50 protein-coding genes and 1 tRNA gene (1 of these 51 running past the window's edge) are annotated in these 57671 nt (G+C 69.1%); 20 read left to right on the forward strand and 31 right to left on the reverse strand.

Annotated features, from left to right (window positions below):
- Positions 1-373 precede the first annotated feature (373 nt).
- The 3 genes from ABZV44_RS37465 (at position 374) to ABZV44_RS37475 (ending at position 3672) form a co-directional block, all read left to right on the forward strand.
- Positions 374-1399, forward strand: coding sequence for an adenylate/guanylate cyclase domain-containing protein (locus tag ABZV44_RS37465; protein WP_354847376.1), 1026 nt, complete (start codon positions 374-376; stop codon positions 1397-1399).
- Positions 1400-1837: 438 nt separating this feature from the next.
- Entirely contained in the window at positions 1838-2833 is a 996-nt protein-coding gene (locus ABZV44_RS37470) for an ATP-binding cassette domain-containing protein (RefSeq protein WP_354847379.1), read from the forward strand.
- A 50-nt stretch (positions 2834-2883) separates the two neighbouring features.
- Complete coding sequence (locus ABZV44_RS37475) at positions 2884-3672, forward strand: ABC transporter permease (protein ID WP_354847615.1); 789 nt, start codon at positions 2884-2886, stop codon at positions 3670-3672.
- A 25-nt stretch (positions 3673-3697) separates the two neighbouring features.
- Here the strand turns inward: ABZV44_RS37475 and ABZV44_RS37480 are convergent, their stop codons facing one another.
- The 3 genes from ABZV44_RS37480 to ABZV44_RS37490 are packed head-to-tail and all read right to left on the reverse strand — an operon-like array spanning position 3698 to position 6059.
- Positions 3698-3880, reverse strand: a complete 183-nt coding sequence (locus ABZV44_RS37480; RefSeq protein WP_354847382.1) for a hypothetical protein — start codon at positions 3878-3880, stop codon at positions 3698-3700.
- A gap of 55 nt (positions 3881-3935) precedes the next feature.
- Positions 3936-5774 carry a glutamine--fructose-6-phosphate transaminase (isomerizing) gene (gene glmS, locus ABZV44_RS37485; RefSeq protein ID WP_354847385.1) on the reverse strand — a complete coding sequence of 613 codons (1839 nt, stop codon included), beginning with the start codon at positions 5772-5774 and terminating at the stop codon, positions 3936-3938.
- A gap of 15 nt (positions 5775-5789) precedes the next feature.
- On the reverse strand, positions 5790-6059 hold the full coding sequence (locus ABZV44_RS37490) for a hypothetical protein (RefSeq protein WP_354847388.1): 270 nt from the start codon (positions 6057-6059) through the stop codon (positions 5790-5792).
- 133 nt (positions 6060-6192) lie between these two features.
- Here ABZV44_RS37490 and ABZV44_RS37495 point away from each other — a divergent pair, with 133 nt between their 5' ends.
- Both ABZV44_RS37495 and ABZV44_RS37500 read left to right on the forward strand, forming a co-directional pair.
- Positions 6193-6732 carry a peptidylprolyl isomerase gene (locus tag ABZV44_RS37495; protein ID WP_354847618.1) on the forward strand — a complete coding sequence of 180 codons (540 nt, stop codon included), beginning with the start codon at positions 6193-6195 and terminating at the stop codon, positions 6730-6732.
- A 36-nt stretch (positions 6733-6768) separates the two neighbouring features.
- Positions 6769-7635 carry a rhomboid family intramembrane serine protease gene (locus ABZV44_RS37500; protein WP_354847391.1) on the forward strand — a complete coding sequence of 289 codons (867 nt, stop codon included), beginning with the start codon at positions 6769-6771 and terminating at the stop codon, positions 7633-7635.
- Here ABZV44_RS37500 and ABZV44_RS37505 read toward each other — a convergent pair.
- Positions 7632-8075 (reverse strand): PH domain-containing protein, encoded by a 444-nt coding sequence (locus ABZV44_RS37505; protein WP_354847394.1) that lies wholly within the window; start codon positions 8073-8075, stop codon positions 7632-7634. The genes ABZV44_RS37500 and ABZV44_RS37505 overlap by 4 nt on opposite strands.
- A gap of 86 nt (positions 8076-8161) precedes the next feature.
- The gene (gene crgA / locus ABZV44_RS37510; protein ID WP_040862582.1) at positions 8162-8428 is read right to left on the reverse strand and encodes a cell division protein CrgA; all 267 of its coding nucleotides are present in this window, start codon (positions 8426-8428) and stop codon (positions 8162-8164) included.
- Positions 8429-8577: 149 nt separating this feature from the next.
- On the opposite strand from crgA, the gene ABZV44_RS37515 reads away from it, so the two are divergent.
- The 3 genes from ABZV44_RS37515 to ABZV44_RS37525 are packed head-to-tail and all read left to right on the forward strand — an operon-like array spanning position 8578 to position 10350.
- Complete coding sequence (locus tag ABZV44_RS37515; RefSeq protein ID WP_354847397.1) at positions 8578-9219, forward strand: aminodeoxychorismate/anthranilate synthase component II; 642 nt, start codon at positions 8578-8580, stop codon at positions 9217-9219.
- Entirely contained in the window at positions 9216-9899 is a 684-nt protein-coding gene (locus tag ABZV44_RS37520; RefSeq protein ID WP_354847400.1) for a dihydrofolate reductase family protein, read from the forward strand. Before ABZV44_RS37515 ends, ABZV44_RS37520 begins: the two co-directional genes overlap by 4 nt.
- Positions 9889-10350 (forward strand): dCMP deaminase, encoded by a 462-nt coding sequence (locus ABZV44_RS37525; protein ID WP_354847403.1) that lies wholly within the window; start codon positions 9889-9891, stop codon positions 10348-10350. Before ABZV44_RS37520 ends, ABZV44_RS37525 begins: the two co-directional genes overlap by 11 nt.
- 84 nt (positions 10351-10434) lie before the next feature.
- On the opposite strand, the gene pknB is transcribed toward ABZV44_RS37525, so the two are convergent.
- The 7 genes from pknB to ABZV44_RS37560 form a co-directional block, all read right to left on the reverse strand.
- The gene (gene pknB / locus ABZV44_RS37530; protein WP_354847406.1) at positions 10435-12333 is read right to left on the reverse strand and encodes a Stk1 family PASTA domain-containing Ser/Thr kinase; all 1899 of its coding nucleotides are present in this window, start codon (positions 12331-12333) and stop codon (positions 10435-10437) included.
- Positions 12330-13934, reverse strand: a complete 1605-nt coding sequence (locus tag ABZV44_RS37535) for a protein kinase (protein WP_354847409.1) — start codon at positions 13932-13934, stop codon at positions 12330-12332. The genes pknB and ABZV44_RS37535 overlap by 4 nt, the downstream gene beginning before the upstream one ends.
- Before the next feature lie 34 nt (positions 13935-13968).
- Positions 13969-15444 (reverse strand): penicillin-binding protein 2, encoded by a 1476-nt coding sequence (locus tag ABZV44_RS37540; RefSeq protein ID WP_354847412.1) that lies wholly within the window; start codon positions 15442-15444, stop codon positions 13969-13971.
- Positions 15441-16907, reverse strand: a complete 1467-nt coding sequence (locus ABZV44_RS37545; protein WP_354847415.1) for an FtsW/RodA/SpoVE family cell cycle protein — start codon at positions 16905-16907, stop codon at positions 15441-15443. The genes ABZV44_RS37540 and ABZV44_RS37545 overlap by 4 nt, the downstream gene beginning before the upstream one ends.
- Complete coding sequence (locus ABZV44_RS37550; protein WP_354847418.1) at positions 16907-18412, reverse strand: PP2C family serine/threonine-protein phosphatase; 1506 nt, start codon at positions 18410-18412, stop codon at positions 16907-16909. The genes ABZV44_RS37545 and ABZV44_RS37550 overlap by 1 nt, the downstream gene beginning before the upstream one ends.
- Positions 18409-18876 (reverse strand): FHA domain-containing protein, encoded by a 468-nt coding sequence (locus ABZV44_RS37555; protein ID WP_040862589.1) that lies wholly within the window; start codon positions 18874-18876, stop codon positions 18409-18411. The genes ABZV44_RS37550 and ABZV44_RS37555 overlap by 4 nt, the downstream gene beginning before the upstream one ends.
- Before the next feature lie 208 nt (positions 18877-19084).
- Positions 19085-20494 (reverse strand): DUF3662 and FHA domain-containing protein, encoded by a 1410-nt coding sequence (locus tag ABZV44_RS37560; RefSeq protein WP_354847421.1) that lies wholly within the window; start codon positions 20492-20494, stop codon positions 19085-19087.
- A gap of 292 nt (positions 20495-20786) precedes the next feature.
- Between ABZV44_RS37560 and ABZV44_RS37565 the strand changes: the two genes are divergently transcribed.
- Positions 20787-20872 (forward strand) — tRNA-Leu (locus ABZV44_RS37565).
- 820 nt (positions 20873-21692) lie between these two features.
- On the opposite strand, the gene ABZV44_RS37570 is transcribed toward ABZV44_RS37565, so the two are convergent.
- Entirely contained in the window at positions 21693-22745 is a 1053-nt protein-coding gene (locus ABZV44_RS37570; RefSeq protein WP_354847424.1) for a stage II sporulation protein M, read from the reverse strand.
- 74 nt (positions 22746-22819) lie between these two features.
- Between ABZV44_RS37570 and ABZV44_RS37575 the strand changes: the two genes are divergently transcribed.
- Positions 22820-23620, forward strand: coding sequence for an RDD family protein (locus ABZV44_RS37575; protein WP_354847427.1), 801 nt, complete (start codon positions 22820-22822; stop codon positions 23618-23620).
- Here ABZV44_RS37575 and ABZV44_RS37580 read toward each other — a convergent pair.
- The 5 genes from ABZV44_RS37580 to ABZV44_RS37600 all read right to left on the reverse strand — a co-directional run bounded on the left by ABZV44_RS37580 (position 23598) and on the right by ABZV44_RS37600 (position 28496).
- Positions 23598-24893 carry a DUF58 domain-containing protein gene (locus tag ABZV44_RS37580; protein WP_354847430.1) on the reverse strand — a complete coding sequence of 432 codons (1296 nt, stop codon included), beginning with the start codon at positions 24891-24893 and terminating at the stop codon, positions 23598-23600. The two genes, ABZV44_RS37575 and ABZV44_RS37580, sit on opposite strands and share 23 nt — an antisense overlap.
- A 3-nt stretch (positions 24894-24896) precedes the next feature.
- Complete coding sequence (locus ABZV44_RS37585) at positions 24897-25895, reverse strand: MoxR family ATPase (protein WP_354847433.1); 999 nt, start codon at positions 25893-25895, stop codon at positions 24897-24899.
- The gene (locus tag ABZV44_RS37590) at positions 25892-26977 is read right to left on the reverse strand and encodes a DUF4129 domain-containing protein (protein WP_354847436.1); all 1086 of its coding nucleotides are present in this window, start codon (positions 26975-26977) and stop codon (positions 25892-25894) included. The genes ABZV44_RS37585 and ABZV44_RS37590 overlap by 4 nt, the downstream gene beginning before the upstream one ends.
- A complete protein-coding gene (locus ABZV44_RS37595; protein ID WP_354847439.1) occupies positions 26974-27849 on the reverse strand; it encodes a hypothetical protein in 876 nt (291 codons plus the stop codon). Before ABZV44_RS37595 ends, ABZV44_RS37590 begins: the two co-directional genes overlap by 4 nt.
- Before the next feature lie 74 nt (positions 27850-27923).
- Positions 27924-28496 (reverse strand): TetR/AcrR family transcriptional regulator, encoded by a 573-nt coding sequence (locus ABZV44_RS37600; RefSeq protein ID WP_354847442.1) that lies wholly within the window; start codon positions 28494-28496, stop codon positions 27924-27926.
- Positions 28497-28574: 78 nt separating this feature from the next.
- Between ABZV44_RS37600 and ABZV44_RS37605 the strand changes: the two genes are divergently transcribed.
- Positions 28575-30143, forward strand: coding sequence for an MFS transporter (locus ABZV44_RS37605; protein WP_354847445.1), 1569 nt, complete (start codon positions 28575-28577; stop codon positions 30141-30143).
- A gap of 88 nt (positions 30144-30231) precedes the next feature.
- On the opposite strand, the gene ABZV44_RS37610 is transcribed toward ABZV44_RS37605, so the two are convergent.
- Positions 30232-32082, reverse strand: coding sequence for a DUF4407 domain-containing protein (locus ABZV44_RS37610; protein ID WP_354847447.1), 1851 nt, complete (start codon positions 32080-32082; stop codon positions 30232-30234).
- An 881-nt stretch (positions 32083-32963) separates the two neighbouring features.
- Here ABZV44_RS37610 and gltB point away from each other — a divergent pair.
- The 5 genes from gltB to ABZV44_RS37635 all read left to right on the forward strand — a co-directional run bounded on the left by gltB (position 32964) and on the right by ABZV44_RS37635 (position 42380).
- Positions 32964-37613: a glutamate synthase large subunit gene (gene gltB / locus ABZV44_RS37615; RefSeq protein ID WP_354847450.1), complete on the forward strand. Its 4650-nt coding sequence runs from the start codon at positions 32964-32966 to the stop codon at positions 37611-37613.
- A gap of 128 nt (positions 37614-37741) precedes the next feature.
- The gene (locus tag ABZV44_RS37620; RefSeq protein ID WP_354847453.1) at positions 37742-39211 is read left to right on the forward strand and encodes a glutamate synthase subunit beta; all 1470 of its coding nucleotides are present in this window, start codon (positions 37742-37744) and stop codon (positions 39209-39211) included.
- Positions 39212-39458: 247 nt separating this feature from the next.
- The gene (locus ABZV44_RS37625) at positions 39459-40163 is read left to right on the forward strand and encodes a hypothetical protein (protein WP_354847456.1); all 705 of its coding nucleotides are present in this window, start codon (positions 39459-39461) and stop codon (positions 40161-40163) included.
- 42 nt (positions 40164-40205) lie between these two features.
- On the forward strand, positions 40206-41219 hold the full coding sequence (locus ABZV44_RS37630) for an alpha/beta hydrolase family protein (protein WP_354847459.1): 1014 nt from the start codon (positions 40206-40208) through the stop codon (positions 41217-41219).
- Between the two features lie 258 nt (positions 41220-41477).
- The gene (locus tag ABZV44_RS37635) at positions 41478-42380 is read left to right on the forward strand and encodes a cutinase family protein (RefSeq protein WP_354847462.1); all 903 of its coding nucleotides are present in this window, start codon (positions 41478-41480) and stop codon (positions 42378-42380) included.
- Positions 42381-42485: 105 nt separating this feature from the next.
- On the opposite strand, the gene ABZV44_RS37640 is transcribed toward ABZV44_RS37635, so the two are convergent.
- The 4 genes from ABZV44_RS37640 to lysX form a co-directional block, all read right to left on the reverse strand.
- Positions 42486-42821 carry a hypothetical protein gene (locus tag ABZV44_RS37640; protein WP_354847465.1) on the reverse strand — a complete coding sequence of 112 codons (336 nt, stop codon included), beginning with the start codon at positions 42819-42821 and terminating at the stop codon, positions 42486-42488.
- A gap of 113 nt (positions 42822-42934) precedes the next feature.
- A complete protein-coding gene (locus ABZV44_RS37645; RefSeq protein WP_354847468.1) occupies positions 42935-43552 on the reverse strand; it encodes a histidine phosphatase family protein in 618 nt (205 codons plus the stop codon).
- Between the two features lie 43 nt (positions 43553-43595).
- Complete coding sequence (locus tag ABZV44_RS37650) at positions 43596-43796, reverse strand: hypothetical protein (RefSeq protein ID WP_354847471.1); 201 nt, start codon at positions 43794-43796, stop codon at positions 43596-43598.
- A 179-nt stretch (positions 43797-43975) separates the two neighbouring features.
- A complete protein-coding gene (lysX, locus tag ABZV44_RS37655) occupies positions 43976-47299 on the reverse strand; it encodes a bifunctional lysylphosphatidylglycerol synthetase/lysine--tRNA ligase LysX (protein ID WP_354847621.1) in 3324 nt (1107 codons plus the stop codon).
- Positions 47300-47450: 151 nt separating this feature from the next.
- On the opposite strand from lysX, the gene ABZV44_RS37660 reads away from it, so the two are divergent.
- A complete protein-coding gene (locus ABZV44_RS37660) occupies positions 47451-47672 on the forward strand; it encodes an RNA-binding S4 domain-containing protein (protein WP_354847474.1) in 222 nt (73 codons plus the stop codon).
- 189 nt (positions 47673-47861) lie between these two features.
- Here the strand turns inward: ABZV44_RS37660 and rraA are convergent, their stop codons facing one another.
- Both rraA and ABZV44_RS37670 read right to left on the reverse strand, forming a co-directional pair.
- Positions 47862-48353, reverse strand: coding sequence for a ribonuclease E activity regulator RraA (gene rraA, locus ABZV44_RS37665; RefSeq protein ID WP_354847477.1), 492 nt, complete (start codon positions 48351-48353; stop codon positions 47862-47864).
- Between the two features lie 5 nt (positions 48354-48358).
- Positions 48359-48865 (reverse strand): nitroreductase/quinone reductase family protein, encoded by a 507-nt coding sequence (locus tag ABZV44_RS37670; protein ID WP_354847480.1) that lies wholly within the window; start codon positions 48863-48865, stop codon positions 48359-48361.
- 153 nt (positions 48866-49018) lie between these two features.
- On the opposite strand from ABZV44_RS37670, the gene ABZV44_RS37675 reads away from it, so the two are divergent.
- Positions 49019-51283: a serine/threonine-protein kinase gene (locus ABZV44_RS37675; RefSeq protein WP_354847483.1), complete on the forward strand. Its 2265-nt coding sequence runs from the start codon at positions 49019-49021 to the stop codon at positions 51281-51283.
- On the opposite strand, the gene ABZV44_RS37680 is transcribed toward ABZV44_RS37675, so the two are convergent.
- The 6 genes from ABZV44_RS37680 to ABZV44_RS37705 form a co-directional block, all read right to left on the reverse strand.
- Positions 51284-51745: an SRPBCC family protein gene (locus tag ABZV44_RS37680; RefSeq protein ID WP_354847486.1), complete on the reverse strand. Its 462-nt coding sequence runs from the start codon at positions 51743-51745 to the stop codon at positions 51284-51286. It lies immediately after the preceding gene.
- Positions 51746-51841: 96 nt separating this feature from the next.
- Positions 51842-52810, reverse strand: coding sequence for a CopD family protein (locus ABZV44_RS37685; RefSeq protein ID WP_354847489.1), 969 nt, complete (start codon positions 52808-52810; stop codon positions 51842-51844).
- Complete coding sequence (locus ABZV44_RS37690) at positions 52807-53343, reverse strand: copper resistance CopC family protein (protein ID WP_354847492.1); 537 nt, start codon at positions 53341-53343, stop codon at positions 52807-52809. Before ABZV44_RS37690 ends, ABZV44_RS37685 begins: the two co-directional genes overlap by 4 nt.
- Complete coding sequence (locus ABZV44_RS37695; protein WP_354847495.1) at positions 53340-53993, reverse strand: YcnI family protein; 654 nt, start codon at positions 53991-53993, stop codon at positions 53340-53342. The genes ABZV44_RS37690 and ABZV44_RS37695 overlap by 4 nt, the downstream gene beginning before the upstream one ends.
- Positions 53994-54042: 49 nt before the next feature.
- Positions 54043-54543: a hypothetical protein gene (locus tag ABZV44_RS37700; protein ID WP_354847498.1), complete on the reverse strand. Its 501-nt coding sequence runs from the start codon at positions 54541-54543 to the stop codon at positions 54043-54045.
- Positions 54544-54550: 7 nt separating this feature from the next.
- Positions 54551-55189 (reverse strand): DUF6474 family protein, encoded by a 639-nt coding sequence (locus ABZV44_RS37705; protein ID WP_354847501.1) that lies wholly within the window; start codon positions 55187-55189, stop codon positions 54551-54553.
- 147 nt (positions 55190-55336) lie between these two features.
- On the opposite strand from ABZV44_RS37705, the gene ABZV44_RS37710 reads away from it, so the two are divergent.
- Together ABZV44_RS37710 and htpG are read left to right on the forward strand one after the other, a co-directional pair.
- Positions 55337-57016 (forward strand): TM0106 family RecB-like putative nuclease, encoded by a 1680-nt coding sequence (locus ABZV44_RS37710; protein WP_354847504.1) that lies wholly within the window; start codon positions 55337-55339, stop codon positions 57014-57016.
- Positions 57013-57671, forward strand: partial view of a molecular chaperone HtpG gene (htpG, locus tag ABZV44_RS37715; RefSeq protein ID WP_354847507.1) — the beginning only. 1297 nt of this gene lie beyond the right edge of the window; the window shows 659 of its 1956 coding nt (coding positions 1-659); the start codon lies at positions 57013-57015; the stop codon falls past the right edge of the window. Before ABZV44_RS37710 ends, htpG begins: the two co-directional genes overlap by 4 nt.

Raw genomic sequence — 57671 nt, forward strand, 5'->3', positions numbered from 1 at the left:
TTTCTTCTTAAACACAACGCGCCGACCCCAAAATCCCGCGCACCTCTCCCCCTCCCACACCCCCCCATAAAACCCCGGCTGGTTGTCCTTTTTACTAAACCCTTATAACAAAACCGCCACACCCTTGGCTGCTTTCGCCACGTCGGCCGCCGAAAGACACACCCGCGCAGGCGATCTGGCGGGGGCTGCCCGCGTATCGCACGCCGGTCACCGTCGGACAGGATCCGCACAGGGGTCGTCCCGCCCGCGCCGTTCGGTCCGAGCAGCCGCGGTTTCACGCGGTGGCGGGGCGGTGAAACCGCCCGGGAAGTTCGGGGCTGTGACACGAAACAAGCCGGGGTTTTCCGCTCGATTCACGCCGTAAGGTCGAAGTATGGCGCCCACTGAGATGTCCGAACTGGTGCAGTCCGTGGTGGAGCCCTATCTGCTCAGCGGGCCGCGCAAGTACAACCGGCACCAGGTGTCGGACCTGACCGGGCTGCCCAACAGCGTCACCCGGCGGCTGTGGGTGGCGCTCGGATTCCCGGCCGACCCGGACGACGAGGCCGTGGAGTACGGCGACTCCGATGTCGAGGCCGCCCGGACCTTCGCCAAACTGCACGTGCTGGCCTCCGCGGACGTGCACCGGCAGACCACCGCGGCGCGCACGCTGGGCCGGTCCATGGCCCGGCTGGCCGAGTGGCAGGTCGATCTGGTGACCGAGGAGATCCTGGATCGCCTCGCCACCATCACCCGCGAGCGGCCGGACATCGATCCGACGGAGGCCGCGCGCATCGCCACCGACGAGGTGGTCACCGAGTTCGAGACATTGCAGCGCTATGCCTTCCGCCGGCACCTGGACGCCGCGCTGGCGCGGTCGCTGGACGGGGGAGCGGTGGCCGGGGACACGCTGCGCGAATTGGCCGTCGGATTCGCCGACATGGTCGGTTACACCCGCCTGACCCGTCACCTGGAGGCCGATGAGCTGTCGGCGCTGCTGGAGGCCTTCGAGACGGCCACCAGCACTGCGATCGTGGCCAATGGGGGCTGGGTGATCAAGAACGTCGGTGACGAAGTCATGTTCGCGGCGAACACCGCCGCCCAGGGCGCGCGTATCGCGCTGGCCGTGCAGGAGGCCGCCATCGCCTCGCACGGCGTCACCCAGGAACTGCGGGTGGGGCTGGCCTACGGCGAGGTCCTGCAACGCTTCGGCGACCTCTACGGCTCCGTGGTGAATACCGCCGCCCGGCTCACCGGTGTGGCCCGGCCGGGCACGGTGCTGGTCGACGACGGCGCGGCGGCGGCGATCGAGACCGACCCGGAATTCATGCTGCGGCATCTGGCCACCGTGCGGGTGAAGGGCATCAACCGGTTGTACGGGCATGTGCTGCGCCGCAATGAGATTCGGCCGTTGGTCTGAGCGGTTCCACTGCCGGGCGGTGATTCCGCCGCCGGGCGAACCGACTGCGGGAATGGGGGCGGGCCTCGGCGAAGGGGGGGAGTTAGCCGAGGCCCGCGTAAGGTCGGCCCGGGGGGGAGGGGCCGACGGGAACGATCCTACGCGACGAATTCGGATTGTGTGGCTATCGGGGGCCCGCGTTCGAAGTTTTTTTCGCGGAAAAAGTGTCGTACCCGGGTGAGACCATGACGGCGTGACCGAATTGCGCCCTTCGCCGAAATCGATTCGAGTAGTGCACTACTCGCGATCGTGGCCGGTGTGTCGGCGGATCATCGAATCGGTCGCATCCCGTACCGGCAACCCCGAGCACCGCCGGACCCCCAACGGGATGCGGCCTCTTTGGTGTAATGGCAGTTGAGAGTCGTTGCGGCAGTCCCACCACGAGACACCAGGAGAATCATGCCCGACGCGATAGTCGCCGAGGGTCTGGTCAAGAGGTACGGCCATCTGGTCGCCCTCGACGGCCTGGACCTGTCCGTTCCCGAAGGCACCGTGACCGCCTTGCTCGGTCCCAACGGCGCTGGCAAGACCACCACCGTGCGCGTGCTCACCACCCTGCTGATCCCGGACGCGGGCCAGGCCACCGTCGCCGGGGTGGACGTGCTGAAGGATCCACAGCTGCTGCGCTCCCGTATCGGCACCTCCGGGCAATACGCGGCCGTCGACGAATACCTCACCGGCTTCGAGAATCTGGAGATGGTCGGGCGGCTGTACCACATGGGCGTGCAGCGCAGTAAGGAGCGCGCCCGCGAGCTGCTGGACCGCTTCCGGCTCGCCGACGCGGCCGACCGGCCGGTGAAGGGCTACTCCGGCGGCATGCGGCGCCGGCTCGACCTGGCCGGCGCGCTGGTGGCGAATCCGCCGGTGCTGTTCCTGGACGAACCCACCACGGGGCTGGATCCCCGTGCGCGCCTGGATCTCTGGGATGTCATCGAGGAGCTGGTGGCGGGCGGCACCACGTTGCTGCTGACCACCCAGCACCTGGAGGAGGCCGACCGGCTGGCCGATTCCATCGCCGTCATCGACCACGGCCGGGTCATCGCCAAGGGCACCTCCGACGAACTCAAGGCCATGGTGGGCGGCGACCGCATCGAGCTCGTCGTCGACCATGCCGACAATCTGGCCATCGCACAGCAGGCGCTGGAAGGCTTGGCGCACGGGGAGATTCGCCTCGAACCCGGCCTGCGACGCATCATCGTGCCGGTCGAGGACGGCTCGCAGGCCCTGGTGGACGCCATCGGGCAACTCACGAAACATGAAGTGCGCATTCATGATGTGGGTCTACGCCGCCCCTCACTCGATGACGTGTTCCTCTCGCTGACCGGGCACGAGGCCGAGGAGCTGGTCAACGGAAATCGTTCCGCCGACGAGAACCTGGGGGGTGGTGCCCGATGAGCGCCATCCTCGCCGTCGCCGAGAAGCCCTCGCTCGCACAGCGATTCGCCATGGTCGTCAGCGACAGCCTGACCATCACCAAGCGCAATGTCATCAAGATCCGGCGCGTGCCGGACGTGCTGGTGTTCTCGACCTTGGCGCCGATCATGTTCGTGCTGTTGTTCGCCTACATCTTCGGCTCGGCGATCACCGTGCAGGGCACGTCCTACCGGGAATTCCTCATCGCCGGCATCTTCGCCCAGACCGTGGTGTTCGGGGCCACCTATACCGGTCTGAGCCTGGCCGAGGATATGCAGAAGGGCATCATCGACCGCTTCCGCTCGCTGCCCATGGCGCCGTCCGCGGTGCTGATCGGCCGCACCGTGGCGGACATGGTGATGAATGTGCTCAGCCTGATCGTCATGTCGCTGACCGGCCTGGTGGTGGGATGGCGGATCCGCGGCTCCCTCCTCGACGCCGTGCTCGCGTATGTCCTGCTGCTGCTGTTCGCCTACGCGATGTCGTGGATCCTGGCCACCATCGGCCTGATCGTGCGGGCGCCGGAGGTGTACAACAATGCCAACTTCATGGTGATCTTCCCGCTCACCTTCATCGCCAACACCTTCGTGCCCACCGCCAACCTGCCCACGGTGCTTCGTGTGGTGGCGGAGTGGAATCCGGTGTCGGCGGTGACGCAGGCGACCCGCGACCTGTTCGGCAACACCAGCCCGATGGGGCTGAGCGCGGATGTCTGGCCCATGCGGCACCCGGTCGCGACCACCCTGATGTGGGTCGTGGTGATTCTCGCGATCTTCGTGCCGCTGGCGCTGAATCAGTACAAACGGTCGGTGAGCCGCTGACCTGTCGGCCGATGCCGCCGGCCTGTCAGTGGGTCGGCGTCAGGTCCGGAGTCGGCGCCGAGCCGTTGCGCGAGTAGCCCAGGCGCGGCGGCTCCGCGGCCGGCGCCTGCGGCTGCGGGCGCTTGCTCACGAAGAACGCGATGACGCCGCCCGCAATCGCGACGAGGGCGGCCACAATGACCTTGTTACGAACGCTCCCCAGCTCCATCCGACCATGCTGGCACAGCAATGGAATTCGTGCACGAACGGGGGAGCGAACGCGGTTACTCGACGGTAACGCTCTTGGCCAGATTGCGAGGCTTGTCCACGTCCCGGCCCAGCGCCATGGCCGTGTGATAGGCCAGCAGCTGCAGCGGGATGGTCAGGATGATCGCGTCCAGCTCCGGGCACACCGCCGGGACCCGGATCACCGCGTCCGCCAGGCCATCCGGCAGATCGGTATTGGTGACCGCGATGACCGGCCCGCCGCGCGCCTTGATCTGCTCGATGGTGGTGATGTTCTTGGCCAGCAGCTCGTCGCCGGGGACCAGCACGATGCTCGGCATCTCCGGGTCGATCAGCGCCAGCGGGCCGTGCTTGAGCTCGGAGCCCTGGTACGCCTCGGCGTGAATGTAGGAGATCTCCTTGAGCTTCTGCGCGCCCTCGCGCGCCACCGGCCAGGCGCGCACCCGGCCGATGAAGAACATGCTGCGCGCCTTGGCGAATCGGGACGCGATATCGGCGATCTCCTCGTCGGCGGCCAGCACCGCGTCGATCGCGTCGGGCAGCGCGCGCAGTCCGCTGACGATGCGCTCACCGCCGGCCGCGGACAGATCCCGCACCCGGCCCAGCAGCAGCGCCAGCATGGCGAACGACACCGTCATATTGGTGAGCGCCTTGGTGGAGGCCACCGACACCTCCGGGCCCGCGTGCAGGAACACGCCCGCACCGCACTCCCGGGCGATGGCGCTGCCCACCACGTTCACCGCGCCGATCACCCGGCCGCCCTTGCGCTGCAATTCCTGAACGGCCGCAAGGGTATCCAGGGTCTCGCCGGACTGGCTGATGGCCACGTACAGGGCGTCCGGGTCCACCACCGGATTGCGGTAGCGGAACTCCGAGGCGGGCTCGGCGGTGGCCGGAATCCGGGCCAGCTCCTCGACCAGCTGCGCGCCCAGCTGGCCCGCGTAGTAGGCCGAGCCGCAGCCCAGGAACACCACCTTGCTGATGCCGCGCAGCTCGCGCGCGTCCATATTGAGGCCACCCAGGTGGGCGGTGGCGAATCGTTCGTCCAGGCGGCCGCGGAGCGCCCGGCGCACCGCGTCGGGCTGTTCGGCCATTTCCTTGCGCATGAAGTCCGGGTACCCGCCCAGCGCGTAGTCCTCGGCCGCCATGTCGATGGTGGTGGGGATCTTGTCGGTGCGGCGCGCCTCGAGACCGAGTGTGCTGGTGCGGAATTCGCCCGCGCGCACGGTGGCCAGCTCGCCGTCGTCGAGGAACACCACGCGCTGCGTGTGGTGCACCAGCGCGGCCACATCGGAGGCCACGAACATCTCGCCGTCGCCGACTCCGAGCACGATGGGGGAGCCGTTGCGGGCCACCACCAGCTCGTCGGGCCGGCGGGCGTCGAGCACCAGCAGGCCGTAGGTGCCCTCGACCCGGTGCAGCGCGGTGCGGACCGCGTCCTCGAGCGTTTCGGCCCCGTCCAGGGCGGCGGCCACCAGGTGCGCGATGGCCTCGGTATCGGTGTCGGAGACGAATTCCACCCCGTCGGCGGTCAGCGCGGCGCGCAGTTCCTCGGCGTTCTCCACGATGCCGTTGTGCACGACCGCGATTCGGCCGGAGCCGTCGGTGTGCGGGTGCGCGTTCGCGTCGGAGGGCTCGCCGTGGGTGGCCCAGCGGGTGTGCGCGATGCCCACATTGCCGCGCAGCCGGGCGCCCTCGGCGTCGGCCCGGTCACGCAGGTCCTGGACCCGGCCCTGGGTCTTGGTGACCCGCAGCCGGCCGCGGTGCGGCACGGCCAGTCCCGCGGAGTCGTAGCCCCGGTACTCGAGCCGGTGCAGGCCCTCCAGCAGGACCGGGACGGCCTCACGGTGCCCGATGTAACCGACGATTCCACACATTGCGCGACGGACTCCTCACCCGTAGACGATGCGACGCAGTTGTCGTTCGGTGAAGTCGGGGGCGGCCACCGGGCGCTGCGCGAGCTCCGCCGCCAGGCGCTGCCAGATCTCGGCATTGCGGACCTGACGACCCTGCAGTTCGGCATGTCTGCGGCGCACGAACTGCTCGGCGGTCTCGTCGAAGTATCCGACGACGTCGGCGACCACGCGGGCCGCGACGGCGGGCGGCAGGCCGGTGGAGGCCGCTACATGGCGCACCAGATCGACCGGAACCCCGTCATTCACCCGACAGAACTTGCCATGCCGCGGCCCTTTCCGCCACTTTTGTGCCCGGATTCGGGCAGGGAATCACATGACTAGGTCATTTTCCGAGTGCACAGTGTGCCGATTCGGAATGGGTTCCGGGCCTGCGCCTAGGCTGGCGGGCGTGACCTCACCGAATCAGACCGCTGTGGCGACGCTGCACACCAGCCACGGTGACATCAAGATCTCGCTCTTCGGTAACCACGCCCCCGCCACGGTCCGCAACTTCCTCGGCCTGGCCGACGGTTCCGCGCGGTACACCACGAAGAACGCCTCCGGCACCGACTCCGGACCGTTCTACGACGGCGCCATCTTCCACCGCGTGATCGACGGATTCGTGATTCAGGGCGGCGACCCCACCGGCACCGGCCGCGGGGGTCCCGGCTACGAGTTCAAGGACGAATTCCACCCGGAACTGCGCTTCACCCGCGGCTATCTGCTGGCCATGGCCAATGCCGGGCCGGGCACCAACGGCTCCCAGTTCTTCATCACCCTGGGCCCGCAGCCGGGCCTGAACCGCAAGCACACCATCTTCGGTGAGGTCCTCGACCCCGCATCCCGCAAGGTGGTCGACGCCATCGCCGGCCTGCCGACCGATGACGACGACCGTCCCAGGGACGGCGACGTCGTGATCAACAGCATCACCATCTCCTGACACGGCCGAATCAGGCCAGAGCCGAAGAGAATTCACATGCAACCCCAGCCGCCCGCGCCGACCTGCTACCGCCACCCCGACCGGCCCACCGGTCTGGCCTGCACCCGGTGCGGGCGCTCGGCCTGTCCCGAATGCCTCACCCCGGCCGCGGTCGGACAGCACTGCGTGGAGTGTGTCCAGCAGGGCCGCAACGACGTCCGGCCGGTCCGCAACGCCGCCGGGACCGCGGTGTCGCGGATACCCAACCCGTACGTCACCTACTCGCTGATCGCGATCAATGTGGTCGTCTACGCGGTCACCGCGCTGCAGGCACACAGCCTGATGGACAACCAGCGGTCGCGGTTGTTCTACGACTGGGTGCTGGTGCCCGCTTTCGTCGGCGACGGCGGCTGGGCTCGGGTGCTGGGTTCGGGCTTCTTGCATTACGGGCCGATTCACCTGCTGGCCAATATGTTCGCGCTCTACGTGCTCGGCCCGTACTGCGAAGTGGCGCTGGGCCGTGGGCGATTCGTGGCCGTCTACCTGGCCTCGCTGCTCGGCGGTTCGGCGGCGGTGACCGCGCTGTCGGATCCGCTCACCGCCTCGGCGGGCGCGTCGGGCGCGATCTTCGGCATCTTCGGCGCGGTCGCCGTGATCATGCTGCGCACCCGGCAGAACCTCACCCAGATCGCGGTGCTGCTGGCGATCAACCTGATCATCACCTTCTCGGTGCCCGGCATCTCGATCTGGGCGCACCTGGGCGGACTGCTGGCGGGCACGGTCGCCACCACCGGCATCCTCTATGTGCCGCGCTGGCTGGGGATTCGGGAGACCCGCACGGCGCTGAACATCGGCTGGGCGGCGGTGGCGGTGGTGTCTCTGCTCGCGGTACTCGCGACGGTGCTGGCCGCGCCGAGCCTCTAGCGCGCCAGGTGAATACGCAGCACCTCGAGGACGTCCTCGGGGTGCGCGCCCAGATCCCAGCGGCCCAGGATCAGCAGCTTCTCCTCGCCGTGGTGATCCACATCCATCTCGAGCATGGGCATCCGCCGGCCGAGTCGCCGGTAGTACACCACGCGGACGCGCAGGATCTGCTGGGGCGTGTAGCGCTGCTGCCCGGTCAGGCCGCGCACCACGATATGCACAGGGTCACCGGGCTCGATCGCCAGGCGCGGCCGCTGCCGCAACCCCATGCCGGTGAGGAAGAGCAGTCCCACCGCGGCCGCTCCGATGAGCAGGCGGCCGGGCGCATCGTTCGTCACGAAGGCGGCCACGACCAGCGCGATGCCGCCGACGCCGCAGGCCGCGAGCGCGGCCGGGGGTGTGGACCAGGCGAGATGGGAGGAGGGATCGGGGGCTGTCACTGTCCCCACTCCCTCCTCGAGTTGTCCACAGGCTCATCCACAGGTGTGTATGAATAACAATGGTGTAAGCCACACATGTGCTGGACTCAGCGCCAGCGCATGGTCATGATCAGGCCGACGACCATCAGGCCGAACCCGATCAGGAAGTTCCACGCGCCCAGGTCGCTCATCCAGCCGATGTGCTCGTTCGCCAGGTAGTAGACGAGCAGCCAGGCCAGCCCGGCCAGCATGAAGCCCAGCATGATGGCGACATACCAGACCGGCGACGGACCTGCCGATTTCACGCGTACGGGCGTGCGGCTGGCCGGGTTGATCGTGTAGTCGGTCTTCTTCCGGACCTTTGACTTAGGCATGACGTCCTCGTATTCGGCGTTCTGTCTGCATAGACATTATCCCGGCAACCCTGTGGAAAGTGTCGTTGGGGAGTGCCCGGTCGATTGTGGCGACACGGTTCGGCGGTATTGCGTGCGACGGCGCGCACCGCGCCCACTACTCTCGAATCATGCGTGTACTGGTCGTCGACAACTACGACAGCTTCGTGTTCAACCTGGTTCAGTATCTCGGACAGCTGGGTGTGGATGCCGAGGTCTGGCGCAACGACGATGATCGGCTCGCGGATGTGGACAAGGTTGTGCAGGACTACGACGGGGTGCTGATCAGCCCCGGGCCCGGCACCCCCGATCGCGCCGGCGCCAGCATCGCCCTGGTGCACGCCGCCGCCCGGCACGCCACGCCGCTGCTCGGCGTCTGCCTGGGTCATCAGGCCATCGGAGAAGCGTTCGGCGCCACCGTGACCCGTGCCCCCGAACTGCTGCACGGCAAGACCAGCGAGGTCTTCCACATCGGCGCGGGCGTGCTGGCCGGTCTGCCGGATCCGTTCATCGCCACCCGCTACCACTCGCTGACCGTCCTCGAGGAGACCATGCCGCCGGAGCTGGAGGTGCTGGGCCGCACCGAATCCGGCATCGTCATGGCTCTGCGGCATCGCGATCTGCCCATCCACGGTGTGCAGTTCCATCCCGAATCCGTGCTCACCCAGGGCGGGCACCGCATGCTCGCCAACTGGCTGGGCGTGTGCGGCGAGCGGCCGGCGGAGGGACTGGTGCAGACCCTGGAGGCGGAGGTCGCGGCACTCGCGTCATGAGGCCGCACGTCATGCTGTCGGTGGCCGTCAGCATCGACGGCTACATCGACGACACCGGCCCCGACCGGCTGCTACTGTCCAATGCAGCCGATTTCGATCGGGTGGACGCGCTGCGCGCGGACTCGGACGCCATCCTGATCGGCGCGGAAACCCTGCGGCGCGACAATCCCCGGCTGCTGGTCAACAGTGCGGATCGGCGCCTGCATCGGGTCGCCGCGGGCAAGCCGGAGTATCCGGTACGCGTGATCGTCACCGCCGGTGGCGATCTCGACCCGGAACTGCGGTTCTGGCACTGCGGCGGCGAAAGACTGGTCTACACCACCGATTCCGGCGCCACCCGCATCGGTGACCGTTTGGCCGGGCTGGCCGAGGTCGTCTCCCTCGGCGCGTTGATCGAATTCGATGCCCTGCTCGATGACCTGGGCAAACGCGGCCTGGAGCGGCTCATGGTCGAGGGCGGCGGTGCCATTCACACCGGCTTCCTGTCCGCCGGTCTGGCCGACGAGATCTGGATGGCCGTGGCGCCGGTCGTGGTCGGGGATCCGGCCGCCCCGCGCTTTCTCGGGCCCGCCGCCTTCCCGGGCGGCCCCAATCACCGCATGCAGCTGGCCGATGTGGGCCGGATCGGCGATATCGCGCTGCTGCGCTATCTGCCGAAGGAGGATTCCGATGTCGGATGAGGCACGGCTGGATCGCGGGTGGATGCGGCACGCCATCGGCCTGGCGCGGTTGTGCCCGCACAGCGACACCGCCTTCGCGGTGGGCGCGGTGATCGTGGGTGTGGACGGGGTGGAGATCGCGCACGGCTGGTCGCGGGAGACCGACGACAAGGTGCACGCCGAGGAGTCGGCGCTGAACAAGCTGGAGCCGGACGATCCGCGGCTGCCGTCGTCCACGCTGTACAGCACGCTGGAACCGTGCTCGCAGCGGGCGAGTCAGGATCGGCTGCCCTGCACGGACCGCATTCTCCGGGCCGGCATCCGGCGCGTGGTCATCGCCTGGCGGGAGCCCGGCACCTTCGTGGACCACTGCGTCGGGGTGGAGAAGCTGCGCGAGCACGGCGTCGAGGTGATCGAGCTGCCGGATCTGGCCGAAGAGGCCATGTCGATGAACCGTCATCTGCGACTGTAGGTTTCGCGCGCCGAAGGTTTCACATGAAACACAGGGGGCTCGCGGACAGTCCGCGAACCCCCTGTTCTCACAGTGGAATCGGCATCACGGCGGGCCGAGCGAGAGCACGCCGGTCGTGATGGTCACCGTCTGGCTCTTGCCCAGCGGCGAGCCCGCGGTCGGCTGCTGGGCCAGGATGCGCCCCACCTCACCCGCGTTCAGGGTGCTCATGTTGTTCTGGCTGACCTGCCCGTTCCAGCCCTTCTGCCGCAGCATGTCCACGGCCTGGGCCGGGGTCATGCCACGCAGGTCGGGCATGGTCAGCTGGTCGCCGCTGGAGACCTGCACGGTGATGCTGGAACCCTTGTCGGCCTGGGTGCCCGCGGGCGGATTGGTGGCGATCACCGTGCCCTTGGGCTGGTTGTTCGGCACCTCCTGCACGGTCACCTTGAAACCGGCGGTGTCCGACAGCGTCGACTGCGCGACGTCGATGGACTGGCCGACCACGTCGGGCACCCGCACCTTGTCCGGGCCGGAGCCCAGCGTGATGGTGACCTGCCCGTCGGAATCGATCTTCTGCCCCGCGTCGGGGGTCTGCCCGACGATCTTGTCCTTGTCCTCGGTGCTGGACGCTTCCCGCTTCACATCCGGATTCAGCCGCAGCCCCTGGGAATTCAGCTGCTGTTCGGCCTGCTGCTGGGTGAGCCCGGCCAGTTTCGGCACCGGCACCTGCTGCGGGCCGGCCGACACCTGCAGGGTGACGGTGCTGCCCTTGTCGACCCGCGAACCGCCCAGCGGCTGGGTGGCGATCACATTGCCCTGTGCCACCTTGGGATCGTTCTTCTGCTGGATGGCGACCGTGAAACCGGCTCGCTCCAGATCCCGTTGCGCCAGTTGGTAGTTCTGATTGGCCACATCCGGCACCGCGACCTGGTCCGGATGCGAGCCGGGTCCGATCAGCATCCACAGCAGACCGCCGACCGCGGCGATCGCCGCCACCGCGAGCACCGCGATCAGCGCCGTGCGCCGGCGCGGGCTCGCCTCGACGATCTCCTGCTCGGTGGTGTCGTCGCGGCGTTCGACGGTGCGGTAGCTGCGCGGCGGCGGCAGTTCGTCGTCGAAGCTGCGGTCCTCGTCGGTCATCACCATGGGCGCGGTGGGTTTCTGCCCGCCCAGCACCCGGATCAGGTCGGCGCGCATCTCGGCGGCGGTCTGGTACCGGTTGGCCGGGTTCTTGCTCATGGCCTTGAGCACGACCGAGTCGAGTTCGCGCGGCACGCCCGGATGCACCTGCGACGGCAGCCGCGGATCCTCCCGGACGTGCTGGTAGGCCACCGCGACCGGCGAGTCGCCGGTGAAAGGCGGTTCGCCGGTGAGGATCTCGTAGAGCACACAGCCCACCGAGTACACGTCCGAGCGGGCGTCCACCTGTTCGCCGCGGGCCTGCTCGGGCGAGAGGTACTGGGCGGTGCCGATGACGGCGGCCGTCTGGGTCATGGGGTTGGAGCTGTCGGCGAGGGCCCGGGCGATGCCGAAGTCCATCACCTTCACCGCGCCGGCACGGTTGATCATGATGTTGGCGGGCTTCATGTCCCGGTGCACGATGCCGTTGCGGTGCGAGAAGTCCAGCGCCGCACACACATCCGCGATGACCTCCATGGCGCGCCGGGGCGGCAGCGGGCCCTTGCCGCGCACCAGGTCGCGCAGCGTGTCGCCGTCGACGTACTCCATGACGATGTAGGGCAGCGGGCCGCCGTCCACCTCGGCCTCGCCGGTGTCGTACACCGCCACGATGGCCGGATGGTTGAGCGCGGCCGCGTTCTGCGCCTCCCGCTTGAAGCGCAGGTAGAACGTGGGGTCGCGAGCGAGGTCGGCGCGCAGCACCTTGATGGCCACATCCCGGCCCAGCCGCAGATCCCGGGCCTTGTGGACCTCGGACATGCCACCGAACCCGATGATCTCGCCCAGCTCGTAGCGGGAGGAGAGGTTCTTCGGGGTCGTCATGGCAATCCTTGCTGCGGGACTGTGGATGAATAGGGGTCGGACTCGTAGACAGGACCGCGGTTACTGCCGGGACTTACTACGCCGGGAGTCACCCCGCCGGGATTCCCGCCGCCGGGACTCACTCCGCCCGGATTCGCTGGCAATGATGGTATGTCGTTGTTCGGCCAGGGCCAGCGGCCGGTGGTGGTCGGCCGTGCCGAGGTGGTGGTCTTCGGCACCGTGGTGGTCGGCGGCGCGGTCGTGGTGGGCGGTGGCGTGGTCGTCGGCTCGGGTGTGGTGGTCGGCGGCGGCTCGTAGGTGGTCACCGCGGGCGGCGGCACCGGCCGTTCCCGGGTGGTCGTGGTCGGCGGTGGCGTGGTGGTGGTCGGCGTGATCACCGGGGGTGCCACCACCGCGCTGGTGCGGGCGGGCGGCGTGGAGTCGTGCGAGGAGCTGCTCATCAGCACGATGGCGGCGGCCGCGCCCAGAATGAGCGCGCCCACGCCGAGCCCGGCGATGGCCTTCTGGCCGGCGGTGAATCGCCCGGTTCCGAGGTCTTCGGCGCCGGTGAAGGTCATCGGGCCCGCCGGGGTGCGCGGTCCGGGCATCACGGTGGTCGCGGAGGCGGGCGGCTCGGCGATGCCGCGCATGGGCTGCGGCGGCGGCGCGTACCGGGTGGTGGCCTGGTCGGCCCGGGCGCCCGGAATGATCATGGTCGGTCCGGGCGGCAGCACCCGGGTGGCGCCGGTCATCGGCGGCACGGCAGGTATGCCGCCGGGCGGCGTGGGCCGGCGACCCGAGCGCACCGCGGCCACCGCGTCGGCGAACTCGCCGCCATTGGTGTAGCGCTGGCCCGGATCCTTGGCCATGGTGATCTCGATGAGCTCCCGCACATTCGGCGGCAGATCGGCGGGCAGCGGCGGGGGGGCCTCCCGCACATGCTTCATGGCCACGGTCAGCGCGCCGTCGCCGGTGAACGGCCGGGCGCCCGAGAGCGCCTCGTAACCGACCACGCCCAGGGAGTACACGTCGGAGGCGGCGGTGGCGTCCTCGCCGGTGGCCTGCTCCGGCGCGATGTACTGAGCGGTGCCCATCACCATGCCGGTCTTGGTGACCGGGGAGGCGTCCACCGCCTTGGCGATGCCGAAGTCGGTGATCTTCACCTGACCGGTCGGGGTCACGAGGATATTGCCCGGCTTCACATCCCGGTGCACCACGCCCGCCAGGTGCGCGACCTGGAGCGCGCGCCCGGTCTGCTCGAGCATGTCCAGACCCTGCGCCACCGAGAGCCGGTTCAACCGCGACAGCACCGCGTTGAGCGGTTCACCCTGCACGTACTCCATGACCAGGTAGGCGATCTCACCGCCCGACCCGTCCTGCGTCTCGCCGTAGTCGTAGATGCTCGCGATGCCCGGGTGGTTCAGCTGCGCGGTGGTCCGCGCCTCGGTACGGAAGCGCTGCCGGAAGGTCGGATCGGCGGAGAACTCCGCCTTGAGCACCTTCACGGCGACCCGGCGGTCCAGCCGGGTGTCCAGCGCTTCCCAGACCTGACCCATGCCGCCGGTCGCGATCAGCCGCTGCAGCCGGTACCGGTCCGCGATCATCGCACCGTTGTTCAGCATTCGTGACCCTGTCTACCTTGCACTTTCATGTCGTTCAGCCCCCCAGTCCGGCATCCAGCACCGCTCGCGCGATCGGTGCGGCCACGGAGCCGCCGGTGGCCGCCAGTGCCCGGTCGCCGCCGTTCTCGACGATCACCGCGATCGCGATCTTCGGGTTCTGCGCCGGCGCGAAGGCGATATACCAGGCGTGCGGCGGCGTGTTGCGCGGATCGTTGCCGTGCTCGGCCGTGCCGGTCTTCGACGCGATCTGATACGAGCGCGGCTGCGTCCCTCCCTGCGTGTTCTTCTCCGACTCCAGCATCAGATTGGTGATCTGGGTGGCCACCTGCGGTGTCACCGCCTGGCCCACCGAGGTCGGCTTGGTGGTCTCCAGCGTGCTCAGATCGGGCGCCTGCAGCTGGTCCACCAGATACGGCTTCATCCGCACGCCGCCATTGGCGATGGTGGCCGCGATGACCGCATTGTCCAGCGGGGTGAGCGCGACGTCGCGCTGGCCGATGCTGGACTGGGCCATGGCCGCATTGTCGGGAATCGTTCCGACCGTGCTGTCCGCCCAGGGGATCGGAATATTGGGGTGCTGGGTTCCGATTCCGAACGCGCTGGCCTCGTCCTTGAGTTTCGCGGCTCCGACCTTCATACCGAGCTCGGCGAAGGCGGTGTTACAGGAGTACTTGAAAGCGTCGGTGAGAGAAGCGGTTTGGGCGTCGCCGGGACCGCAGTGGCTGCCGTTGTAGTTCTCCAGCGTGGTGGTGGTGTCGGGCAGCGTGATCCGCGGCGCCGCGGTGAACTGATCCTCGGGCTTGGCGATGCCGTTGGACAGCGCGGCCGCGGTCACGATCACCTTGAAGGTGGAGCCCGGCGGATAGGTCTGCGAGACAGCGCGATTCAGCATCGGCTGGCGCGGATCCTGCTGCAGCTGCTCCCAGGTCTTCTGGGTGGCGGCGCCGTCGTGCCCGGCCAGCAGGTTCGGGTCGTAGGACGGCGTGGAGACCATGGTCAGGATGCGGCCGGTGCTGGGCTCGACGGCCACCACCGAACCGGTCAGGTTCTTGGCGGTGAGCTGGTCGTAGGCCACCTTCTGCATGACCGGGTTGAGCGTGGTCACCACATTGCCGCCGCGCGGATCCCGGCCGGAGATCATGTCGATGAGCCGGCGCCCGAACAGGCTGTTGTCGGAGCCGTTGAGCACCGAGTCCTCGGCGTGCTCGAGTTGGTTGCTGCCGTACTGCATCGAGTAGTAGCCGGTGGCGGGCGCGTAGGCCAGCGGATCGGTCGGGTAGGTGCGCAGGTACTTGTAGCGGTCGTCGGTGGCGACCGACGAGGCCAGCACCGTGCCCGCCGCGGAGATCTGGCCGCGCTGACGCGCGTACTCGTCCAGCAGAACTCGCACATTGCGCGGATCGTTGCGCAGGCTGTCGGCCTTGAACACCTGCACATAGGTCGCATTGGCGAGCAGCGCGACGATCATCACCATGACCGCCAGCGCCACCCGGCGCAGAGGCGTGTTCACGCGCCACCCCCCTCGACCTTGCGCAACAGTTGAGTCGACGCGTCCGCGATCGGCTCCGCCCGCTTCCGGGCGGGGGCCGGCCGGCGGGCGGCATCGGACACCTTGATCAGCAGGCCCAGCAGCACATAGTTGGCCAGCAGGGACGAACCGCCGTAGGACATGTACGGCGTGGTGAGACCGGTCAGCGGAATCAGCTTGGTGACCCCGCCGACCACCACGAACACCTGGATGGCGATCGTGAAGGACAGGCCCGCGGCCAGCAGCTTGCCGAAGCTGTCGCGAATGGCCAGCGCGGTGCGGATCCCGCGAACGGTGAACACGCAGAACAGCATCAGGATGGCGGTCAGCCCGATCAGGCCGAGCTCCTCGCCGATGGCGGAGATGATGAAGTCGGTCTTGGCGAACGGCACCTGCGAGGGCCGCCCGCTGCCCAGCCCGGTCCCGGCCAGGCCGCCGGTGGCCAGGCCGAACAGCGACTGCGAGATCTGGTAGCCGGTATTGGAGTAGTCGGCGAACGGATGCAGCCAGGTCGAGAACCGCACCCGCACATGCCCGAAGGCGAAGTAGGCGAACACGACCCCGATGGTGAGCAGCACCAGCCCGACCGCCACCCAGCCCACCCGCTCGGTCGCGATGTAGAGCATGGTCAGCACGGTGGCGAAGATGAGCAGCGAGGTGCCCAGATCCTTCTCCACCACCAGCACACCCACCGACAGCACCCAGACCAGCAGGATCGGGCCCATGTCGCGCATGCGCGGCAGCTCCATGCCGAACACGTGCTTGCCCGCGCCGGTGAACAGGTCACGCTTGGACACCAGCACACCGGCGAAGAACACGATGAGGGCGATCTTGGCGAACTCACCGGGCTGAACACTGAAGCCCGGCAGGCGAATCCAGATCTTCGCACCGTTCACCTGCGAGTACCGGTCCGGCAGCACCGCGGGCAGGGCGAGGGCGATGACCCCGATCAGGCCGAGGGTGTAGGCGTAGCGGGCCAGGCTGCGGTAGTCACGCAGCGCGATCAACAACCCCGTGAAAACCACCATCCCCAGCCCCGTCCACAGCACCTGCTGGTTGGCGTCGGGGGAGGGGATGGGCAGGGAGGCGAATGCGGCGTCCTGTGCCTGCGCCAGGTCGATGCGGTGGATCACCACCAGGCCCAACCCGTTCAGCAGGGCCACGATCGGTAGTAGGACCGGATCCGCGAAGGCCGCGAACCGCCGCACCGCCAGATGCGCGACGCCGAACAATGCCATGTACGCGGCACCGAGTTTGGCGATCTCCCAGGTGATCGCCTGCTCCTGACTGGCCTCCACCAGCACCAGCGACACCGTCGTGATGACGGCCGCCAGCCCCAGGAGCAGCAGCTCGACATTGCGCCGGGTGGCGGGCGGCGGCGCAGGAGCGAATCCGCCCGGTGGACTGGGAAAAGCCCCAGTGGACGGCGGTGCCGGTGCGGACATCAGTCCGCCGTCCTGCAGTTCTGCCCCGGAGTCTGCGGTGCCGTGGTGGTGGTGACAGGAGTGGTCGGCTGGTCGGTCTTGCGGGGTTCCAGCGGGTGGTTCTCGCCGGTGCGCTCACCGCCGGTGAGGTTGCCGGGCGCCGGAGCGGCCGGGGTGGTGGTGACGGGTGTGCCCGGCTGGTTGGGGTCGGCGGGCGGCGGAACCGGCGTGGTCGACGGAGTGACCGGCGCCTGCTGCTGCTTTTCGCACGGGGGCAGCAGTTCGCCCTGCACCAGGTTCCGGATCTGCTTGACGGCGTCGTCGCGGGAACCGGGCGGCAGGCCCTTGTCGACCGAATCGCGGCCGCTGGGGCGGAGATCGTTGCGGGTCAGCTGGGCACAGCCGGAGGGAAACTTGTCGCCGGGCGCGGTGAGCGTCAATTCGCCGCCGCGCGTGACGCAGCCGACCTGGTCGACATCGCGGATCGAGTAGCCCAGCACCGAACCGGGCAGGCCGCGCAGCACGACCACCTTCTCGCCGTCCACGCCGACGTAGTAGTTGCTGCGAATCATGTTGTAGCCCACGGTGAGTCCCGCGCCCACCGCCACCAGCAGGGCCAGCGACAGCGCCAGCCAGCGCAGCTTGTGGCTCTTCTTGGGTGGTTCGGGTTCGGGCTGCGGCACCGCGCGGCGCGGCGTGGCGCGCGGCGGGCGCATGGCGGCGGCGCGGCCGGCGGCGGTGTTCGGCGGGGGAGTGTCCTCGTCCTCGCCGGAGGCCGCGCCCGCCACGATCGGGTGGCTCTGGCCGTAGTCCAGGTCGATGACGTCGGCGACCACCACGGTCACGTTGTCGGGACCGCCACTGCGCAACGCCAATTCGATGAGCCGGTCCGCCGACTCGTCGGTGGTGCCCTCGCGCAGCGTGTTGGCGATGGTCTCGTCGCTCACCACGTCCGAGAGGCCGTCCGAGCAGAGCAGATAGCGGTCCCCGGCGCGCGCCTCCCGCACCACCAGGGTGGGGTCGATCTCGTTGCCGGTGAGCGCCCGCATGATCAGTGAGCGCTGGGGATGAGTGTGGGCCTGCTCCGGGGTGATCCGTCCCTCGTCCACCAGCGACTGCACGAAGGTGTCGTCGCGGGTGATCTGGGCCAGCTCACCGCCCCTGAGCATGTAGGCGCGGGAGTCGCCGATGTGGGCGAGGCCGAGTTTGCGCCCGGCGAACAGGATGGCGGTGAGCGTGGTGCCCATGCCGTCGAGTTCCGGCTCCTCCTCGACCTGGTCGGCGATGGCCGCATTGCCCTCGTGCACAGCACGATTCAGCTTGCCGAGCAGATCGTCGCCGGGCTCGTCGTCGTCCAGGTGCGCCAGGGCGGCGATCATCAGCTGCGAGGCGACCTCACCGGCGGCGTGGCCGCCCATGCCGTCCGCCAGCGCGAGCAGTCGCGCACCTGCGTAGACGGAATCCTCGTTGTTGGCTCTGACGAGACCACGGTCGCTGCGCGCTGCGTAGCGGAGAACAAGTGTCACGATCGCAGCTCGATCACTGTCTTGCCGACACGGACAGGGGTGCCGAGTGGAACTCGGACCGGAGTGGTGACCTTCGACCGGTCGAGGTAGGTCCCGTTGGTGGAACCGAGATCCTCGACGTACCAGTCCTCACCGCGCGGAGACAGTCGCGCGTGGCGGGTGGAGGCGTAGTCGTCGGTGAGAACCAGTGTGGAGTCGTCGGCCCGCCCGATCAGCACCGGCTGAGTGCCGAGCGAGATGCGGGTGCCGGCGAGAGAACCCTGAGTCACCACGAGATATTTGGCGCCCTTCTGGCCCCGGCGAAATGATGGGAGCACCGCGGAACCGCCTGCGGCCCGAGGCGCGACCCGGAGGCCGGAAGCCGCGTAGATATCGCTGCGCAAGGTCCGGAGCACCGCCCACACGAACAGCCACAACAACAGCAGGAACCCCGCACGGGTCAATTGCAGGATCAATCCCTGCACGGTGCTCCACCTCCTGTTCGACCGTGTCGTAAGTACGGGGCAGTTACGGAGGTGTGGCTCCGTGACCCCCAACCGGTGTGTTGCTGGTCAGCGCGGCCAGAGTCCGCCGCGAGCATTGGCAGCATCATAGGGCCGTCGACCGGTTGCGATCACGATACGACCGAGGAATTCCCCGCCATATCGTGACCTGCACCGCGAGCTTACGGGATCAGACGATCCGGATCAGGATCTCGGAATGTCCGGCGCGGATGACATCCCCGTCGGCGAGCTGCCAATCCTGGACGGGAGACCCGTTGACCAGCGTGCCATTGGTCGAACCGAGGTCCGAGAGCATCGCGGTCTGGCCGTCCCAGCGAACCTCGATGTGGCGCCGGGAAACTCCCGTATCCGGCAACCGGAAGTGCGCGTCCTGCCCGCGGCCGATGATGTTGCTGCCCTCGCGCAACTGGTAGGTGCGGCCGGAGCCGTCGTCCAGCTGCAGCGTGGCCGAGTAGCCCGAGCCGCCACGCGCCGGCGCCGCGCCGTAGCCGGCCTGCTGCTGGCCGTAGCCCGGCTGCTGGCCGTACCCCTGCTCGTCGCCGTAGCCGGCCTGCTCCTGGTACTGGTCGTAGCCTTGCTGGCCGTAGCCTTGCTGCTGCCCGTACCCCTGGTCGGCGTAGCCCTGCTGACCGTAGCCGCCCTGGTCGTAGCCCTGCTGGCCGTAGCCTTGCTGCTGGCCGTAGCCCTGCTCGGCGTAGCCGCCCTGCTGGCCGTAACCGCCGCCCTGCTCGCTGTAGGCCTGGTCGTAGCCGTGCTGCTGCTGGCCGTAGCCCTGGTCGGCGTAGCCCTGCTGGCCGTAGGCCTGCTCGGACTGGCCGTAGCCCTGCTGCTGGCCGTAGCCCTGCTCGGCGTAGCCGCCCTGCTGGCCGTAACCGCCGCCCTGCTGCTGGTTGTAGTCGTAGCCGTTCTGGTAGTCGCCGTAGGCCTGCTCGGACTGGCCGTAGCCGCCCTGCTCATAGCCCTGCTGACCACCGCGGCCGTATTCGCCGTAACCCTGCTGACCTTGACGGCCCGCAGGCGGGGGCGCGTACCCGCGGTTCCGCGGATCGGACTCCGCGGGCTCACGGCTTGGGTCGTAGCCTGAGTTCTGCGTCATGGGGCCAGCTCCTGGTTGCGGGTTGGGTCGTTGTGGGCGTCCAGGTCCCGGTGACGGGCCTGCCCGCCCACCCGCGTCCGGATCGACCCGGCCGCGTGTCCTGAACTGTCCGGTGTGCAGCGTAGGGGATGCCTCGAACTCCACGTGTACTTCACCGTAGGTCTGCCACCCTTGCTCGCGGATGTAGTCCTGCAGATGCTTGGCGAAAGCACGCTTGGTGAGCTCGTAATCCTGCGTGGCGAGATCGCGATCCGGCTGTCCCTCGCCCTGGACGAGCTGCCGTAGATCCGACTCGTTGACGGTGATGGCATAGCTGTTCGGAGCCAGCAGATGTCCACCACCGAGATCCTGGATGTGGTCGGCGGCCTCGCGCTGCAGTGCGGCCTCGACCTCCTGGGGCACGACGCTCCCGCCGAAGGCGCGGGCGAAGACATCGCCGACAGCCCCCTGGAGACGGCGCTCGAATCGGGAAACAATTCCCATGCCCCCTCCCTTCTCGGGTCCTGCCGCTCCGGTGCGGGAGCGTGCGTCGTGTCATCTGTCCGATCGGCCGTGACGTGCGCGATGTGTCCTTGAATAGCAACACGCGGACATGGCGTGTCGCCGCAAGGACACGGTGATTGCATGATATCCACGATCGTCCACACCTGTAACTCTTGGCGGCGAGCCGAGGTTCCCGGGTCGAACGTGGATCGTGATCACCCCTCCGCACCCCCGATAACCAGGCGATTTCGTTTTGGTGCAGACCCCGTGATACGTTTCTTCCCGTCGCTCAGGGCGAGTGGCGGAATGGCAGACGCGCTGGCTTCAGGTGCCAGTGTCCGTAAGGACGTGGGGGTTCAAGTCCCCCCTCGCCCACCACGAGGAAGGCCCTCGATCCGAATCGGATCGGGGGCCTTCTTCCATGTCCGGGGTTCTTCTATGTCCGGGTTCGGCGTACTGCTGCCCGGGTGCGGTGTCCGGGCCGGAATGTGATGTCGGATCGGCATGAGCGTGGCGCCCGGCGCCGGCTCGCGCGGGCGGGGTCGCGGCGCGAATCCGCATGGTGTGGGTTCCGCTCAGCGAGACTCGAAAAGCCGCTGGTCACAACGGATGTGACGAAGATCGCACACCCTGTTCGGGGTTACCCGCCGGAGGCGTTGCCAGAGGGCGTTCCGGGGCCTTCGCGGGGGCGAAAATCGTTTGCCAGAAGATGTCAACTTGGGTATGCGCCCGATTACAGTCCAGTTATGCCTGATGATCATTTAGCGAAAGCCATTCGAAACAAACTTGAGGTTTGTTTGATCCTGGGCGATCGGTGGGCAATCGGCCTGAGCTGGGTTGAAACGCCAGCTTAACGCGGGTTGAACCGATGGTGAGCGGAAAATTTGCGAGTTTTTGGCAAACCAACTGACGGGGTGCGAAAGGCATGGCGCGCCAGGGTTCGAAAGGGGTCTCGAAACGCGACCGCGGGGATAGTTTCGGACCCCTCCGCAGACCGCCCGCAAAGCGTATGCCGGGAATTAGCGATCTTGTCGGGTTCCCTACTGGGAAAGGGTGTTTCGCCTGGTCGCCTTATACGTCCGGTGGGCAAGTCGGAGGTTGCGTAGCCATAACGATTGTGTAGAGTCGTCGGCAACGCTGGCCGCAGCTGAGCCGGACTCGCTGCGGCCAGTGGAAATCAATCCGAACGGTACCGCGACTACGAAGTCGCCACTCCTGCAACCGGTTCCGGACCCTTCTCGATCGAATAGCCCGTGATGTGCTCCGGGTGATTGCTCGCTGCCCGCCCCGACCGCGGGCGCTCCCGCTCCCGCACCACACCGCGGCCACGCCCGAATACATAAGCCAGGAAACCGAGTTCGGCCAAAGCGCCGATGCCGACCCGGGCCGCCGTGGGCAGTCCGCTGGGTGTGACGAAGCCCTCGAGGAAACCCGACACCAGCAGCACGCCCACCAGCCCGAGCGCGATCACCGCGGTCGCCCGGCCCTGCCGCGCCAGCGCCTGCGGGCGGCTCTCCCGGCCCGGATCGATCAGCGTCCAGCCCAGCTGCAGACCCGCCCCGCCGGCCACGAAAATGGCTGTGAGCTCCAGCATTCCGTGCGGCAGGATCCAGCCGAAGAACGGGCCCAGCCGCCCCGCCCCCGCCATCAGCCCGGCACTGATGCCGAGGTTCAAGGCGTTCATGGACAACAGGTAGACGGCGGGCAGGATGAGCACCCCGAGAAAGAGCGCCATGGCCGACACCCACGCGTTGTTGGTCCACACCTTGGCGGCGAAGGCGTCGTGCGAGTGCTCGTAGTAGTAGGTCTCGAATTCGCCACCGGGGCGCGTCAAGGCATCTGTATCCGTGTCCAGGCCGAGATGCCGGCGCGCGGCCTCCGACCTGGCCACCCACGCGGCCAGCCCGGCCGACCCGAGCAGGAACACCGTCGCGACCGACAGCCACCAGGGCCAAGCCCGGTACACGGCGGCCGGGAACCGGTGCGTGAAGAAGTGGGCGATCTCCCGCGGCGTGTCGAAGCGGGCGCTCAGTATCCGGCCCCGCGCCCGGGTCAGCACCGCCGACAGCCCGGCAATGAGGTCCGGATCCGCCTCGCGGGTCTGCAGGCGGGCCAGTTGCTGCGACGCCAGGCGATACAGCCGCACCAGCTCGTCGGCCTCCGCGCCGGTGAGCCGCCTGCTCCGGGAGGCCAGTTGATCCAGCCGATCCCAGGAGGGCCTGTGCACAAAGGTGTAGGCGTCCAGATCCATGAGTACCCCTCCTGCGCCGACGCTGACAGAATGCTATCCATCGCGATCCCACGGGGCGGAGGAAGACGACCCTCATGGCACTGTTCACCACCGGCGAAGCCGTGGCCGTCGAGCTGCCGATCGCGCGGATCCCCACGCGGGCCGCGGCCTTCCTGCTCGACCTGCTGCTGCAGGCCGTGATCGGAACGATGCTGGCGCTGCTGTTCGAGGCGCTGCTGTTGTGGGTCGGCGCCGATTCCGCGTGGCGCGACGCCGCCGTGCTGGTGGCCATGGTGAGCGCGCTGATCGGGTATCCGGTGCTGTTCGAGACGTTTTCGCGCGGGCGCTCGGTGGGGAAGATGGCGGTCGGGCTGCGTGTGGTGCGCGCCGACGGCGGGCCCATCGACTTCCGGCACGCGGTCACCCGCGGACTGGCGGGGATCGTCGACTTCTGGATCATGGGCACCGGGCTGATCGCCGTCGTGGTGTCGCTGTGCTCACCCCAGGCCCGGCGGGTCGGGGACGTGCTGGCGGGCACCGTCGTGGTGCACGACCGCAGCCGGCTGCCCTTCGCCGCGCTGGCCGCGCCGCCGCCCTGGCTGGCGGGCTGGGCGCGGCAGCTCGATTTGTCCGGTCTCTCCGATGAATTGGCGCTGTCGACCCGTCAGTACCTGCTGCGGTTCCGCACCCTGACCCCGGAGGTCCAGGACCGGTTGGGCCGCACCCTGGTCATCGCGGTGTGCACGAGCCTGCGCACGCCGCCGCCGAACGGCTATCCGCCGCTGCAGATTCTGGGCGCGGTGCTGGCCGAGCGGCAGCGGCGGGCCATTCCGCCGCCGCCCTTCGTGCGGCAGTACCCGCCGGCCGTGCCGGTTACAGCGCTCCGGTCCGCTTGAGTTCCAGGTATTCGTCGGCCAGCGCCTCCGGCAGCCGGTCGGGTGCATCGGCGATGACACGAACGCCCATGCGGCGCAGCGTCTCCCGGGCCACCGCGTGCTCGGCGATGACATTCTCGGCGGCGGCAGCGGCATAGAGGTCGTCCAGGCCGGAGCGGCGGGTGGCGGCGGAAGCCACCTCCGGATCGGTCACCGCGACCACCAGCACCCGATGCCGCTCGGTCAGCACCGGCAGCACCGGTAGCAGGCCCTCCTGCACGGTGGCGGCGTCGAGATGGGTGAACCACACCACCAGGCTGCGGCGGCGGGCGCGCTGCAGCGTCGCGCGCAGCACGCCCTGATAGTCGGTATCGACCAGTTCGGGCCCGAGCCCGGCGAGCGCGTGCATCAGCTTGATCTGCAAGCGCTTTCCGCCGATGCCGCGCACCTCGGTGCGCAGCCGGCGGTCGTAGGCCAGCAGATCCACCGAGTCGCCGCCCGAGGCGGCCAGCCCGCCCAGCAGCAGGGCCGCCTCGATGGTGGCGTCCAGGCGGGTGCCGTCGCCGACCCGGCCGGCGCTCATCCGCCCGGTGTCCAGCAGCATGACCACATGCCGGTTGCGTTCCGGACGCCAGGTGCGCACCAGCACGTCATGGGCGCGGGCGGTGGCGCGCCAGTCGATGGTGCGCACGTCGTCGCCCGCGACATACTCACGGAACGAATCGAATTCGGTGCCCTGCCCGCGAATCGTGGTGGTGTTGCGGCCCTCCAGATGCTGCAGCTGCCGGACCTTGGAGGCCAGCAGCCGCTCACTGCGGAACGGCGGCAGCGCGCGCAGCCGGGCCGGGACCTCGCGCCGCACCTGGCGGCCGGCCATGCCCAGCGGGCCCAGCAGACGCAGCGTCACCGGGCCGGCCATCCGGTCGCCGTGATAGTCCGGCGTCAGCTCGGTGTGCAGCCGAATCCTGGTGTTGGGCGGCAGGTTCAGGGCGTGGGTGCGATGGCGGGCGTGCGCACTGGGCGGCCAGTCGTCCCACAGGGTGCCGCGCACCGGCCGGGCGCCGCCGTTGAGCACCGCCAGCTCCACGTCGATGCTGCGACCGGTGCGCACCGTCGTGACGGGGGCCCGCGAAAGCTCCAGCGCGCCCGGCGATCCCAGCAGCAGCAGGTCGGCCGCGATCAGCGCGACCAGCGCCAGGGTGGCGAGCAGCACACCGAGCCACGAGGGCAGCGCCAGCGTGACGAACAGGGCCGCGAGCACCGCCGCGGCGGCCAGCCGGCCGGTGACGACCACGGCCTACACCGGGACGGGGACGGACATCAGCAGCGAGGCCAGCACGCCCTCGGCGGTGACGCCCTCCACCTCGTGCTCGGGCCGCAGGTGCAGCCGGTGCCGGAGCACCGTCGTCGCAACGGCTTTCACATCGTCGGGCGTCACGAAGGCGCGCCCGTTCAGCCAGGCGAAGGCCCGCGCGGCCGCCATCAGCGCGGTCGCGCCGCGGGTGGACGCGCCGTGCGCCACGGCCGGGGAGGTGCGAGTGGCCCGGCACAGGTCCACGGTGTACGCCAGCACCTCGGGGCTGATGGCCACCTGCGCGACGGCGGCCCGGGCGGCCGCGAGGTGCGCGGGGCCGGCCACCGGGCGCAGCCCGGCGGCGTTCAGATCGCGCGGGTCGAAGCCCGCCGCGTGCCGCTGCAGGATGCGGAATTCGTCATCGCGGCCGGGCAATTGGACGTCCACCTTGAACAGGAACCGGTCCAGCTGCGCCTCCGGCAGCGGATAGGTACCCTCCTGCTCGATCGGGTTCTGGGTGGCGACCACCACGAACGGATCCGGCAGCGGCTGCGGCACGCCGTCCACCGAAACCTGGCGCTCCTCCATGGATTCCAGCAGCGCCGACTGCGTCTTCGGCGGGGTGCGGTTGATCTCGTCGGCCAGCAGCAGGTTGGTGAACACCGGGCCGCGGCGGAAGGTGAACTCGGCCGAGTGCGGATCGTAGATCTGCGATCCGGTCACATCGCCCGGCATCAGGTCGGGGGTGAACTGGATGCGGGAGTGCTCCAGATCCAGGGCCGTGGCCAGGGCGCGCACCAGCAGCGTCTTGGCCACGCCCGGAACGCCTTCCAGCAGTACGTGGCCGCGGCACAGCAGCGCCAGCACCAGGAACATGACGGCGTGGTCGTTGCCGACCACCGCCTTGCCGATCTCGGCGCGCAGCGCCAGCAGCGCTTGCTGGGCGTCCTGGGCGGTGGGCGCGTGGTTGGTGGCCACGACGTCCTGGGAGAGTTCGGTCACAAGACCTCCGCTTCGATCCATTCGAGTTGTGCGGCCACGAGTTCCAGTGCGACCCGATCGGCGACCGGGTCGTACAGGGCGGCACGGATGACGGCCGGGTCCGCGCCGGTGCGGGCCGTGATGGACCCGACCACCAGTTCCGCCGGGGTGTCGGCGGTGCCGCCGAGCGCGGGCCGCAGCCGGCGCAGCGACGCCGCCCGCAGTTTGGCGGCCACGTGCTCGTGATCGCGGGATTTCCGGTACAGCCCGGCCTGTCCGGCGAGCAGCTCGTGGGCCGGGGCCTCCACCGGCAGCGGTTCGCGCACGATGGCGCCGCGGCGGCGGCCGCGCCACCACAGCACGGCGACCCAGGCGATGAGGAACTGCAGACCGCCGAAAGCCAGCCGGCCCGGGAGCTGCTGGAAGATGGAGTCGCTGCCCGCGCCGAAGTTCGGCGGCGGCATGTCCGGCCGGTTGGGCGACGGGCTCGGCGGATTCGACGGTGGCGACGGCGGGGTCGACGGCCCGGACCCGGCATGGGTGAGCACGTACACCAGCACCACGACCGCCAGCACGGCCACGACCGCGGCCCAGAAGCGCCAATCCTTCAGCAGCTGAGGCAGTTCCGCGCGCCCGCGGTCCTTCTTCTCCTTGGCGACCTTGGTCTTACGGGTCCGTCGCCGCTCGGTGATCTCGGCCGGGCCGGTCTTGGGCGGCGGCGCGATCGAGTACCGGTCGGCCTGTTCCAGCTGCCGGTACTCCGCCTCGGTGGCGTAGCGGCCGCCGTAGACGACCTCGTCGAAACTGTGTGCCGCCGAGGGCAGTTCGCCCGCGTCCGGGACCGCCGCGGTGGCGGCCCGCGCGGTTTCCCGTGCCGTGCGCGCCCGCTCCTCGTCGAGGATGCCGCGCTGCTCCAGCCCGCGGGTGACGGCGCGGTACCGCTCGCGCAGCGCGGCACCGAAATCGCCGCGCCGGGCGGCCTCCTCGGCCGCGGCCAGGTGCGCGGCGGCCGGACCCAGGGCGGGCTCGGGCGGTGCCGCGCCGGCGAGATTCGGCGCGGCGCCGGCGATCTCCGGCCCGGGCGCCCGGTCGGTTCCGGTCATCGGCCGCTCCCGCCGGGCACCCGGATGTCCCAGGCCTCGCGGCGGCAACGCCGGTCGACATAGGTGACGACCTGCGTCGCGGACTCGACCAGCTCCGCCACCGCCACGACGAGCAGGGCGGCGGTGATGATCAGCACCGTCACCGTCCAGCGCCGGGTGCCGGAGAACTGTGCGGTGAACTGCGGCAGCGCCAGCAGCGGCACCACCAGCACGAGCAACAGCCCGCGCAGGTACAGCCACAGCCCGACCAGCTGCCATTCCGTCCCGCCCGCAAGCAGTTTCGCGCGTCGCGCCGCCACGCCGTAGGTGGCCGACTGATCGAAGATGGTGGGCACCAGCGTGAATCGCCGCCCGCGCAGCCAGGCCAGCCAGATCACCGCGGGCGGCACGGTGAACAGCAGGGGAGTGCCGACCGCCAGCACGCCGATACCGATGAGCGTGTACATCACCTGATAGCCGAGCAGCGGACCGGCTTCCGCGGCCAGCCGCCGCAGCGCCCCGCGCCAGGTCGCCGGCCTGCGGTACACGACCGCCAACCCGATCGGCACGGTCACCCCGCGGACGAACAAGCGGACCGACCAGGCACACAGCAGGGTGACCAGCACCGCGCCCCAGAGGGTGCCGCGGTCGGAATTCCCGCTGGCGACGGCCGCGAGCACCGTGCCCGCCACAGCCACCGCCGAGGCGACCAGCACGGCGACGCCGAGCAGGCCCGCCAGGGTCTTGATCCGCGCCTGGATCAGCGCGAAGGGGAGGTCGAGCAGTTCGCGGAACTGCATCGGGCGAATCGGCACAACCACCGGTTCGGTAGAAGTCGGTTCCCCCACCGAGCCGGTCGGCGAACCGACGGAGTCGGCGGCGGTCGGCAACACGCGGCCGAGTCTATCCGGACCAGCGTCTTCGGTCGCCCGATGCGCGTCCGGGCGGCGAACTTCGCACCCGGGTGTCAGGCGGTGGGTGTGCCGGTCTCCAGCAGCCGGGCCACGACCCGGCGGTAGAGCCCGGGTTCGATCGGCGGCAGGCCCAGCAGGGCGCGCAGATAGACGCCGTCGCCGACCAGGCGGACGATCTCGGCCCGGACCGGATCCTCGATCTCGTTGTCCAGGGCCGTCTTCCAGGACCCCATCACCTCGGTGAGGGCCCGGTCGGTCTCCGCCTGCGCGGCGTCCTGCGGCGCGTCGACGCTCCGCATGGCGGCCAGCATCGATCGGTACAGGGCGAGCTCCACGGCGTCGGCGTCGTCCTCGGGATGCGGAGCCTGCAGATACCACTCGGCCACCGAGCGCCCCTGTGCCACCGCGGCTCTCACCTGCTGATCGGCCCGGTCGGTGACCCGGCGGAGCAGTCCGGCGAGCAGTGCGTCCTTGCTCTTGAAGTGATAGAGCAGCCCGCCCTTGGAGACGCCCGCGGTGGCGGCCACATTGTCCAGGGTCACCTGGGACAGGCCCTTGTCGAGCAGCAGGGTTTCGAGCGCGTCGAGGATCCGGTCGCGGGTGCCGGCGGGATCGCGTGTGGTCACGACAATTGACTGTACCGTCTGGACGGTTCAGGATGCTACTGTACCGTCTGGACGGTTTACCATCGAGAGAGAAAGCTCATGAGCACCCACGCGACCGCACGCTCCGGAACTCCCGTGACCACCGACCGGCAGCCCGCCGCCGTGCCGCCGAAGGCCCGGCCCAGGGATTGGGCCGGGCTCGGCGTTCTCGCGCTCGCGCTGCTGCTGATCTCCGTCGACGCCACCGTGCTCGACCTGGCGGTCCCGGCCATCAGCGCGCACCTCGCGCCCACCACGCCGCAGCTGCTGTGGATCATCGACGTCTACTCGTTCGTGCTCGCGGGCCTGCTGGTCACCATGGGCACCGTCGGCGACCGCATCGGCCGCCGCCGCCTGCTGCTCATCGGCGCGGCCGGCTTCGCCCTGGCCTCGGCCGTCGCGGCCTGGGCGGTCAGCCCCGAGATGCTCATTGCCGCACGCGTTCTGCAGGGTGTCGCCGGTGCGACCCTGATGCCCGCCACGCTGGGCCTGATCCGGTCCATGTTCGCCGACGCCCGCCAGCGCACCCTCGCCATCTCGGTCTGGGGCGCCATGGCCGCCTCCGGCGCGGCCTTCGGCCCGCTGCTGGGTGGCTGGATGCTCGAGCACTTCTGGTGGGGCTCGGTCTTCCTGGTGAACCTGCCGGTCATGGCGCTGCTGCTGGTCCTGGCCCCGGTCCTGGTACCGGAGTCGCGCGACCCCGACCCCGGCCGCTTCGATCTGATCAGCGCCGGCCTGTCCATGCTGGCCCTGATTCCGATCGTGTACGCGGTCAAGGAGTTCGCGGCCCACGGCCCGAGCCTGAACCTGCTGATCAGCGCCGGCGTCGGCGTGGTCGCGGGTGTGGTGTTCGTGCGCCGGCAGCGCGGCCTGTCCGCCCCGCTCATCGACCTGGACCTGTTCCGGCTACCGGCTTTCCGGGCCGCGGTGTTCACCAACCTGCTGTCGGTGTTCGCGCTGGCCGGCGTGCTGTTCTTCGGCTCGCAGTACCTGCAGCTGGTGCTCGGCAAGTCGCCGCTGGCGGCCGGTCTGCTGCTCATTCCGGGCACCATCGGGTCCATGCTGGGTGCGCTGGCCGCGGCCTGGCTGGTCCGCTACTGGCGTGCGGCGACGGTGCTCGCGGGCTCGCTGGTGACCGTCGCGATCGGCGCGGGCCTCTACTGGCTGCTGCCCACCGATCCCTCGGGCTCGGTGACCCCGTTCATCGTCGGCTTCCTGCTGATCGGCCTGGGCGAGGGTGTGGCCCTGACGGTCTCGGCCGACATGATCGTCAGCACCGCGCCCGAGGCGCGCGCCGGTAATGCCGCCGCCATCTCGGAGACGGCCATGGAGATGGGCATCGCCCTCGGCGTCGCCGTGCTGGGCAGTGCCGTCATGGCGGCCTTCCGCCACGGTCTGGACCTGACGCACGTCCCGTCCGGCCAGGCGGACGCGGCCCGCGAGTCGCTGGGCGGCGCGATCGAAACCGCCCGCGCCCTACCGCAACCCGCGGCCGGGGAACTGCTGAACTCGGCGCACTCCGCCTTCGTCAGCGGCATCCACCTGGCGGCCACCTCCACGGCGGCCATCCTGGTCCTGACCGCCGTCGTCGCCTACCGCTCGGCGACGCGGAAGTCGCCGCCGGCGTGATCGAAAGGCTGTGGCATCGAAAAGGCTGTGGCCCGGATGTTTCCGTGTTCAACGTGAAACATTCCGGGCCACAGCAGGTTTCGGAAGGCTACTCCCGGCCCCTGCCCGGCGGCAGTTCGCGCGGGCTGCGGTAGTCGAGTTCGGGGTTGCGGCGTGCCGCCAGCGCATCGTGCTGCGCACCCGAGGGCAGGGGATAACCGGGGTCCACCACCTGGCCCTGGGGGAGGGCCGAGTAGGACGGGTACTGGGCGTAGGGCTGATCCACCACGCTCGCGGCCACCCGCTGGGCATGCACCTGCTGCGGGGCGCCCTGCGGGAGGTAGCCGTACTGCGGCTGTGCGTAGGCCTGCTGGTGCTGCGGCTGCGCCGAATCCTGGGAATCCACCGTCACCTTGCGCGTGCGGCGCAGCGTGAAGGTGATCTCCTCCGCCTCCTCGAACGCCTGACGCACGGTGCGCAGCGGGTGGGTGGCCGTGTCGATGGCATTGGCCACGAAGGACGGCACCAGCGGACGGATCCAGCGGGCGGCGGTGTCGGTGAACGGCACCGTCCCGATGATCGGAAGTTCCAGCCCCCCGCCCTTGTTCGCGGGCTGCGCGACCGGCACGGCGGGGACGAGTGCCCCACCCTGCGGCGCGGGGGCCAGGGCCCCGGAGGTGAGCTGGGCGGGCAGGTTCGGCGACTGTGTCACGATCCCCTCCTGGGACACGGTGCGGTCCTTTCGATCCCCGGCCGGGCCGGCGGGGAGTTCATGTCTGGTGGCATTGTCGAATTCGGCGATCGCGCGCTGGGCGGGTTCGGTGATGCCGATCTCGAAATTGCCGATGGCGGCGATGATGCGGGTGCGCTGCCGTTCCCGGTCGATGGCGGTGTCGGCATGTGCGGCCAGCCGCGCGGCGGTGAGTTGTTGTTCGGCGCGCAGGCTCTCGGTCTCCACGCGCACCTCGGCCTGTTTGACGGCGATGGCGGTGGCGGCGACCTGGTCGATGCGGTCGGTGGCGGTACGGACCGCGACGGTGCGGTCGAACGCCGTCTCACCCCGCCACCACCGCAGCAGCAGCGGCAGCAGGGCCAGCACGATCATGAGCACGGACACGGCGAGCCGCAACACGAACGGCCCGAAGTGTCCGGTGGTGTAGTCGTTCATGGCCACCCAGCGCGCCCCGAGCCCGCGGTCGCCGTCGGTGTAGGCGGCCTTGCGGGCCGTCGCGAGGGCCCTGTCCTTCTCGGTGACCTTGGCGTCGAGCCCGTCGACCTTGCCCTGCGCGGCGCTGAGCTGGTTGCGGGCGTCGTCGAGCATCTGGTTGGCGGTGCGCTCCTCGGGACCGCGCCCGGGCACGCGGGTGATCATGTTCTGCGGGCAGTCCGCCCCCGGGTTGAATTCGCAGCGCGCGATGATCAGCGCGTTGGTGACGTCGTTCTGCGCCTTGGTGATCTGCTGGTCCAGCGCGGTGCGATCGGTCCTGGCCTGCTCCAGCTCGGTGCGCGCGGTGACCACGGCGGGCGCGGATTCCACTGCGTGCTGGGCGGATTCGTCGAGCAGCCGGTTCACGGTGCCGGAGAACAGGATGGTGCAGGCCAATTCGGCGATCACCACCCCGGCGAGCACCGCCACCGCGATGCGGCCGCCGAATTCGGCTACCGCCCGGCGATTCTCCCGGCGATCGGGTGTGGCGGCGGTGGCCAGCGCCCGGGCGATGGCCCCCATCAGGACCGTCGCGATGAGCGCGGCCGCCACGATGGCGATGACCGGCCAGCGCGCCGCTCCCGTCGCGGCGGCCGTGACGGCGCCGGCGGTGCCCGCGAACAGCGCCACCACGGCGCCGGTGACGGTGTAGCCGCCGCGCTCGGGCCCGTCGGTGAGCTGCGGTTGTGCGCCGCCCAGCCAGACCAGCAAGGCGCCGAGCCCGGCGGACCTGGGGACATGGTGAACGGTCATGGGAGTTCACATCCTCTGAGTCCCGGGTGATTCGGCTTCTCGAAACCGTCGCTGATTCGTTGTCTCAGCGTGACAGGCGTACACCTGTTCCATCGACCGCGGCGGCTGGGATGTGGCCAGGCTCACAATGCCACGTTTCGGGCGGGTGACGTGGTGTTGATCACTTGCGGACCGGCTCGGATAGCACGGAAAACGCGGCCGGGAGGCGGATTTGCGGTTTGCTGAATGTGTGCTGAATCCCACATTCAGGAAAAATTCCGTACGGTCCGCAGGTTACCTGCCCATGTCTCCCGGACGGCCGCCGCGGCGACGGAACTTGTCCGGAAAGTTAGCCCGCCAATGCCCGGTTTGCCGGATCCCATTGTGGGGAAATCTGATTCATTGCAGGTGAGAGGCAGTCTGGAGCTGCGCTGGACCGCCCGGCCAGAGTCCTCGCGTGCGTGCGATGCAGTGGTGAACTCAACTGAAACGCACGTGCACCCCTGCCTTACACTGGAGAACGCGCGTGTGTTGGAGGACCGATGAAGAAGCCCAGCTAGAACCTGGAATTAGTACAACCTAAGTTGGTTGGGCTCAAGTCCTGACTTATCGTTTGCTCTTACGCCGAACTACACAATTCGGCATATCTCCCCATACGGTCAGAGGCCCGATCGGTGCTCAGCCTAGCGGGCGAGACCTGCGCGGTGTGTAGCGAAGACGTAAGGGTTCCGTTACCACCGAGCACCCGACTAGGTAATCGAAGCGGGTGGACAACTGCAAAGTTGACTGCACGGAGTGACCATCAGCGCCGCTGGTCTCCGAACGTCCGGACGCAGTCCAGACCGGAGGCGTTCGACGAAGGCCGCATTCTTCGAAGGCCTGTTTTTTGTGAAGGCAGAGGCATGACGCAACTTCCCGGCCACAGGTCCCCTGGACCCATCGGGCTCTATGACCCGGCGAATGAACACGACGCGTGTGGTGTCGCATTCGTCGTCGACATGCACGGCCGCCGCAGCCGCGACATCGTCGACAAGGCTATTACGGCATTGCTGAACCTGGAGCACCGTGGTGCCGCCGGTGCCGAACCCAACTCGGGTGACGGCGCGGGCATCCTGATCCAGCTCCCGGACAAGTTCTTCCGTGCTGTCGTCGACTTCGAGCTCCCCGCCGAAGGTTCGTACGCCACCGGTATCGCTTTCCTGCCGCAGGCCCGCCGCGAGGCCGCCCGCGCCGGGTACGGCGTCGAGAAGATCGTGCGCGAGGAGGGCCTCGAGGTCCTCGGCTGGCGCGAGGTCCCGATCGACGGGTCGTCGCTGGGCGCGCTGTCGCGTGACGCCATGCCGACCTTCCGGCAGATCTTCATCGCCTCGCCCAAGGGTGGCGCCGAGCAGCTGTCCGGCATGGACCTGGAGCGTCGCGCCTACGTCATCCGCAAGCGCATCGAGCACGAGCTCGGCAAGTCGGGTGCCGGCGAGGGCGCGACCGGCAAGGAGTCGGTCTACTTCCCGAGCCTGTCCGGCGAGACCTTCGTCTACAAGGGCATGTTCACCACCCCGCAGCTGCGGGCGTTCTACCTGGACCTGCAGGACGACCGGGTCGAGTCGGCGCTGGGCATCGTGCACTCGCGCTTCTCCACCAACACCTTCCCGTCGTGGCCGCTGGCGCACCCGTTCCGGCGCGTCGCCCACAACGGTGAGATCAATACCGTCTCCGGCAACGAGAACTGGATGCGGGCGCGTGAGGCGCTGCTGAACTCCAACGTGTTCGGCACCGACCACGCGGGCAACAACCGCCTGGAGAAGATCTTCCCGGTCTGCACCCCCGGCGCCTCGGACACCGCGCGCTTCGACGAGGTGCTCGAACTGCTGCACCTGGGCGGCCGCAGCCTGCCGCACGCCGTGCTCATGATGATTCCGGAGGCGTGGGAGCGCCACGAGTCCATGACCCCGGAGCAGCGCGCCTTCTACCGCTACCACTCCTTCCTCATGGAGCCCTGGGACGGCCCGGCCTCGGTGTGCTTCACCGACGGCACGGTCGTCGGCGCGGTGCTGGACCGCAACGGTCTGCGCCCCGGCCGCATCTGGGTCACCGAGGACGGCCTGGTCGTGCTGGCCTCCGAGGTCGGCGTGCTCGACATCGACCCGGCCAAGGTCGTCTACAAGAAGCGCCTGCAGCCCGGCCACATGTTCCTGGTCGACACCTCGCAGGGCCGCATCATCAGCGACGACGAGGTCAAGTCCTCGCTGGCCGCCGAGTTCCCGTACCAGCAGTGGCTGGACGAGGGCCCGACCAAGCTGAGCGACCTGCCCGACCGCCCGCACGTGCACATGTCGCACGACCGCGTGCTGATCCGTCAGCAGATCTTCGGCTACACCACCGAGGAGCTGAACCTGCTGGTCTCGCCGATGGCGCAGACCGGTGGCGAGGCGCTCGGCTCGATGGGCACCGACACCCCGATCGCGGTGCTGTCGGCGCGGCCGCGCCTGCTGTTCGACTACTTCTCGCAGCTGTTCGCGCAGGTCACCAACCCGCCGCTGGACGCCATCCGCGAAGAGGTCGTCACCTCGCTGCGCAGCATGATCGGCCCGGAGGCCGACCTGCTGAACCCGGGACCGGAGTCCTGCGGCCAGATCACCCTGACCCAGCCGATCTTGGACAACGACGAGCTGTCCAAGCTGGTCCACATCAACGACGACGGTTCGCGCCCGCACCTGCGGTCCGTGGTGGTCCACGGCCTGTACCCGGTCAAGAAGGGCGGCAAGGGGCTGCGCAAGGCTCTCGAGGCCGTGCAGCGTCAGGTTTCTGCGGCCATCGACGGCGGCGCACGCATCATCGTGCTGTCCGACCGCGAGTCCAACGAGAAGCTGGCCCCGATCCCGTCGCTGCTGCTGACCGCCGCGGTGCATCACCACCTGGTCCGGGAACGCACCCGCACCAAGGTCGGCCTGGTCATCGAGGCCGGTGACGCCCGCGAGGTGCACCACATGGCCATGCTGGTCGGTTTCGGCGCGGCGGCCATCAACCCGTACATGGCCTTCGAGTCCATCGAGGACATGCTCGAGCGCGGCGCGCTGCGGATGCCGGGCAGCACCGGCGACCTCGCGGCCGACTACAAGAAGGCCGTCTACAACTACAACAAGGCGGCCGGCAAGGGCGTGCTGAAGGTGATGTCCAAGATGGGCATCTCCACCATCGCCTCCTACCGTGGCGCGCAGCTGTTCCAGGTCGTCGGCCTGGCACAGGAGCTGGTGAACGAGTACTTCACCGGTCTGAAGTCGCCGCTGGACGGCATCGGCCTGGACGACATCGCGGACGAGGTCGCGCAGCGGCACCGGGTCGCGTTCCTGGAGAACCGCAACGAGCGCGCGCACCGCGAGCTCGAGGTCGGCGGCGAGTACCAGTGGCGCCGGGAGGGCGAGTACCACCTGTTCAACCCGGACACGGTGTTCAAGCTGCAGCACGCCACCCGCTCGGGCCAGTACAAGGTCTTCAAGGAGTACACGAAGCTGGTCGACGACCAGTCGGAGCGTCTCGCCTCGCTGCGTGGTCTGTTCAAGTTCAAGTCCGGGCACCGGCACCCGATCTCGATCGACGAGGTCGAGCCGGCGTCGGAGATCGTGAAGCGCTTCTCGACCGGTGCGATGAGCTACGGCTCCATCTCGGCCGAGGCCCACGAGACCCTGGCCATCGCCATGAACCGTCTCGGCGGCCGCTCCAACTCCGGTGAGGGCGGCGAGCACCCGGCGCGCTTCGAGCCGGAGGAGGGCGGCGACTGGCGCCGGTCCGCGATCAAGCAGGTGGCTTCGGGTCGCTTCGGTGTGACCGCGCACTATCTGACCAACTGCACCGACATCCAGATCAAGATGGCGCAGGGCGCGAAGCCCGGTGAGGGCGGCCAGCTGCCGGCCCACAAGGTGTACCCGTGGGTCGCCGAGGTCCGGCACTCGACGCCGGGCGTCGGCCTGATCTCGCCGCCCCCGCACCACGACATCTACTCGATCGAGGATCTGGCGCAGCTGATCCACGACCTGAAGAACGCGAACCCGCAGGCGCGGATTCACGTGAAGCTGGTCGCGGAGCCGGGCGTCGGCACCGTCGCCGCGGGTGTCTCCAAGGCGCACGCCGACGTGGTGCTCATCTCCGGCCACGACGGTGGCACCGGTGCCTCGCCGCTGACCTCGCTGAAGCACGCGGGTGGCCCCTGGGAGCTCGGCCTGGCCGAGACCCAGCAGACCCTGCTGCTCAACGGTCTGCGCGACCGCATCGTGGTGCAGGTGGACGGTCAGATGAAGACCGGCCGCGACGTCATGATCGCCGCGCTGCTGGGCGCCGAGGAGTACGGTTTCGCGACCGCTCCGCTGGTGGTCTCGGGCTGCATCATGATGCGCGTCTGCCACCTCGACACCTGCCCGGTCGGCGTCGCCACCCAGAACCCGGTTCTCCGTGAGCGTTTCACCGGCAAGCCGGAGTTCGTCGAGAACTTCATGCTCTACATCGCCGAAGAGGTGCGGGAGCTGCTGGCGTCGCTGGGTCTGCGGACCCTGGACGAGGCCATCGGCCGGGTCGACCTGCTCGACACCACCGCCGCCAAGGCGCACTGGAAGGCCGCCAAGCTGGACCTGTCGCCGATCCTGGACGACGTCGAGACGGCGTTCATGTTCCAGGACCGCCGTCGCACCAAGGACCAGGACCACGGTCTGGACAAGGCGCTGGACAACGAGCTCATCGCGCAGTCCGCGGACGCGCTGGAGCGCGGCAAGCCGGTCAAGTTCGAATCCAAGATCACGAACGTGAACCGGACCGTCGGCACCATGCTCGGCCACGAGGTCACCAAGCTCTACGGCGGAGTCGGCCTGCCGGACAACACCATCGACATCACGTTCACCGGTTCCGCCGGTAACTCGTTCGGTGCGTTCGTCCCGGCCGGTATCACCCTGCGGGTGGTCGGCGACGCCAACGACTATGTCGGCAAGGGTCTTTCGGGTGGCCGCATCACGGTGCGCCCGTCGGATGACGCGCCGGAGGCGTTCGTCGCGGAGCAGAACATCATCGCGGGCAACGTGATCCTGTTCGGCGCCACCAGCGGCCAGGCCTTCCTGCGCGGTGTGGCCGGCGAGCGCTTCGCCGTCCGCAACTCGGGCGCCACCGCGGTCGTCGAGGGTGTGGGCGACCACGCCTGCGAGTACATGACCGGTGGCCGCGTGGTCATCCTCGGCGAGACCGGCCGCAACTTCGGCGCCGGCATGTCGGGCGGTATCGCCTACGTCTACAACCCGAACGGCACCTTCGAGGCCAACCTCAACACCGAGCTGGTCGACCTCGAGCAGCTGTCGGCCGAGGACGCGCAGATGCTGCACGACATCGTGGTCCAGCATCGCGACGAGACCGGATCCGCTGTCGCCGACAAGATCCTGGGCGACTGGTCGCAGCAGGTGACGAAGTTCGCGAAGGTCATGCCGCGCGACTACAAGAAGGTCCTGCTCGCCATCTCCGAGGCCGAGAAGGCCGGCCGGAATGTCGACGAGGCGATCATGGAGGCGGCGCGTGGGTAACTTCGCACTCATGTCGACGAGGCGCTGTAACCATTCAAGGCGGCACGTGGCTGACCTCACTCTGGCGGTGCAACGCAGCACCACCGTCGTTGTTCCGTGCGCGCTGCGCATTAGTCAGGAGTTCGTAAATGGGTGACGCACAAGGCTTCCTGAAGCACACTTCCCGGGAACTGCCCAAGCGCCGTCCGGTTCCGCTGCGACTGCTGGACTGGAAAGAGGTCTACGAGGAGAAGTTCTCCCACGAGACCCTGCAGAAGCAGGCCAGCCGCTGCATGGACTGCGGTATCCCGTTCTGCCACAACGGCTGTCCGCTCGGGAACCTGATTCCCGAGTGGAACGACCTGGTGTACAAGGGCGCGTGGAAGGAGTCGTTCGATCGGCTGCACGCGACCAACAACTTCCCGGAGTTCACCGGCCGCCTGTGCCCGGCTCCGTGCGAGGCGTCCTGCGTCCTGGGCATCAACCAGGATCCGGTGACCATCAAGCAGGTCGAGGTCGAGATCATCGAGAACGGTTTCGACGAGGGCTGGGTGACCCCGGTCTACCCGACCCGCCTGACCGGCAAGCGCATCGCGGTCGTCGGCTCCGGCCCCGCGGGCCTGGCCACCGCCCAGCAGCTGACCCGGGCCGGCCACACCGTGACCGTGTTCGAGCGCGACGACCGCATCGGCGGCCTGCTGCGCTACGGCATCCCGGAATTCAAGATGGAGAAGCGCTTCATCGACCGCCGCATCGCGCAGATGGAGGCCGAGGGCACCATCTTCAAGACCGGCGTGAACGTGGGCGTGGACATCACGGCCCAGCAGCTGCGTGAGCAGTTCGACGCGGTCGTGCTCGCCGGTGGCGCCACCATCGCGCGTGACCTGCCGATCCCGGGCCGCGACCTGGACGGCATCCACCAGGCCATGGAGTTCCTGCCGCTGGCCAACCGGGTGCAGCTGGGCGACCCGATCGCCGACGAGGACGGCCTGCCGCGCATCAACGCGCGCGGCAAGAAGGTCGTCATCATCGGTGGCGGTGACACCGGCGCGGACTGCCTGGGGACCTCGCACCGGCAGGGTGCGGAGACGATCCACCAGTTCGAGATCATGCCGCGTCCGCCGGAGCAGCGGGCCGACTCGACCCCGTGGCCGACCTACCCGCTGATGTACCGCGTCTCCTCGGCGCACGAGGAGGGCGGCGAGCGCGTGTTCTCCGTCAACACCGAGCGTTTCATCGGCGCCGACGGCAAGGTCACCGGGCTGCAGGCGCACGAGGTGTCGATGGTCAACGGCCGCTTCGAGAAGGTCGAGGGCACCGACTTCACCCTCGAGGCCGACCTGGTGCTGCTGGCCATGGGCTTCGTCGGACCGCAGAAGAACGGTCTGCTCGAGGGCCTGGGCGTGGGCTACGACCAGCGCGGAAATGTCATGCGCGACAAGGATTGGGCCACCACAGTGCCCGGCGTCTTCGTCGCCGGTGACATGGGCCGCGGTCAGTCGCTGATCGTGTGGGCCATCGCCGAGGGCCGCGCGTGCGCGTCCGCGGTGGACAAGTACCTGGAGGGTGAGACGGCGCTGCCGTCCCCGATCACCCCGACCATGGTCGCCCAGCGGTGATCCAGCGCTGAGCTGAAACCCTGTGGAGCGCTCCCGGACTTCGGTCCGGGAGCGCTTTTTGTTATGCAGGGAAACGATCTGAAATGTGTACTAGTCAGTAACTGGGAGCAGTTTTGTCAAACCCTGGACAGGGGACCAGTTACACCTGTTTACTTACTCCCCGTGTGGAGTCCACCCTCCGAGTCGTCCGCAGCGCTCGGTAAGTATGGATCGGTCCCGGAGGATCTCGGGACACTTGGAGGAAAATATGTTCCGTAATCGCCGTGCGGCCGCGATCGCGACCTCTGCCGCAATGGTTTTCGCGGGCCTGAGCATGACCACGCTGGAGACGGGCGCCGCGTCAGCGGATACGACCTGTGCCCTGAGCTCGCATGCCACCAAGAATGACATCAGCACGCTCGGCATCACCATGACGTACGACAAGAGCGCCAACCTCGACTCGATCGGTGTCGGCACCACGGTGACCTACAAGGTCGTCGTCGGCACCACCGGTATCGGTAACCCGTACGTCAACACCATCACCGACTTCCCGCCGTCGGGCTTCGGCGCGCCGGTCAAGGCCAGCATCACCGCCTACCACCTGGCGGGCGGTCAGCGCACCGAGGACGTCACCCCGGAGCCGAACGGCGGCGGCTGGAAGGTGACCAGCACGGGCTGGTTCGTGAACTCCGGTAACCCGGTGACCCTCGACATCACCTACCCGGTTCCGACCAACCTCTCGGCCGGTCAGCAGGTCACCAGCGGTGGCATCGGCGTCGCCGGCACCGTCGGTGTCAGCAACGAGCTCCCCAACCTGACCGCGTGCTTCACCGCCCGGGCCAACACCGTCGGCGAGAGCGCGCTGGGCAGCCTCAACAACAACGGCCTCGGCTCGGCCGACGGCCAGCTCAGCTCGACCGGTTCGCTCAGCACCATCCTGTCGGACGCGATCCGCAAGTACATCGGCAGCTGATTCCCGTTCCGGGCCGATTCGATCGATAGGAAAACCGTACCGATGCTCACCGGTAAGCTCTCGGCGCTCGCCGCGGTCTCGGCAATTGCACTCTCCCTGGCATTGTCGTCCGCGCCCGGGACCATTGGTACGGCCACGGCGGATGATTCCACCGGATCCCATCTGGTTTCGATCGATCGGCCCGGCCAGCGGCAAGAGGAGATCTCGGTCTATTCGGCCGCGATGGACCGGGTGATCACGCTTCAGGTGATTACCCCGTTCGACAACAGTGTGCCGCGGCCCACGCTGTATCTGCTGAATGGCGCGGGCGGTGGTGAGGATGCCGCGACCTGGTATCGCCAAACCGATGTCGTGCAATTCTTCGCGGACAAGAACGTGAATGTTGTTTCCCCGATCGGTGGCAAATTCTCCTATTACACCGACTGGCAGAAAGACGACCCGAGTCTGGGCCGCCAGAAATGGGAGACCTTTCTGACCGCGGAACTGCCGCCGATCCTGGATTCGGCGCTGCACGCCTCCGGCGCGAACGCGGTGGCGGGCGTGTCGATGTCGGCGACCTCCGCGTTGAATCTGGCCATCGCGGCCCCCGATCGGTACCGGGCGGTCGCCTCCTACAGTGGCTGCGCCTCCACCGCCGACGAGAACAGCCGCCGGTACATCCAGCTGGTCCTCGACCGCGGTGACGCCGATTCCCGCAATATGTGGGGCGAGCCCGGCGATCCGGACTGGCAGCAGCACGACGCCGTGCTCAATGCCGCCGCCCTGCGTGGGAAGGCGCTGTTCATCTCGAGTTCGACCGGTCTGCCCGGGCCCATGGACACCCTCGATTCACCCTCGATCGGCGGGCGTCCGGCGACGCTGGCCAACCAGATCATCCTGGGTGGCGTGATCGAGGCCGCGACCAACGGGTGCACGCACCAGCTCGCAGATCGCCTCGGCCAGTTGGGGATCCCCGCGCAGGTCGAATTCAGCCCTGCCGGAACGCATTCCTGGCGCTATTGGCAGGACGCGCTGCACCGGTCGTGGCCGATGCTCGAGGCGGCATTACAGGGCTGAGGCCCGAAATGTGGCTTCCGGCACAACTTTCGGCCGGAAATCGGACGTCTTCGGCGTCTCGCCTGGCATGGTCGAATAGGCCCCTTTATGCTTGTCGGCGGTGTGTCGCCGATCTCGTCATTCGGTCTGTTCCAGTCACTCATACGGGGCGGTTACTTGGGTTAACCCTCAGTGCACCGGACTGTCATCCGGCGACCGCACCATGATCCGGAATCGGGACGCGCAACCTGTCCCGGCACAAGCGGGAACTGGAGCAGTATGCGGTTGAAGAATGTTGTCGCGGCTGCGGGGGCAGCGGCGAGCGTGCTCATGTCGGGAATCGTCCTGGGCAGCGGTCCCGCTACGGCCGCCCCCGGCGCGGGCTGCCCGAGTCTCTACACGGTCGCCGTGCCCGGCACCTGGGAGACCGGCCACGACAAGGACCCCAAGCCCGGCATGCTGGCCGGGGTGACCAACGGATTGCCCGGTGAGGTCGACTATGTGACCTACGCGGCCACCGCCTTCCCCTGGGAGGGCGACGTCTACGCCGCCTCCAAGAAGGAAGCCGTCGACAATGCCCGCGGTCTGGTGCAGGACATGGGCGCGCGCTGCCCGGGCACCAGGATCGCCATCACCGGCTACAGCCAGGGCGCCGACGCGGCCGGCGATCTCGCCGCCGAGATCGGCAGCGGCCACGGCGTGGTGCCGCCGGATCGCATCGCGGCGGTCGCGCTGATCTCCGATCCGCGCCGCTCGCCCACCGACGCCCAGATCGGCCCGATCGCCCCCGGTTCGGGTGCGGGCGGGCCGCGGGTCGGCGGCTTCGGCTGGATCAGCGACAAGGTGCGCACCGTGTGCGCCATCGGCGACCTGTACTGCTCCACCGAGGAGACCGACTTCCTCACCCGCTTCGCGGGTTTCCTGGCGCAGTCGTCCAACCCGAACAACTTCAACCTGTGGCAGACCCAGCTCGAACTCGGGTCCATCCTCAACGACCTGATGGCGCAGGGCGGTCTGCCGACGCTGCAGGCCCAGCTGGCCGACGGTCCGGACAGCGAGTACGCCCACCAGCTCGAGCAGTTCTACCGCAGCGGCAAGCACACCAGCTACGGCAGCTACGGCGTCGGCGGCGGCCAGACCGCGCTGACCTGGATGCACAACTGGATCGCGACCAACGCGTAGCGGACGGCCCGGCGGTGCGCCGGGCCCGCGAAACCTGAAAAGGCCGCTCCCACACTGGGAGCGGCCTTTTCGGTGTCCGAGCCGATGAGGTCGTCGCCGGCCGGGTTACATGCCGAAGGAGCCGGTGGGCGGCAGCCAGGCGGGGGCCGGAGCCGGGTTGTTGTTCCAGCCGTTGTCGCCGTTGTTGTTCCAGCCGCCGTTGTTCCAGCCGTTGTCGCCGTTGTTCCAGCCGCCGTCGTTGTCGTGGTCGTGGCGGTGGTGGTCACGGTCGTGATCCCAGGGGCCGTGGTCGTCGATCTGCTGGGCGACGACCGGGGTGGCGGCGTCGTCGGGGGTCGCGGCATTCGCGGGGAGGGCGACGACGGCGAGCGGGATGGCGGCCAGGGCACCGGCCGCGGCGAGGCGCAGGGCGAGACGGCGGCGGGGCTTGATGGTGGACATCGTGGTGCCTTTCTGTCGGGATCGTGGGCCGCGGGGGGAGCGGCTCTCGAATTCCCATCGAAGGCGCCGGCCCTTGGAAGGGTGTGGGACCGGGCTGGGAGTCCGCTGAGCGTCTAGGGGCGCGGACGCTGCATGCGCGGCAACAGGTCCCAGACGTGGCCGTTCTCGTTGACGGTGGCCGCGGTGCGGGCGCCGGTGCGCGAGTACAGGATCCGGGTGATCGAGCAGTAGTCGATGGGGAAGGTGAGCGGGCGGGCCAGGCCCAGCACCTCCTGCAGCAGTACGTTGATCACGCCGCCGTGCGCGAAGACGACCACGGTGTCGGTGTGCTCGGCGGCCGCCACGATGCTCGCGATGCTCTCGCGCACGCGGCCGATGAAGGCGTCGCCGTCGATCTGCTCGGGCAGGTGCCCGGCCTTGATGCGCGCGTAGGTTTCCCGGAATTCCTGCTGGGCGTCCTCGATCGGGACGTATATCGGCAGGTCGCGGTCGTACTCGGCGAGCCCGTCGAGGACATCGATGTCGAGTCCGAGCTTCTCCGCGGTGGGCCGGGCGGTTTCGCGGGCCCGCAGTTGCGGGCTGCTGACCACGCGGGCGATGCGGTGGTGGGCGAGTGCGGCCGGGACCCGGCCCGCCTGTTCGAGGCCGATCGCGGTGAGATCCGGGTCGGCGTGGCCGGATTCGGCCAGGACTCGTTGCGGCTGGGCGTGGCGGACGAGGATCAACTGCACGCCCACCACTCTGCCGCACCCCGCCCGCTACGCGCCGCGGGGGCTAGCGATTCTTGCGGCGGCTCATCAGGTAGACGATGCCCAGCACCAGCACCACGATGCCGATGCAGCAGACCGCGAGGAAGCCCCAGAAGCTGGTGCCGCGCCGGCTGCTGGTGCGGCGGGCGGCGGTGTTCTCGAGGGCGGCGTTCCAGGTGTCCGGGTGGGTCCACACGTGGTGGTCCAGCAGGGTCGTCTGGGTCATGAGATCTAGGTAGTGCATGGGTACCCCAATCCGTGTGGCCGGTGGGCCCGCCCCGGGCCGAATCCCAGATTAACCGGGGATCCGGCCGGGGGAATCAGGGTTTTCCCTGGTCCCAATGGGCGCTGTCGGTGTAGCCGTCCTCAGCCTCGCGCATGGCCGGAGCGAATGCAGAGGTACGCCTATCGGGATTCGGCCTGTGCGGTGCGGGGTTTCACGAGCGGGAACGGCAGTGTTTCGCGGATGCTGCGGCCGATCAGCAGCATGACCACCCGGTCCACGCCGACGCCGAGACCGCCGGTGGGGGGCATGGCGTGTTCGAGGGCCTGCAGGAATTCCTCGTCGAGTTCCATGGCCTCCGGGTCGCCGCCGGCGGCCAGCATGGACTGTTCGGTGAGGCGGCGGCGCTGTTCCACCGGATCGGTCAATTCGCTGTAGGCGGTGGCCAATTCGACGCCCCAGGCCACCAGGTCCCAGCGCTCGGTGACGCCCGGAATGTGCCGGTGCGCGCGGGTGAGCGGGGAGACGGAGGTGGGGAAGTCGATGTAGAAGGTGGGTTCCCCGGTGGCCGATTCCACCAGGTGCTCGTACATCTCGAGCACGAGTTGCCCGGCGTCCCAGCCCAATTGGAAGGGCACGCCCGCCTTCTCGCAGAGCAGCCGCAGCCGCTCCTCGTCGGTGTCGGGGGTGATGGTCTCGCCGATCGCCTCGGAGACGGCCCCGTGCACGGTCTTGACCGGCCAGTCGCCGGAGATGTCCACCTCGGTGACCGCGCCGTCGGGTCCGGGGCGCAGCGCCACCATCTTGCCGTTGGCGGCCACCGCGGCCTCCTGGATGAGCTGGCGGCAGGCGTGCATCATGCGTTCGTAATCGCTGTGCGCCTCATAGGCTTCCAGGATGGTGAACTCGGGGTTGTGGCTGTAGTCCACGCCCTCGTTGCGGAAGACGCGGCCGAGTTCGAACACCTTCTCCATGCCGCCCACACACAGTCGCTTGAGGTACAGCTCGGGGGCGATGCGCAGGTACAGGCCGAGGTCGTAGGCGTTGATGTGGGTGGTGAACGGGGTGGCGTTGGCGCCGCCGTGCACCTGCTGCAGGACGGGGGTCTCGACTTCGAGGAATCCCCAGCCGTGCAGGGTGTCTCGCAGCGACCGCACCACCGCGCTGCGCTTGGCCAGCACCTCGCGGATATCGGTGTTGATGGCCATGTCGACATAGCGTTGCCGCACGCGGGCTTCCGGGTCGGACAGACCCTTCCACTTGTCCGGCAGCGGGTGCAGGCATTTGCCGATCATCCGCCAGTCCTGGGCGAGCAGCGAGAGTTCGCCGCGGCGGCTGCGGCCGATCTGCCCGCTCACCTCGACCAGGTCGCCCAGGTCGAAGAATTCGGTGAACGACTCGCTGCGGTCGGCGCCCACCCGGGCGCGGTCGATGAGCAGCTGGATGTCGCCGGACCAGTCGCGCAGCACGGCGAAGATGACGCCGCCGTAGTCGCGAATCCGCAACAGCCGCCCGCAGACTCGCACCGTGGTGCCCTGCGGGCAGCCGCGGGCGGCGGACACGGTGTGGGTGGGCGGGTAGGCGACCGGGTAGGCCTCGACGCCGGATTCCTGGAGCTTCTCCAGCTTGTCCATGCGCACCCGCACCTGTTCGGGGCGGCGCGGGCCGTGCTCCTCGAGCTCCTCCGGCGGCAGGTCGGGCGGGCTGCCGTCGGCGTGCAGCCCGGTGATGGCGGGCGGCACCGAGGGCCGCAGACCGGTGTGCGCGGAGGCATCGTGTTCGCGGCCGATGCGGGGCAGGAAGCCTTCGGCGAGCGCGCTGGCCGTGGCGACGCGCACCAGGTGCCGGCGTTCCTCGAACAGCGAGAACCGCGGCACCCATTCCGGCTGGTACTTCACATTGGAGCGGTAGAGCGCCTCCAGCTGGTACCAGCGGGAGAAGAACATGAGCACGCCGCGCCACAGACGCAGCACCGGGCCGGCGCCGATGCGGCCGCCCTCCTCGAAGACCGCGCGGAAGACCGCGAAGTTCAACGAGATTCGGGTGATGCCGTACTGCTCGGAGGTGAGGGCGAGCCGCGAGATCATGAGTTCCATCAGCCCGTTGGGCCCGGTGCGGTCGCGGCGCATGAGGTCGAGGGAGACGCCGGTGCGGCCCCACGGCACGAACGACAGCATGCCGAGCACCTGGCCGTTGGGGGCGACGGACTCGACCAGCAGGCAGTCGCCGTCCAGCGGATCCCCGAGCCGGTCGAGGGCCATGGAGAAGCCGCGTTCGGTCTCGGTGTCGCGCCAGGCGTTGGCGCGCCGCATGACGTCGGCCATCTCCTCGGGCGGGACCTCCCGGTGCCGCCGCACCCGCACCGTGATGCCCTGCTTGGCAAGACGATTGGCGGCCTGGCGGACGGGCTTCATATCGGGTCCGGCGAGGGAGAAGTTGCGGGTCTCGAGGATGGCCTCGTCGCCCAGCCGCAGCGCGGACAGCCCGGCCCGCCGATAGGCGGTCGCGCCGATCTCGCTGGCGCCCATCACCGCCGGGGCCCACCCGTACTGGTCGGCCAGTCGCAGCCAGGCGTCGATGGCGTGGCCCCAGGACTCCTTCTGCCCGATGGGGTCGCCCGAGGCCAAGCACACGCCGAGTTCGACGCGGTAGGTGACGGCGGCCTTGCCGCTGGGCGCGAAGACGACGGCCTTGTCGCGGCGGGTGGCGAAGTAGCCGAGCGAGTCCTCGACATCGGAGCGCTCGATGAGCCCGCGAATCGCGGATTCGTCCAGCCCCGTCAGCGCGTTGGAGGAGCGCTGCGATCGGAACAGGGTGATGACGGCGGCCAGCAGCGCGATGGCGCCGAACAGGCCGAGCAGCAGGTTGACCAGGTGCGGCGGGTGCCCGTCGAAGTCCTCGTTGGAGACCAGGATCGCGCCGGTGACCCGGGACACCGCCCACAGGGCGCGTTCGGTGTGGTCGGGCAGGCTGCCGGGGAACAGTTCGACCAGTCCCCAGCCGACCAGGCAGCCCAGCGCGAGCCCGCCGGCCAGCACGCCGAGCGCGCGCCAGACCGCGCCACGCTGCACGTGCGTGTAGAACTCGGACCACGCGGCGATGAGCACGCCGATGACCACGACGTGAACGATCAACGCCACCAGGGCATTGATGTCGCCCTCGGCGGCGAAGTCGAGGGCGTTGGCGAGCGCGAAGGCCGCCATGTACCCGACCAGCAGCCACCAGGCGATCCGTTTCCGGCTGGCGGTGGCGCCCGCCAGCAGGCCCACCACCAGTGCCCACACCAGTGAGGTGTCGGGGGCGTCGAAGTAGTAGGTGTCGACGAAGTGGCGTAGGTGCGAGGTCAGGAACCGCAGCCCGGGCGAGATGCTCCAGGCGAAGCAGAGGACCGAGAAGACGCCGAGCGTGGTGCCCGCGATATGCGGCACCTCGCGCAGCCGGCCGTGCCCGCGGTGTGGCACCTCGGGCGATCGCGGCTCCGGTCTCTGGTCGGAGTCGTGGGGCAGCCGGTCCTGCGTCGAAGTCACTGCACCAGTGTGAATGTTGCCGATGCCCATATGCACTCAGAACCTGGTTCGTGTCTCGTGGCCGCCGCGTGGCGGCTGGTGGTGGGGGCGGCGTTTGGTGTGGAGACGGCCGCGGGTGAGGATGTACCCCATGTCGGATCCAGTCGATGTCCCGATCGAAGACGATGTCATTCGACTCGGCCAGTTCCTGAAGCTGGCGAACCTCATCGATTCCGGTTCGGAAGCCAAGATGGTTATCGCCCAGGGCCTGGTTCGTGTCAACGACGAGGTGGAGCTGCGACGGGGTCGCCAGCTACATGCGGGCGATGTGGTGGCACTGGCCGGGCACAAGGCCCGGGTCATCAGCGGCTGAGCGCGCTTCGCGGGCAAGGTACTCCCGGATCCGTAGGGGTTCGGTCTGCGCCCCGCGCGGCCGGGCTCACCGCGTTCCCTGCGGGTTGCCGGCGGCGTGACTCCCGCGGGGGCTCGGGGGCTGGGCCCCCGGCTCCCCATTCTCGGGGGTACGGAGGCCGTTACCCCTGAGAGCTTCCCGAGAGTTGGGTCAATCCTCGCTGCGAACGACAACACCGTCATGGTCGCTGTAGAGCATGTCGCCGGGAACGAAGGTGACGCCGCCGAATTCGACGGTGACATCCTTCTCTGCATTCGCGCCGGTCTGGGTACTCTTGCGCGGGTTGGTGCCCAGCGCCTTGATGCCGATGGGCAGGGTGCGCAGGATGGCCGAGTCCCGGACCGCGCCGTTGACGACGACCCCGGCCCAGCCGTTGTCGACGCCACGGCCCGCGATGATGTCGCCGACCAGCGCGGTGTGCACGCTCGCGCCGCCGTCCACGACGAGCACGCGGCCCTCGCCGGGTTCGCCGAGGGTCTGCTTGACGAGCAGGTTGTCCTGGAAGGTCCGGATGGTCACGATGCGGCCGGCGAAGACTTCGTGGCCGCCGAACTGGAGGAACTGGGTGTCGCAGCTGCGGATCTCGGGGCCGATCTCGTCGGCGAGGTCGGCGGTGGCAATGGCGTTCGCTGATTCGGTCACGGGAACTATCTTGTCAGGGCGAATATGCGCAAGTCACGAGCGGTGCGATTGCGGTAGGCGGTGTACGCCTGGGTGGTCTCCTCGAAGCGTTCGAAGATCGCCTGCAGGCGGTCCTCGTCGGTGACCAGGGCGGCGGTGACCGGAATGTGCTGCCCGGCGATCGCGACCTCGGCGGCCGGACTGGCGAGCAGGTTGGCGGTCCACGCCGGGTGGTGGGACTGGCCGAAGTTGGACCCGATCACGTAGAGCGTGTCGCCCTCGTGCACGTAGAGCAGGGGGGTGGTGCGCGGCTGCCCGGATTTGCGGCCGACGGTGGTGAGCAGGATGACGGGCGCGCCGATCGGGCCGAGCACGGTGTACTTGCCGCCGGTGCGTTCGAGCAGCTTGCGATCCAGCGGCGTCAGTTTGCGGATGACCAGCGAGCCGACCTTGGTGGCGGCGAACGGACTGGCCAGGCGGGACAGCAGATTGGTGCGGGAACCCCAGATCCGCTCGGGAAACTGCTCACTCATACCGCGACTCTAGTGGCCCGTGACCGGCGATGTTGTGCCGTCGCGATGCGCTATGCGGCTGCCGAACGATCTATCCACAAGAGTTAATCAACCGTGCAGTCGGATTCTCGGGCGCATACTGGCGGCACCCGATGAGTCCAGGTCGGGAGAGGCATGAACGTAGAACAGGCGATCGACTCGGGTGCTGTCGACGAGACCCGCTCCCTGCTGGCGTCCGTGCTCGCCGGATTCCAGGCCGCCTGGGAGGCGGCCGCGGCGCCGCCCCGCCTGGCCGAATTCCTGCCACGCACACCGCACCTGCGCCGCCTGGTGCTGATCGAACTGATCAAGGTCGACCTGGAATACCGCTGGATCCGCTACGACTTCCCCAAGCGCCTGGCCGACTACCGGGCCGAGTTCCACGAATTGCGTTCCGGTCCACTGCCGCCCGATCTGGCCTACGAGGAGTTCCATGCGCTGCGGCGCTCCGGGCTGCACGGGAATGGTCGCTCCGGGCCGCACGGGAATGGGCACGGTGCGGCGGTGGATGGCGGCTGCCATCCGACCGAGGTCGCCGCCACCGAATGGGCCGAGCACGACTACCGCAGTACCCTCATCGCCCGGCCGCAGGCGCAGCACGCCCTGGAGGGCATCGAGGTCGGCGATCGGCTGGACGATTTCGATCTGCTGGTGGAACTGGGCAGCGGCGCCTTCGCCCGGGTCTTCCTGGCCCGGCAGCGGTCCATGCAGCGACTGGTGGCGGTGAAGGTCTCGCAGAACCACGGCACCGAATCCGAGACCCTGGCGCGGCTGGATCACGAGCACATCGTGCGCGTCTTCGACCAGCGGCTGCTCGGCGACCGGGAGCTGAAACTGCTGTACATGCAATATCTTCCGGGCGGCACGCTGTCGAAGGTGCTGGCACTGGTGCGTTCTCGCGAGCCGGCGGATCGGGACGGCGGGCTGCTGCTGGAGGCGGTGGACGCGGCCATGCGGGACCGGGGCGGCCTGGTGCCCGGCGAATCACCCACGCGTGCAGCGATGCCGGAGCGCAGCTGGCCGGAAACCGTCGCGTGGCTGGGCAGCCGGCTGGCGCGCGCACTCGACCACGCGGCCCGGAACGGGGTGCTGCACCGCGATATCAAGCCCGCCAATGTGCTGCTCACCGCCGATGGCAGCCCGAAACTGGCGGATTTCAATATCAGTTTCAGCGCGCATATAGCGGGGACCAGCCCGCTGGCCTACTTCGGCGGCTCGCTGGCGTACATGTCGCCCGAGCAGCTGGCGGCCTGTCACCCGCAGCTGCCCGAGACCGCCGCGGAGCTGGACGGTCGCAGCGACATCTACGCACTGGGGGTGGTGCTGTGGGAGCTGCTCACCGGCCGCCGCCCCTTCGACGACGAAACCCGCGCGGGCGATTCGGAATCCTCGCTCGAACGCATGCTCCGGCTGCGCCGCCGCGAGATCGAGCCCGCCCGCCTCGGCGACCTGCCGCCGGACTGCCCGGCCACGCTGCGGCGGGTGCTGCTGAAGTGCCTGGCCCCCGATCGCGAGGACCGCTGGGCCACGGGTGCGGCGCTGGCCCAGCAGCTGGATCTGTGCCTGGATCAGCGGGCCCGGGATCTGGTGGATCCGCCGGCGAGCAGCTGGCGGTCCCGGGTCGGCCCGTGGTCGCTGGTCGCGCTCATCACGGCGGCGAGCATGTTCGGCGACGGGCTCGGCATCGCCTACGCCAACCTGCACAATCATCCGCTGTTCGCGCTCTGGTTCTCGGCGGGGGAGCAGACGCGGCTGCGGTTGGTGGGCAATGTGCTGTTCCTGGTCACCACGCCGGCCGCTATCGCGCTCACCAATTACCTGTGCCGCCGGGCGTTCATCGTGTGGCGCGGACTGCGGCGGGGCCGGACCTACGATCCGGAGACCCTGGCCCGGGCGCGGCGCGACACCCTGATCGACGGCGACCGGGTGGCGCTGCTGGCCTTCGGCTGGTGGGTGGTGTCGGCCGCGATAACCGCCATCGCGCTGGTCGTGTACACCGGTCTGCCGCCGGGGCGCATTGTGAATCTGGTTGCGACGATGCTGGTTTCGGGTGCGATCGCGGTCGCGTACCCGTTCTTCGTGGTGACGTTCTTCGTGGTGCGCTGCTTCTATCCGCGGTTGCTCACCCACGGTGAGACGGCGCGCGATCACGATGCCCTGCGGGACCTGAGCCGTCGCTGCACCCGGTATCTCGCGGTGGCGGTGGCGATTCCGTTGATCGGAGTGATCGCGAGTCTGACGTTCCTGACCGCCGAAGAGGTTTCGCTGGAGCTGATCTCCATCTACGCGCTGTGCGCGGTGGGTGTGCTCGGGTTCCTCGGCGACTATTGGCTGTTCCGCCGGACCGAGGCCGATCTGCGGGCCTTCGCGGGGGTCGGCGGCTCTGGCGACCCCGGGTGACTAGGCGGACGTGCGGGTGGTGTGGAACGCGGCGACCTGGGTGACCAGATTGTGGGTGGAGCCCTTCACCGCGAGCTTCACGAACGGCTCGATGGTCTTGCCGAGGATCTTGCCCGCGATGCCGCCGGGGACCCGGTAGTCGACGATGGCGTCGATGGTGCAGGATTCCTCGCCCTTGTCGTGGAAGAGGAAGGTGGATTCGATCTCGAAGCCCTTGATGGACTTCACCGCGATGGCAGAGCCGGGCTCGTGCCGGACGATCTTGATGGTGGAGTGCAGGGTGATCGGGCCCAGCTGAATGGTGCCGTCGAAGGTGGCGTCCACGCCTTCGACCTGGTCGGTCAGCGGGGTGAAGGCACTGATCTCATTGATGAATTTCGGCAGGTGCCGGTAGTCGTTGACGTAGGCGAAGGCCGATTCGGCCGAGGCGGCGCAGTCCGCGACGATCTTGACTTCGGTCATGGGCGCAACTGTAACGTGTTCTAGTTTTCCCCGCAGGTCTTGTGATGCATGCCATCTATGAACCGGCACACCCGAATTCGAGAACCGCGGACCACCTCACGCGGTGACGGCCAGCGTACCGGCCAGCCCGAACACTAGCGCCATCACCAGCACTTCGGCAATCGCGCGCCGCAGCGAGTCGTCCGCGGTCATGCGGTGATCGGCGACCTTCGGCACCCAGCTGCGCCGCCACCACCAGCCCAGCCCGAGCAGCACGGCCAGCAGCACCGTCTTCGCCAGCAGGATCCGCCCGTACCCGCTGGTGAACAGCGGGCTCACCCCGCCGATCCGCACCAGCCCGTTGATCACCCCGGTCACCATCACCGTCACCACCAGCGGCATCGCCCACGCCGAGTACCGCGGCAGCAGCACCGCCCACTCGCCCCGGGTGCGCACGGTCAGCGCCAGCGCCAGCAGCAGGCCGAACCAGGCGCCGGCCGCCAGCGCGTGCAGCGCCGCCAGCACCGAACCGAGCGGCTGCTGCGACATGTGCCCGGTGATCGGCCGCAATGCCAGCGTGACGGCGGTGAACACCAGCACCAGGTCGCCGGTGGCCCGGTCGGGCCGCCGGAATCCGAAGGCGCTGTAGATCGCCACCGTGCCGCTGCCGATCAGCAGCGCGATACCGATCTGCCCGCCGCTCACGTGCGCGAGGTAGTCGCCGAACTGCGCGGCGCTCAGCCGCCGCGCCGCAATGCCCTGCACCTCCGCGGCTTCCAGCGCGAGCATGGCGAATTCCATTGCCGCCCAGAGCGCGGCGAGCACGGTGAGCGGCCGCCACTGCGGAGTCAGCCGGTCCGAGAGCCGCGGCAGCGCGGCCAGGCCCAGCACCGTCGCCCCCGCGCAGTCGGCGAGGACCCGGACCGGGGCCTCGGTCTGCACGGGGTCGGTGGCGGCCAGCGCCCAGGCCAGGGCCGCACCGGCCAGGGCGATCGGGATGACCAGCGCCAGTAGCCATCTCGGTGAGCTGCTACCGCCGTTCGTCCCGCGCTCCCGGCGACGATCGGTGCGGTCGGGCCGATTCACCTGCGCTGCTTGCCCCGTCCGCCGAACAGGGCGAAGGCCAGGCCGCCACCGAACAGCACCACCGCGCCCACGATGAAGATCCACAGCGGCACACCGCCGCCGTCGGAGCCGCCGGACTTGGCGGCGCTGTCGGCCTTGGGACCGGGAGTTCCATTGCCGGGCTTGGTGAGTGTGAACGTCCGCTTGCCGCTGACGGGGTGCCCGTCCGCGGAGGTGACCCGGTAAGCGATCGTGTATTCACCGGCCGGTCCCAGCTCACCGACCTCGATGCTGATGGTCGGCCCCTCCACCTTCGGCTGCCCCTTCGACCACAGGTTGCGGTCGGGCCCGGTGACCGTCATGGACGGGTAGGCCGGCTGCAGGTTCTCGTTGAAGGTGATACTCACCGACGCGGGGGAGGTGTCGATCTGCGCACCATTGTCCGGGCTGGAGGAGATGGGCGCGGAGTGCGCATCGGCGACACCGCCGCCCAGCAGCGCGAATCCGATGACCAGCAGTCCGGTGACCAGTCCGGCCAGCAGCTTGCGGTTCACGACCGCCGTCCCCGGATCACGCTGCCGAGGCCGAGGGCGGCGCCCAGCGCGCCGAGTGCCAGACCGGCGCCGCCGAGCCAGCGGGCAGTGTTGTCGCTGCTCTTGTCGCTCGCGGCGGCATCCGTGGCGGCCGGGGCGTCGTCATCGCCGCCGGTGCTCTTGGCCAGGGTGAGGCTGGGGGCCGGGTGATCGGGCTCGCTGCCGTCGGGGTTCATGGGCTGGTTCCAGTCGACGACCTTGCCGTCGCTGTAGGTCTGGGACGTGTTGAAGCTGACCTTCTCCTGCTTGGGCAGCGGGCCCACGGAGAGTGCGAAACGCTGGAACTGGCCCGGGCCGACGCCCGGGTTGCCCGGATCGGCGGTCCAGGTGACCGCCACGGCTTCGCCCTGGGCGTTCTTGTCGACCTTGGCGGTCCAGCCCGCGATGGGCTCGGTGCGTGCGCTCTTCAGATTCGGCAGCGTCACGGTGAGTTTGGTGGTGGCGGCGGTGTCGGACTCCGTCGGCACCCGGAAGGTGGCGACGGCGTAGCCGCCCTGGCTGGCGCCGGGGGCGTCGACCACTACGTGCGCGGCGGCGATGCCCGCGCCGGACAGCAGCAGGCCGGCGGCGGCCACCGACGTGACGAGGGTGCGCGAAAGGGAGGTGTGCATGACTGTATTGCCTTCTCTGACAATGGTTACGGGTAGATAGGAACGGGGGTTACGCCGTAACCGGTGGCGCGCGCGGTCCGCTCGCGCCCAGGGCGAGAAGGGTTTTCGGGGTCGGGACCGATCGCGGGCGGCGCGCCTGCGCGGCCCGTGCCGGACGTCCGCCGGGCCGGGTGAGGATCACCCGGACGGCGCTCGAGATCAGCCCGTAGAGCCGCTCGGCGGCCAGGATCAGGATCGCGCAGCCGGCCGCCGCCACCGCGTGTGCGAGCAGCATCGGCCCGTGCGCGGTGAATTCCATTGCCCCCGCGGCATGCCCGTGCTGCACGAGGCCGCTGAGGGCGAGGTGGCAGACGGGCTGGCCGGCCACCATGAGGATCGGCAGCGCGGCGGGGGGTCGCAGCGCGGCGGCGAGCGCGCCGATGACGGCCGCCGCCAGCATCAGCAGCATGAGCCCGGAGGAGCCGGGGTAGCCGCCGCCCGCGAACCCGTGCGCGCCGACCGCCAGGGTCGCCATGGCGACGCCTGCCAGTCCACCGCGCATCGGGCTCATGGGTGTCTCAGTTCACGCCGAGGCGGGCGAGCACGTCGGCCTCGATGCCGGAGAGCTCGTTGGAGATGGAGGCGTGCACGGCGCGGCGGCGCGGCACCGGCATCTGGGCGGCGGTGCGCACAGCCGCGGTCAGGCTGTCGAGCCGGTCGCGGCTGGCGGTCACGAACTTCTTGGTCTCGGTGTCGGAGTTCTTGGACTCGATCTCCGACAGCGTGGACTCCACGCCCGCGATGCGCGCCTGCAGCTTCGCGCCCGGGCCGGAGAACTCGCTGAGCTGATCGAGCCCGATGCCCAGCTGCTGGGCGCGGCGGGTGTCGAGTTGCCCGCGCACGAAGGTCGCGCCGCGGTAGGCGAGCGGGGCGAGCACCGGCACCAGCACCCGGGCCACGCCCAGGTACTTGCGGATCGAGGCCGCGCTGAACGGATCCCGTTCGGCCCGGGCGGCGATCTTCTGCGCGGCCTTCTCCTCGGCGTGCAGTTTGGCGATCTCCGCCTTGGCGACCTGCTTCTGCGTGCGCGCTTCCGCCCGATTCCTCTTGCGCTCGTTGCGCGCGCCGAGCTTGGCCTCCATGCCGGCCTTGTGTTTGAGGGCTTTCGCCTCGGCCCGGCGGCTGACCCGCTTCTTGCGCTTGCCGAACAACCCCATTGATGGCCTCCGTCATGCTGGTTCGCCATGGCAGCACAGGGCCGGGGGAAATGCCTGTCCGCCCATGAAACACAGTTTGCGAATCACCCTAACGGGTGGGTTCGCCGCGCAGCGAGCGCCTTGGGGTTTCGGTGCCAGTTCGTAGGGATGTCGGGGGTTGAGGCCATACTGACTGGCGTGTATTCGGGCATCGGTGACCATGGTGAGCGTGCGGCATTCCTGGATGCGCGTGCGCTGATCGGCTGTCGGCACCGGCTGCATCTGGACGCGAGTAACCCGGGCGTGTTGACCGGGGTCGCCGAGGACGCGGGCGTGCAGCAGCGACGAGAAGCCGCCGCGGCGCACCGATCTCACGTGCGGGACACGCTGGTCGCCGCGGCGCCCGGCAGCTGGACGGTCATCGATCCGAAGCAGCCCGCGCCGCAGCGGGCCGCGGCCACCATGGCCGCCATGGCGGCGGGGGCGGACCGGATCTGGGGCGCGCTGCTGCCGCAGGAGCCCGACACCGGCCGCCGCGGCGGTTGCGAAATCCTGTGGCGCGACAGCGATCGCGGCGGATACATCCCGGTCATCGTGGTGAATCACAAGGTGACCGATCCGCGGCAGCCGGACCCGGCCGACTACCACCCGACGACCAGCGATCTGTACCACTGGAATCCGCAGCCGGACCGGCACGTCCGGACCCGGCCGCAACCGCGGGACCTGCAGCGCCTCGCGCACCTCTACCGCATGCTGCAGCGGCACGGGCTGGCCAGCCCGGCCCTGGTCGGCGGCGCCATCGGCTATCACTTCGACCGGGTCCTGGTCCACGACCTGGGCCCCGTCCTGGCCGATTACGACATCCGCTACGCCGACCGCATCGCGGTGGTGCGCGGCGAACTCCCCACCGTCCCTTCGAAAGTCCCCGAGTGCCGCCAGTGCCCCTGGTGGAGCCGCTCGCCCGAAGAGGGCGGGCGCAGCTGTGAGCAGTGGCTGTCCGAGCACCGCGATGTGAGCCTGGTGGCGCCGGGCTCGCGCGCGGAGGTGCTGCGCCGCCACGGCGTCGAGACCATCGACGATCTGGCGTCCTGGAGCGGCGACGATCCCGACGACTGGCAGTACGAGCCGTTCACCGAGGCCGTGGTCACCGCCCGCGCCTGGGCCACCGGCGCGCCCCTGGTTCGCCGGGTCGACCGGGTGCGGGTCACCCGCGCCGACGTCGAGGTGGATGTGGACCTGGAGAGCTTCCAGGAGCACGGCGCCTACCTGTGGGGCACCCTGCTGGACGGCGTGTACCGCCCGTTCGTCACCTGGGACCCGCTGCCGACCGAGGACGAGGGCCGCTCCTTCGCCGAGTTCTGGACCTGGCTCATGGAGGTGCGCGCCCAGGCCGCCGCGGATGGCAAATCCTTTGCCGCCTACTGCTATTCGCGCACCGCCGAGGACAAGTGGCTCTACGAGTCGGCCCGCCGCTTCGCCGGCCGCCCGGGCATCCCCACCGAGCGCGAGGTGCAGCGGTTCGTGGACGGCCCGCAGTGGGTGGACATGTTCCAGGCCGTGTCCGAGCAGTTCATCTGCCCGAACGGCAAGGGGCTCAAGAAGATCGCGCCGGTCGCGGGCTTCCACTGGCGCGACGCCGAGGCCGGGGGAGAGGCGTCGATGGCCTGGTACCGCCTGGCCGTCGGGTACGAGGGCGGCGAGCCGGACCTGTCCCAGCGCACCCGCATCCTGGAATACAACGAGGACGACGTGCAGGCCACCCAGGTGCTGCGGGACTGGATGACCGACCGGGCCGACGCCGAGGTTCCGGCCATCGCCGACTTCGCCCGACGTAATATCGCGTCGTGACCGAACACGTCGAACACCTGGAGTTTCAGGCCGAGACCCATCAGCTGCTGGAGCTGATGATCCACTCGGTGTATTCGAACAAGGACACCTTTCTGCGGGAGCTGGTCTCCAATGCCTCCGACGCACTGGACAAGCTGCGCCTGGAGACCTTCCGCGACAAGGACCTGCACGCCGACACCTCCGACCTGCACATCGAGCTCGAGATCGATCGCGACAACCGCGTGCTGACCGTCCGCGACAATGGCATCGGCATGTCCCGCGCCGAGGTCGTGGACCTGATCGGCACCCTCGCCAAGTCCGGCACCGCGCAGCTGCGCAAGCAGCTGCTGGAGGCCAAGGCCGGTGACCAGCAGGCCGAGGAGCTGATCGGCCAGTTCGGCATCGGCTTCTACTCGACCTTCATGGTGGCCGACAAGGTCACCCTGACCACCCGCAGGGCGGGCGAGAACACCGGCACCCGTTGGGAATCCGCAGCGGGCAGCTCCACCTACTCGATCGAGGAACTGGACGACGCCCCGCAGGGCACCACGGTGTCGCTGCACCTGAAGCCGGCCGATGAGGACGATCACCTCTTCGACTACACGCAGGAGTGGAAGCTCCGCGAGATCGTCAAGAAGTACTCGGATTTCATCGCCTGGCCCATCCGCATGGATGT

The sequence above is a fragment of the Nocardia sp. NPDC004860 genome, from assembly GCF_040609015.1.
Taxonomy (GTDB): domain Bacteria; phylum Actinomycetota; class Actinomycetes; order Mycobacteriales; family Mycobacteriaceae; genus Nocardia.

Excerpts from the sequence above, each read along its gene's own strand:
- ABZV44_RS37710 (WP_354847504.1), top strand. The coding sequence starts at position 55,337 with ATGTCGGGGGTTGAGGCCATACTGACTGGCGTGTATTCGGGCATCGGT.
- ABZV44_RS37675 (WP_354847483.1), top strand. The coding sequence starts at position 49,019 with ATGAACGTAGAACAGGCGATCGACTCGGGTGCTGTCGACGAGACCCGC.
- ABZV44_RS37535 (WP_354847409.1), bottom strand. The coding sequence starts at position 13,934 with ATGCTGAACAACGGTGCGATGATCGCGGACCGGTACCGGCTGCAGCGG.
- ABZV44_RS37520 (WP_354847400.1), top strand. The coding sequence starts at position 9,216 with ATGAGGCCGCACGTCATGCTGTCGGTGGCCGTCAGCATCGACGGCTAC.
- ABZV44_RS37650 (WP_354847471.1), bottom strand. The coding sequence starts at position 43,796 with ATGACCCAGACGACCCTGCTGGACCACCACGTGTGGACCCACCCGGAC.
- ABZV44_RS37640 (WP_354847465.1), bottom strand. The coding sequence starts at position 42,821 with ATGTCCACCATCAAGCCCCGCCGCCGTCTCGCCCTGCGCCTCGCCGCG.
- ABZV44_RS37705 (WP_354847501.1), bottom strand. The coding sequence starts at position 55,189 with ATGGGGTTGTTCGGCAAGCGCAAGAAGCGGGTCAGCCGCCGGGCCGAG.
- ABZV44_RS37630 (WP_354847459.1), top strand. The coding sequence starts at position 40,206 with ATGCTCACCGGTAAGCTCTCGGCGCTCGCCGCGGTCTCGGCAATTGCA.
- ABZV44_RS37610 (WP_354847447.1), bottom strand. The coding sequence starts at position 32,082 with ATGACCGTTCACCATGTCCCCAGGTCCGCCGGGCTCGGCGCCTTGCTG.
- gltB (WP_354847450.1), top strand. The coding sequence starts at position 32,964 with ATGACGCAACTTCCCGGCCACAGGTCCCCTGGACCCATCGGGCTCTAT.
- ABZV44_RS37560 (WP_354847421.1), bottom strand. The coding sequence starts at position 20,494 with ATGGGAATTGTTTCCCGATTCGAGCGCCGTCTCCAGGGGGCTGTCGGC.
- ABZV44_RS37470 (WP_354847379.1), top strand. The coding sequence starts at position 1,838 with ATGCCCGACGCGATAGTCGCCGAGGGTCTGGTCAAGAGGTACGGCCAT.
- ABZV44_RS37670 (WP_354847480.1), bottom strand. The coding sequence starts at position 48,865 with ATGAGTGAGCAGTTTCCCGAGCGGATCTGGGGTTCCCGCACCAATCTG.
- ABZV44_RS37465 (WP_354847376.1), top strand. The coding sequence starts at position 374 with ATGGCGCCCACTGAGATGTCCGAACTGGTGCAGTCCGTGGTGGAGCCC.
- ABZV44_RS37660 (WP_354847474.1), top strand. The coding sequence starts at position 47,451 with ATGTCGGATCCAGTCGATGTCCCGATCGAAGACGATGTCATTCGACTC.
- ABZV44_RS37475 (WP_354847615.1), top strand. The coding sequence starts at position 2,884 with ATGGTCGTCAGCGACAGCCTGACCATCACCAAGCGCAATGTCATCAAG.
- ABZV44_RS37525 (WP_354847403.1), top strand. The coding sequence starts at position 9,889 with ATGTCGGATGAGGCACGGCTGGATCGCGGGTGGATGCGGCACGCCATC.
- ABZV44_RS37590 (WP_354847436.1), bottom strand. The coding sequence starts at position 26,977 with ATGACCGGAACCGACCGGGCGCCCGGGCCGGAGATCGCCGGCGCCGCG.
- ABZV44_RS37635 (WP_354847462.1), top strand. The coding sequence starts at position 41,478 with ATGCGGTTGAAGAATGTTGTCGCGGCTGCGGGGGCAGCGGCGAGCGTG.
- ABZV44_RS37575 (WP_354847427.1), top strand. The coding sequence starts at position 22,820 with ATGGCACTGTTCACCACCGGCGAAGCCGTGGCCGTCGAGCTGCCGATC.
- ABZV44_RS37605 (WP_354847445.1), top strand. The coding sequence starts at position 28,575 with ATGAGCACCCACGCGACCGCACGCTCCGGAACTCCCGTGACCACCGAC.
- pknB (WP_354847406.1), bottom strand. The coding sequence starts at position 12,333 with ATGACGACCCCGAAGAACCTCTCCTCCCGCTACGAGCTGGGCGAGATC.
- ABZV44_RS37570 (WP_354847424.1), bottom strand. The coding sequence starts at position 22,745 with ATGGATCTGGACGCCTACACCTTTGTGCACAGGCCCTCCTGGGATCGG.
- ABZV44_RS37695 (WP_354847495.1), bottom strand. The coding sequence starts at position 53,993 with ATGCACACCTCCCTTTCGCGCACCCTCGTCACGTCGGTGGCCGCCGCC.
- ABZV44_RS37545 (WP_354847415.1), bottom strand. The coding sequence starts at position 16,907 with ATGTCCGCACCGGCACCGCCGTCCACTGGGGCTTTTCCCAGTCCACCG.
- ABZV44_RS37515 (WP_354847397.1), top strand. The coding sequence starts at position 8,578 with ATGCGTGTACTGGTCGTCGACAACTACGACAGCTTCGTGTTCAACCTG.
- ABZV44_RS37620 (WP_354847453.1), top strand. The coding sequence starts at position 37,742 with ATGGGTGACGCACAAGGCTTCCTGAAGCACACTTCCCGGGAACTGCCC.
- ABZV44_RS37625 (WP_354847456.1), top strand. The coding sequence starts at position 39,459 with ATGTTCCGTAATCGCCGTGCGGCCGCGATCGCGACCTCTGCCGCAATG.
- glmS (WP_354847385.1), bottom strand. The coding sequence starts at position 5,774 with ATGTGTGGAATCGTCGGTTACATCGGGCACCGTGAGGCCGTCCCGGTC.
- ABZV44_RS37500 (WP_354847391.1), top strand. The coding sequence starts at position 6,769 with ATGCAACCCCAGCCGCCCGCGCCGACCTGCTACCGCCACCCCGACCGG.
- ABZV44_RS37480 (WP_354847382.1), bottom strand. The coding sequence starts at position 3,880 with ATGGAGCTGGGGAGCGTTCGTAACAAGGTCATTGTGGCCGCCCTCGTC.
- ABZV44_RS37700 (WP_354847498.1), bottom strand. The coding sequence starts at position 54,543 with ATGAGCCCGATGCGCGGTGGACTGGCAGGCGTCGCCATGGCGACCCTG.
- crgA (WP_040862582.1), bottom strand. The coding sequence starts at position 8,428 with ATGCCTAAGTCAAAGGTCCGGAAGAAGACCGACTACACGATCAACCCG.
- ABZV44_RS37680 (WP_354847486.1), bottom strand. The coding sequence starts at position 51,745 with ATGACCGAAGTCAAGATCGTCGCGGACTGCGCCGCCTCGGCCGAATCG.